Here is a 57,671-nt window from a genome sequence, read left to right as displayed (position 1 = left end):
CCGGCTGCTGCGCCATCATCTCGTCCATCGGACATATCTTATAGAGCGGATTTTCGTTCCCGACATTCCACAGGTCTTCACAGATGGTCAGTGCGATCCGTCGCCCTTTGAATTCAAAGACATTCCATTCGTGGGCCGGTTCGAAGTAGCGGTATTCATCGAAAATATCGTAGGTAGGCAGCAGCGTTTTGTGCTGTACGAACTGCACTTTGCCCTCGGCCAGGAAGTAAGCCGAATTGTACAGGTCTTTTCCTTCCACCACCGGGTTTCGCGAGGGCGATCCGACAATGATCGCGATGCCGTCCGCAGCGGCGGCTAGTTTCTCCACGGTTTCTTCGGCCAGATGGATGAAGTCATCGAATTCCAGAAAATCCCGGGGCGGGTAGCCCACTACGGAGAGCTCGGGAAAACAAACGAGGTCCGCGCCCTGCTCTTTGGCCACGGCAACGGCCGAGAGCATACGCTGCAGATTTCCTTCGAAGTTACCGACGTGGCTGTTCACCTGTGCAATGGATATTTTCATGTTGTTTCTATCGGTTGTTTTTGGTTTTGTAAAATTGAATAACAGTCATACGATCCCGGACGTTTACCGATACCGCTCGTTAAAATCCTTGAGGATCTTTTTTATCGAACCGGGCAAACGGCGGTAGGTCTCATCGAGTAGTGCCTGGTCCGGCCTTCCCTGCCGGTGGTAATACGCTTCGGCAATACAACCCGCCATACAGGCCAGAGTATCTGTATCTCCGCCCAGCGAGATCGCATTCCGAATGGCGTCCTCCAGATCGGTCGCTTCCAGGAAGGCAATGATCGCTTCCGGCACCGACCCCTGGCAACTTACATCAAAGGTATATTCCGGCCGGATGTCCTCCAAATTCCGATCGAGATCATATTTCATTTCCGAAGCTACCCAATCCCGGATATCGGCTTTTCCGGCCCCCGTACGGGCCAGAAAAACGGCGCCGGCTATGGCCTGTGCACCTTTGATCCCCTCCGGATGATCGTGGGTGACCGCCGCGGAGACCGAGGCGAGTTCCATGCAAGATTCCAGCGTTTGGGCGATCCAACCGACGGGACTCACCCGCATGGCGGAACCGTTGCCCCAGCTCCCGTAAGGGCCGTCCTGCACGCCGGCCAGCCAGAGTTTGAAATTCCCTCCGTAACCAGCCAGCGGATATTTTCGTCCCCAACCCCGCATGGAGGTTACCAGGTCCCGATCGTGCAGGAGCCAGTCGGCAACCGCAATGGTCATGACCGTATCATCGGTAAAATGACTGTCCTTGGTGAAAAGGGTGAAATTTTTCCCTTTCCAGTTAGCCCGCTCGAAGCGGCTTCCCACTATATCGCCAATGATTGCTCCCAGCATACGCTTTGGTTTTGATAACTCCTAACAAAACTACACCTAGTTAGTTTATTTTCAAAACTAAGATCAATAAAAATTATTGCTCTCCGAAAAACAACCCTTTCCAGAACAGATTATAGCCACCTATCCATCGGTTGATTTCCGGAAATTTCGGTAAACCCCGATAAACCGTTTTTGCCCTTTCCCGGCATGCCCACAGCCACTAAATTTGTAGCAGGTATTAATTGAAAACCAATTAGTTAATCTAAAAATCGGCACGAGTTTGCGGAGGCGTTTTAGGATAAAACCGACCTCCGGCTCCAGGCATGCGATCCGAATATACACGGAACGCAGCCCGGAAAAACCCGCCCGGTAACGGATTGACATCCGGATCTCCCGTTTTCAAATTTCTTGCAAGAAACCGGCTTTTGGATAGGCTCCGAAGGCCCGGACCGCCTTTGCCTGCAAGTGGCTGCAGACGCTTCCAGGTGACCGAATCTATTCGTTTCACCAAAATTTTACGTACTATGGAAGCTCAATCCAAAACGAACTGGAAGCAGTTCGAAGATCTGAAGTTAGAAGAACAGGATCTCCTGACCATCAAAGGAGGAGATGGAGATGATGATGACGGAGAAGGTATCATTATCGACGACATCATTGTAGGTGGATAACCCCACCGGCTGAGATCATCTCGGCGTATAGCTGGCCAGCTTATTTTCCAACCATTTTTGGTGAAAGACCGGACGTAATTCCCGGAATTTTGCCTCCAGATGTTCCCGGCTTTTTTTCCGCCGGACCAATGTCCGCAGTATCGTCATAAAATGGAGGGCAGACTTCTTATTATCCCCTTTCACACTGCGATTCGACTGTAGGAAACGTCGGAAATTACGGCACCCCTGCAAGAGTTCTTCTTCGTCCCGACGGGGCAGTTCGTACCCCGCCCTCAATTCCAGTAGTCTTGCCTTCAGGCTGTAATGGGGATTCGAAAACTGGTAGTCGGCCAGGGTTTGCAGGCAGACAGGCCAGTCACGCTGTTCCATCAGTACGTTGGCTTTGGAAAGTACCGACAGCGGTTCCCGTTCCTCAGCGGGTAAATAGCGCTTATACTTGGTGATAAACCCGAGAGTCCAGTCAAATTCGGCCAGGGAACATCCCAGGCTTACCATGTTGGAGTACTTATCCGGCGTCAGGCCGCGCCCACGGAGAAGAATCTTACTCTTCAATCCGTAACGATACAGCTCAAAGGCCTCCCGCAGGTACGCCATTTCACCGGCGCGAATCCGCGCGGCCGCGAAATTGATTAAACTCGTCAGCAGTTCGTACTGATCTTCCGCCGGGATCCGGCGCATTTCCGAATACCGGACGATACCGAGTAACTGTTGAAAATCTTCTACCCGACCGAATTGTTCCAGAGCATAGGCCAGCCGGTAGGCGGTACTCAGCGGCCCGTGTTCCAGTTCAGGTTCGGGACCGGGCGAAGGTTTCTGCCCCTGTACAAACTGACAGATCTTCACCCAGCCCGCCGCAAACTTATAGTAACCGGCCAGAAAACCTTCGTGTAGATCGGATCTTAGTTTTTCCAGCACAACGGCCTTTTCCGCCAGTTTATCGCTACGGTTGTAAATAAGCTGATCTTCGTAGAGCCGGGCCCGGAACAGTAGTTCCCAGATCCCGGATGCCGACTGCTGCTCCAGTTTTTTACTCAGTTGCCGGGCTTTGCGATCGTAGGTCCCGTACTGACCCCTTTCCCGCAAGACCTCCAGCCTCAGGTATTCCAGCAGGGAGTCGGAACGGTTCAGTTTTTCCCGTACCAGGAAATCCAGCAAAAAGGTATGGAGCGCGGATAGCTGGTTGAGGACCAGTTTACGGTTGTCCGTTTTCTCCCCGGGGTAAAGTTTATAAAAGATCGCCGTGGGATCGAGGTGTTTTTCGTTATCCAGCTCCGGTAAATAACGTTTTACGTAATCGAAAAGCGGAATCAGCCGCTCTCCCGGCGCTCCTTCCTTTTTTAAAAAAGCACGAAACTTTCTCAATTCCGCCCTGGACAAAGTGGGTAATAGTTCGTAAAAATGATAGACCTGCATCTTTTTTTCTTAAAAAAGCGTGGGAAATTTTTGTGTATCTGATGAATTCAGTAAAAGTCGATATTCGAGCAAAACTTTTTGATCAAAATGACCTAAACCCTTGTAATTCGGAAGATAAGCACAAAAAACAAGACTTCATTATCCGAACCAATGCAATAGCCTGCAAATACATAAGCATTGATTTTATTATAAGAAATAGCGGGAAATATGGCCTTGTCCTTTATTTTAAAAGTCGCCAACTTGCCGCTAAATAGTCAATGCTCCTAAAAATGCCCTCCATCATAAAACACCCTATTAATGTCCGACTATCGCAAAACGCTGATGGACTGTTTTGAAGCTCATCTGCAACAGGAATACTTGGCTTACTGCCAGCGACACCAGGTGCAGACGTCCATCTCCGGAATGATCACGTTTATCGTCGACCGGGAGTTAATTCCCGATAGTCATATTAGAAGATTTGCTATCTTGAAGGAATTTCGGCCGATCTTCGAAAAAAATGACCGGCATAAAACGATTACCGTAGAAGCTCTCGCGGATCGGTTCAATTTATCGGAACGAACCGTCTGGTCCATACTCCGAAAAGCGGAGCTCGAAAAATTATAAAAGTTTTCGCAATGAAGGTGGTTATCCTCAGTCCGCTACACCTGGAGTTACAGGCATGCATGGAGCATTTCTCTGATGTAAGATCGATCTCGAAAGGCGCCTACAATTATTTTACGGCCCAACATGAAACAAATTACACCACACTGGACCTGATCTTCCGGGAAACCGGCGCGGGTCTCCAGGCGGTCTCCCAGGAAACCGAACGGGCCATCCGGGACTGGGAGCCCACCGTTGTCCTGCTCGTAGGCATCGCCGGCAGCATTAAGGATGCCGGAATCGGCGACCTGGTCATCGCCAGCAAGGCTTACGGTTACGATGCCGGCAAAGAAACTGAAAAAGGCTATGTGGCCCGGCCGGATGTGGTGCCCACGACTCCGCTCATGCTCGAGCTGGCCAAAAAAGTCAAACACGATAAGCAATGGCAGCGTTTTGCCACCGGGACCGGGTATACACCCGAAATCTATTTCGGACCGATCGCCGCCGGTGATAAAGTCGTGGCCTTCACCGGTTCGAAGACCTATGAGATCATCAAAACCCACTTCAACGACACTCTGGCGGTGGAGATGGAATCGATCGGATTTGCTAAAATATGCCTGCATTACCCGCTGATCCAATGCCTGAACATCCGGGGTATTTCCGATCAGGTAGACGGAAAATCCCACGCGGATGCCGGTGGTAGTCAGCCCAAAGCAGCCGCCGTGGCTGCGGCCTTCATGCGAGGCTTTATTGATGAATTAGATCCTGTACAATTTAACTTTTCGGCAATGGAACTTAAACCCTTAGTCAATCAAATCATGGAACTGCTGCTGCCTATGCTCAAAATGGAGGCCGGCAAGGAGATCGGAAATGACCTGAAAGAAGCGACGAACACGACTATCCGCGAACTCTGGACGAAAGTGAAACCACTTTTCATCGAAGAATTCGAAGAATACAAGGAAGATCCGGATGAAGATCAGCTAGTGCTTATAAAAGCTAAACTCAGTCGCAGCCTGAAAAAGAACGAGACGCTGCAGCAAGAACTGAGTGCACTACTCAACCGCGCCCAGGAAACTCCGGCCGGGCAAACGATCATTCAGAACAGTAAAAATGTTATTCACGGTAGCAATATTACTGTAGGTGGTGATTTCCGCCTGGGAGACAACATTAAAAAGGGATAAAAGAATTGCAGTCCGCAGAGTAAACAGTTGCACGTCCGTGTGTGCAAGACCGGTATACCCCAGATCTCCGGAGTCATTCACTATTCCGCCCCCGCAACCGTATAATGGTCGGGAATGATACGAAACAGCAGATCGTAACATTCCCGGCCATTCCCATTTAGCGGGGATCGGCAGGCAGAGCTGCAAATGCCGGGTGGAATATCCCAACTGCATCCCGTACGTTTACCTTGACTTTGCCCAAAAAACACTAAATTTACGAATCAAAAAATCACGAGCGTGGACGACAAAAACAAAAACTCCGGTAATAAAAATACCGTTTCCAACTCCAACATCAAGGCGGGAGGGAACGTACATATTGGCGATATCGTCAACATTCACCAGCATATTTCCGATCCGGCCCCGGAACCGCCCAAATCTCCTTCGGAGGTATCCAGTATGATCCAGGATCTCCGCAATCAGGTGGGGCGCGGCAAGATCAAGCAGGTACTGGAAAAAATGCTGGAACTCAGTCAGGACGATCAGGATCAGCAGAATACGGTGATCTTACTTTCCCAGCGCTGGAACAGTCTGAAGCGGGAAGAAAGAATGGGCGTGATCGGTAGATCCGACGCATCCGTGACGAACAACCGCATTACGATGAGCATCCTGGACCTGCTGGATGAACTGGATTCCTGAAAAGTGGCCATCGCCGTTTTTCCACATACCGATCAAGCTGACTTATGAACCATGATCTGCCTTACACTCCCAAGCCCTACCCTAGTCTGGCGCAGGCCTGGATCCTTTTCCTGATCTTTGTAGCCATGAACATCGGGGCCAGTTATCTGGCCGTTCCGTTCCAGAATTCGGCCCCCAACCTGGGTTTCTTTCTGGCGTATTGTGTAGGTATGGGAGCTACCTATTTCATTGCCCGCCAATTGAGGCCAAACATCCCGGGCGAGGCGGTACACCGTTTTGCCCCTGGCAACTGGGTAGTCTACCCGATCCTCCTCTTTGCTACCTGGGCCTGTATGTTGTTTATTATGCCGGTCGTGGAGCTTTATCCGCCTCCCGAGTGGTTGCAGGAAATACTGGAAGATCTGATCGATACTTCCAGTATCTGGGCATTTTTGTCTTTAGTAGTGGCCGCTCCCCTGTTTGAAGAACTGGTATTTCGCGGCATCATCCTGGACGGCTTCCTCAAACAGTATTCCGTACGGAAATCCATCTTGTGGTCCGCCTTCTTTTTCGGCCTGTACCACCTGAATCCCTGGCAATTTGTCACCGCCATGGGACTGGGAATTTTTATCGGCTGGATCTATCACCGCACCCGTTCGCTCCTGCCCTGTATCGCGATCCACGCTTTTGCTAACGGAACGAGCTTTTTCCTTTCCACGGGCATGTCCGAAGAGCAACAGGATATGACGCTGGTAGAAACCGTGGGAGGCATCGGGCCGCTGTTGCTCATACTGGCCGGCGCAGGAGTAGTGCTCTATGTGGCGATACGCCTGCTGGACCGGCTGTTGCCCGCTCCTTCCAGGCCGGAAGAGCCACAGCTTGTGGATCACCTCGTGGATAACGATGACTGACCACACCTAACCCCAGCGTAATTCATCCCCGCCGCAGGGCGGACTATTTTTTACTGGGCTGACGCACGCTGGTACGTCGCTACACAATTTCATCTACATGGCACTGATCAAATCCGTACGCGGTTTCACCCCCCAATTCGGCAACAATGTCTATCTCGCGGAAAATGCCACCGTCATCGGCGATGTCATTACCGGCGATGATTGCAGCATCTGGTTCCAGGCCGTCGTTCGCGGCGATGTCAACAGTATCCGGATGGGCAATATGGTTAATATTCAGGACGGAGCCGTGCTACACGCCACCTTTGAACGCAGTAGCACCACCATCGGCGACCGGGTGTCTATCGGTCACCGGGCCATCGTACACGGCTGCACCCTCGAGGATGACGTGCTGATCGGTATGGGCGCCATCGTCATGGATCACGCCGTAGTGGAAAGCAAATGCCTGATCGCCGCCGGAGCCGTGGTGCTGGAAAATACCCGCTGCGAATCGGGATTCATCTACGCGGGCGTACCTGCTCGCAAGATCAAAGCCTTAAGTCCGGAATTCATGGAAGATAGCGTGGGGCGGATCGCTAAAGCTTATTTGAAGTATTCAGGCTGGTTTAAGTGATGATGCAATGGTTGGATGATGTGATCATTTGATGACGCTGTCCGGAGCATATTTGCCTAAAAGCAATCAAAATACTAAGCCGAAGTTACAAACTTCGCCAGCGGAGTAAAAATCTTTCCATTACCTATATCAACTCTGATGAATCAAAGCCTACCGCTGACCGCTCGCCGGAGTTTGCAACTCCGGAATAATATAATAGGTTCAAGTAACCATTTGATAGTAAAGGGTGGAAGTATTGTCTTATGAGATTTAGATACCTAAATGAATTCATCTTTGAGATTCACTTTTTCTTTGAAAATATCAGGGGAAATGAGCCCTACTCTTCCACACTATTTTTTACAAGCTATTTGTTCTTTGATTTGATTGCATCCGTTCTCCTGATACTCAAGCCGGCAATTTTTTCTACGTTAACTGGCTGTTTTTCCGTTTTAATTGCAGCGCTGATTTTAGCTAGAATAGTGTTGAACGGGAAGCTGGATTCCGAAGATTATTTGCATTGGCAGGAAACGGGGCAGGCAAGTAGGTCCAGATTAATTTTAATTTGGGCTATTTCGTTAGTTGCCATGGCGATCTTCATCCTGACCGTTATTTCTAAGCAGGAACTGCTCATGGAAATGCATGAATAGGACTTTATCGCGGTCCCCAACATCTTTGCCAAAAAGCAGGCAAAATACCAAGCCGATGTTACAAACTTCGGCCAGCAGTTAAGGAGAAGGGCAGGGCAATAAGCACCGAACAAGAAAACGAAAATTCACCACAGTCAAATTCAGAAAGATTCCGGCAAGGAGAGTACGTAAATTTCCATCACCTACTCCAACTTAGACCAATCAAAACCAACCGCCGACCGCTCGCCGGAGTTTGTAACTCCGGCATAATATAACAGATAAAACGACCAAAGTAATCAGTGAAAATCAAAGAATTCAGGAAGCGCATAAACCTAAAATGGTTGGGTTGGATTGCGATTATAGCGGTCTATACATCGGTATCTTTTAGTATAGAAACGGGTCTCTATTGGACAACAATATTTGCGTTAGGGTCTATTTACTCATTCTACATATACAAATTCTCAGAAGAATTTATCTTTTCCAAATTAGATAAATCGGAGTTCAAATTTAGCGCTTACGATACTTCATTTTTAGTGATGTCAGCTGGATTGTTGCTGATTATAGTACCAGACTATGTATTGGTATTATGTGGTTTATTAGCAATTTTCATTCTCGTTATTATTTTAAACCTGATGGGTTACTTCCTAGTGTAAATGTCCTGAGCATATTTGCCAAAAAGCAATCAAAATACCAAGCCGAAGTTGCAAACTTCGGCCAGCAATCAAGGAAAAGGGCAAGGAAATAATGACCGAACGAGGAAACGAGAAGACCACTGTCAAATTCAAAAAAGATTCCGATCAAGGACAAAAATGAATTTCCATCACCTATACCAAACCTGAAAAATCAAAGCAAACCGCTCGCCGGAGTTTGCAACTCCGGCACAATATTTCAGGCACTTTAGGTCATAGATTAAAGTAGTAAATATGCATATGAAGGAATACATTTACCGCGCCCTAGGTTTTATTATCGATCTTTTATTTGCTGGATTTATAGGTGCGATAATTGGGATATCACTGTCCCTTACTTTAGGCTTTTATATTGCTGTTGTTTTCTTTTTATCAAAAGATCTGTGGTTTCAAGAAGGCTCATTCGGAAAAAAGAAACTAGGTTTAAAATTAACGAGTAATGTAGATTCTAGGATCACGGCTGGTGTTAATAAGATTATTCGGAATATCACTTTGTTTATTTGGCCAATTGAATGCGTTTTTGTCATTATCAACAAAGGCAGAAGGATCGGTGATCTGATTGGTAATACTTCCGTACAACTTCTCGAAAAGGAATAATATGCAGTCGAGATACCAAGCCGAAGTTACAATCTTCGGCCAGCGGTCAACGGAACGGGCAAGAAGATAAGCACCGAACAAGAAAACGAAAAGTCACCACAGTCAAATTCAAAAAGATTCCGGCAAGGAGAGTGCGTAAATTTCCATCACCTACTCCAACTCCGACCAATCAATGCCAGTCGCTGACCGCTCGCCGGAGTTTGCAACTCCGGCATAATATAACATAGGAAAAGCCCGACCACCAGCTTGAAAATGTGCTAAAAATCCACGACATTAGGCATAGTACATTAAAACGCGCTTTACCATGTCTGAACGAAGAGGTTACCGAATCGTCAACCCTTACGGCTGCTTTTTCGTCACCTTCACCATTGTCGGTTGGGTGGACGTATTTTCCCGCAAAGAATGTAAACAGATCATCATTGATGCCTTGCGCTATTGTATAGCCCAAAAAGGCTTGCTAGTGCATGCCTATGTGATCATGGAAAGTCATATCCACCTCATTCTTTCTGCTACCGAAGATAGTCCGGGCTTATCCGCGATAATTCGCGATTTCAAGAAGCACACCTCCAAAGAGATCCTGAAATGGGTTCGCGGCAGTGGCCGGGAAAGTCGTAGGGAATGGATGTTAATCGTGTTCAGATACCACGCCAAATACAACCAGAGGAATGCCGAATACCAAGTTTGGCAACAAGATAACCAACCTAAGGAGCTATACTATCCCAAATTCATCATGCAAAAGATCGGCTACATTCATCGCAATCCGGTCGTTGCCGGGATCGTTGATGAGGAGGGTGCATATTTGCATAGCAGCGCCCGGAATTATCTGGGTCGGAATGATTATGTGCTGGAAGTAGAGGTTATTGATTTTGGCGTGCAGGAGGGTTTTATTGCTATGTGAAACTTAGTTTAAATGCCGAGTAAAATAGGAAGCCGAAGTTGCAAACTTCGGCCAGCGTAGAAATGATGATGCGGTCACTTGATGATGCAATAAGATCATTCTTTCATCAAAGTTCTTTCCGCAGCCGCGCTACTGGTATATTCAGTTGTTCCCGGTATTTGGCCACTGTACGGCGGGCGATATCATACCCCTTATCCTGGAGCATTTTGCAGAGTTTGGCATCGCTCAGTGGTTTGCGTTTATTTTCCGCTTCGATGATCTCTCCGAGCACTTTTTTAACTTCCAGGGTAGAGACCTCTTCCCCTTCATTGGTCGACAAAGACTCCGAGAAAAATTCCTTGAGCAGTTTGGTACCGAATTCGGTCTGTACAAATTTGCTGTTCACAACCCGGGAAATGGTCGAAATGTCCAGTCCGGTAATATCTGCGATGTCTTTCAGGATCATCGGGCGCAGTTTTTTCTGATCTCCCGTCAGGAAGTAATCGTACTGGTACTGCATGATGGCGTACATGGTATTGAAAAGCGTCTGTTGCCGCTGCCGGATCGCATCGATAAACCACTTGGCAGAGTCGATCTTCTGCTTGATGAACATCACGGCCTCCTTGTCCGACTTCGTATTGACCTGTTTGGTCTTACGTTTGTGTTTGTAGGCCTTGAGCATATCCTGGTACTGGCCGTTCACGCGCAGATCCGGTGCGTTTTTGGAATTGAGGGTCAGTTCCAGTTCCCCTTCCCGGTTGGAAATGATGAAATCGGGAACGACGTATTGGGTCGTACGGCTATTGTTACCGGAATAACCGCTCGCCGGCTTCGGGTTCAGTTTGACGATCTCATCGATCGCTGCCTTCAGCGTGCTTTCGGAAACTTCCAGCTTCTGTTTGAGCTTTTCGTAATGCTTCTTGGTAAATTCGTCGAAGTGCTTTTTGATGATCGTCAGGGCCAATTCCAGCATCTTCAGCTGCTCGTCGTCGTGCAGTTCTTCCTGCTCGAGTTTGATCTCCAGCTGAATGCGCAGGCATTCCTGCAGATCCCGGGCACCGATGCCCGGCGGGTCGAATCGCTGAATGAGCTTGAGGATCGCTTTTACCTCCTGCTCGTTGGTAAAGATATTCTGGGAAAACATGAGATCATCGATAATGGCCAGCGGCTCCCGGCGCAGGTAGCCGTCATCGTCGATACTGCCGATGATCTGGTGGGCAATGGCTTCTTCCCGCTCGTCTTCCAGTTCCAGAAGTCCGAGCTGACCTTCCAGAAATTCGTGGAAAGTGTCCTGAACGGCGATCGGTATAGTCTTTTCTTCTTCCGAGTTGTAGCTTTCCCCCCGCACTTTATAGCTCGAGGGATCGTCCTGCATGTATTCCGTCAGGTATTCGTCCAATTCATATTGCTCGTCCTGAGTTTTATCTTTCTCTTCGTAGGTTTCGTCATTATTGAGGTCAAACTCCCCGGAATCATCCAGGCTGTTGCCTTCATCCAGGGCAGGGTTAGCCTCCAGCTCCTCCTTGATCCGTTGCTCCAATACCGCCGTTGGCACCTGTAGCAGTTTCATGAGTTGAATCTGCTGAGGCGACAGCTTCTGAAGCATCTTCTGGCTTAACGTCTGTCTTAACATTAAAGCAATTTTTGGCGTAGTATGTAAATAAGTCAACTCAATTTTAAACGGTCAAGCTTATCTACCGTGATTTATCAATAAACAAGGCTGTAACTAAATGCCGGGCGTACGTTGCCGAGGGCCGCCCTAAATCCTACATCCCATATCTCCTTGGTTGAAAGCCCTAAACTTCAACATACCCTTCGCATTCTATTACAAGAAAAACCCGGGATGATTAATTTACCGAAAGTTAAATGGTTTCCAGGAATATTGCACGAAAACCTCCAAATGAAAATTTAAAAGGCTCGAAGACTAGCTATTCATATAACGATTTTTCAATTTCAAAGTTTCTTATTAGTTCGAATAAATGTAATTTTCGGCTGACAGCTTAAATCAAATTTAGCCAATAAAAATACCAAATTTTATTCATGCCCACCACTATTTCTGAACGCCTGGCAGCTTTAAGAGCCGAATTAGACAAGAATAACTTAGATGCCTATATCATTCCCAGTAGTGATCCGCACCAAAGCGAATATGTAGCTCCCCACTGGAAGAGCCGAAAATGGATATCCGGCTTTACCGGATCGGCCGGCCTGGTGATCGTCACCCGGGACCACGCGGGCCTCTGGACGGATTCCCGCTATTTCCTCCAGGCATCAACCGAACTGGCCGATACCGGTATAGAGCTGCACAAACAACTCGTGCCCCACGCCCCGGAACACGTGCCCTGGCTGGCCCAGCATCTGCCGCGGGGCAGTACCGTGGGACTGGATGGATTTCTGTTCTCCCAGGCCCAGGTCCGGTTACTGGAAAAGCACTGCCGGCCTAAAGGTATCGACATCCGGACGGATGTGGACCTCATCAGCCCGATCTGGGAAGACCGACCGCCCCTGCCCCGGCAACCGATCTTCGCCCACGACGTGCAGTTTGCCGGTCGCAGCCGCACCGAAAAACTCAATGACGTTCGCCTCGGCATGCAGCGCCAGGGAGCAACCGCTCACCTCATTCCTACCCTGGATGATATCGCCTGGACCCTCAACATCCGCGGCTCCGACGTCAATTTCAACCCCATTGCCTACGCTTACCTGCTGGTGGGTCGCCAAAATGCGACCTTATTCATCGAAGAAGAGAAAGTTCCCGCAACCCTGCGCCAAAGTTTGCAGGAAGACGGAGTCTCCATCCGGCCCTACGATGAGGTGATCGAAGAACTGGAACACTATCCGACCGACCAAAAGATCCTGGTGGATAGCGGCAGCACCAGCATCCGGCTCATCCAGGCCATTCAGCCCGGACAACTGCTGAACGGAGCATTGGTTCCCCGCACCCTGAAAGCGATCAAAAATGAGACCGAGATCGGTCATATTCGCCGGGCGATGGTCAAGGACGGCGTGGCCCTTACCCGTCTGTTCCGCTGGCTGGAAAGTCAGCTCCAAAGCAGCAACACGCCCAGCGAGGCCGAACTGGCGGAAAAGCTGGCCGAATGCCGGAGTCAACAGGATGACTACGTCGGAGAAAGCTTTCCGGCAATTGTGGGTTATCAGGCCAACGGAGCGATCATTCACTACCGGCCGTGGCCCGGCAGCTGTGCCGACATCCGGCCGGAGGGTATCCTGCTACTCGATTCCGGGGGGCAGTACCTCGACGGTACCACCGACATTACTCGTACCGTGGCGCTGGGCGAACCGACGGCGGAGCAAAAAAAGCATTTTACGCTGGTACTCAAAGGCTACATTGCACTGGATCGCATGCAGTTCCCCACCGGAACGGCCGGCGGGCAACTGGATGCCTTCGCCCGCCAGTATCTCTGGCAACACGGTCTGAATTACGGCCACGGCACCGGTCACGGGGTAGGTTTTTTCCTGAATGTGCACGAACCGCCCCAGGGTTTCGCCACCAGCGTGGTGACCTCCCGGGGCAGCACCAATATCGAGCCGGGCATGCTGACCTCGAACGAACCGGGCTTTTACAAGAACGGCCACTACGGGATCCGGATCGAAAATCTCATCCTCTGCGTGGAACGGGAAAAAACCGAATACGGTGATTTTCTGGGCTTCGAAGCGCTGACCCTTTTCCCCATCGATACCCAACTGATCCGGAAGGATCTGCTGAGTGCCGAGGAAGTCGACTGGCTGAATGCCTATCACCGACAGGTGGAAGCAGCCCTCGTCCCCCATCTGGACGAAGCCGAACAGCAATGGATGCGGGAGAAATGCGCCGGGATCTGATCCCGGCCGGGGTCGATCGGCGTACTTTGATCACTGCAGTGTAAGAAAACCGGGGCCTTGAGTTTTAATTCCCCCAAAGCCCGTATCTTTGCCCCATGGAAACCACAATAACCAAACAGGATATACGCCAGATGAACCTGGCCGAGCTCACGGATCTGTTCAGCGGAATGGGGGAACCCAAATTCCGCGCGAAACAGGTGTACCAGTGGTTGTGGGAAAAAGGGGCTCACTCCTTTGCGGAAATGACCAATCTTTCCAAAAAGCTGCGGGAGAACCTCGAAGCCCATTTTGTGATCAATGCCATCAGTGAGGATAAAGTACAACGCAGTGTGGATGGTACGATCAAATCCCGCTTTCGCCTGCACGACGGGCACCTGGTGGAAGCTGTGCTGATCCCCGTACCGGTTGACAACCGCTACACGGTATGTGTTTCCTGTCAGGTAGGCTGTAGTTTAAGCTGTACGTTTTGTGCGACGGGCCGGATGAAGCGATTGCGCAATCTGGATGCCGCCGAGATCTACGATCAGGTCGTGTTGGTCAACCGGCAGTGCCTGGAGGCTTTTGACCACCCCCTTACCAATATCGTGTACATGGGCATGGGAGAGCCGCTGCTGGCTTACCGCAACGTGATGGAAAGCATCGAACGCATCACCGCACCGGACGGGCTCAATATGTCGCCACGGCGGATCACGGTGAGTACCGCCGGGATTGCCAAGATGATCCGCAAACTGGCCGATGACGGGGTGAAGTTCAACCTCGCCCTCTCCCTGCACGCAGCGGACGACGCCAAGCGCAACGAGATCATGCCGATCAACGAGCAGAATAACCTGGAGGCTCTACTCGGAGCCCTGACTTATTTCTATAATGAGACCCGCAACCGGATCAGTTACGAGTATATCGCTTTCCAAAACTTTAACGATAGTCTGGAAGATGCTGCGAATCTGGCGAAGCTTTGTAAGAATTTCCCGGTACGCATCAATATCATTGAATACAACCCGATCGACGGCGCTCCGTTCCTAAAATCTACCGAACACCGGATCGACGATTTTGCCAAATACCTCCGGGATCGCGGCATCATGGTTACCGTTCGGCGCAGCCGGGGACGGGATATCGATGCGGCCTGCGGGCAATTGGCGAATAAGACTTGATGAGCTGATTCTCCGATGATTTGATTATTGGATGATCTGATAATTAGATAATCAGATCATCATCCCATCAAACCTCTTCCCGTTCCACCTCTTCATCCACCGTATCGACAAGCATGGTGTGGATGGAGATGACGAACCAGGCCTTGAACATTTCCCAATCGAAAGGAGACGGCCACAGATCCGTATCCGTACACCACTCGAGCAGTTCTTCTTCCAGGATGGGCCGAAAATTGGATTTGAGCCACTTGATACTATCCTCCGGATCGTCTTCCGCCGGGATCAGATAGATATTGGCATTATCGTGAGCCAGGGGAGCCTCCAGACGTTCCGGCTGATCGTCCGGAAAGACGTGGTTGACCCAATCTATCAGGGGCTGTTTGGGTGCCAGGAAAAGTACGTTGCGGTTCGGAATATTAAAGATTTCCATGCTTGCTTGCTTTTAACCGGTCACAATTTAGGCTCATGGCTGCTATTATTCTAGGTTTTTGCAAAATAAAAAAAACAGCGCCGGGAAATGGTATCCGGGAAAATTATTTTTACCGGCAATAATTTCACCCCTTGTTCGGGAAATAGTAAAATTGCGCTGCCCGCCATTCCCGCTTGCCGGAGGCCGGCTCATTCAGATTTTCAATTAACCTATCCTGCATGCAAACTGCGTCAGAGCTTTATTTTATCGGATTGGATATTGGTACTTCATCGGCCAAAGCCGTCGCCTTCCGTACGGACGGTACCATCGTGGATCAATCATCTGCTGCCTACGATCTGCAACAACCCGAACCGGATGCCGCCGTGCAGGACGCCGACACGGTGTTGCAAGCTACCCTGGACAGTCTCCGGCAATTGCGAAAAAAACTCGATCGGGAGCCCGCCGCTATCGGCCTGAGCAGTGCCATGCACAGTTTACTGGCTATCGACCGCAGCGGCCGGCCGGTCAGCAAACTCATTACCTGGGCCGACGGACGGGCCCGTCCCTACGCCGAACAATTGCGGGGCACCGAAACCGGAAAATTCATCTATCGCCACAGCGGCACGCCCATTCACGCCATGACGCCTCTGTGTAAACTGGCCTGGATGCGCCGGCAACATCCGGATATCTTTAGCCGGGCGGAATACTTCGTCGGCATCAAGGATTACCTCCTCCACCACTGCTTTGGGCAGTGGCTGATCGATCACTCGCTCGCTTCCGCTACTGGTCTGTTCGACCTGCGCCGGCGCCAATGGATACCCGAAGCGCTGGAATATACCCAGATCAAAGCCGACCGGCTCCCCGAGGCCGTACCGGTCCACCGGGTACTCCAAGATCTTCGGAAAACCGTTGCAGAGGACTTGGGCCTCGCACCCGATACGCCCTGGGTGATCGGTGCCAGCGACGGTTGCCTGGCCAATCTGGGTGCCGGTATTCTGGACGGACAGGAAGCTGTACTTACCATCGGGACCAGCGGCGCCATTCGCATGACCGTCAATGAGGCGGTCTACGACCCGGAAGAGCGTCTGTTCTGCTATATCCTCGATGAGGAACGCTACGTGATCGGCGGGCCGACCAACAACGGTGGTGTGGTCTGGGAATGGTTCTGTGAACAATTTTATCCGGAACAGCCGATGGATGGAGTTTTTGACCGGGTGAGCCGCGTACCTCCCGGAGCGGAAGGCCTGCTATTCCTGCCCTACCTGTACGGAGAACGGGCCCCCGTCTGGGACGCTTCCGCCAAAGGACATTTCTGGGGGATCGAAGCCCATCACAGCCGGGATCATTTCGCCCGGGCCGTGCTGGAAGGGATCTGCCTGAATCTCTTTCAGATCACCGAAGCGCTGGAAACGGTCGGCGGAACTATAGAGCGCATTCACGCCAACGGTGGGTTTACCCAATCTCCGGTCTGGGTGCAGATACTGGCCGATGTAATGGGTAAAGAGATCGTGATCGGCGCCAGCCCGCAGGCTTCCGCCTGGGGAGCGGCCATTATGGCGATGGAAAGTACGGGCCACACGGCTGCGCCCAAAGCTCAGACCCGCAATGAGGTATTCGCTCCCGATGCGGACCGTCACCGGGTCTACCGGGAACTATTCAAACAGTTTAAAGGGATCTACCCTTCCGCTAAGGTATCGTGAATGTCGGTCTGACGCGCCTGCCAGGCCGGAATGACCGCCGCCAGCAATCCTACGAAAAGCGCTCCGAGAAATAGCCAGCCTTCACCGGGCAGGAAAGTCTTTCCGGTAAATCCGTAACGATCGGCCTTTTTGACGAACTGACCGATCATTTCGATGCCGACATGGCTCAATAGGATACCGAGTATGTAACCCAGTACGGCCAGCAGCAGACCTTCAAAAATGATGAGCAGGAACAGCTTGCCGGGTGATGCCCCCAGGGTACGCATGATTGCCAGCTCGTATTTCCGGTCTTTCAGGGAATTGAACAGCGAGATAAATATACTCAGGAAGGATACCCCGATAATGATGTACGCCAGCCAACGCAATACCTGTTCACCGAGGCCCAACTGATCAAACAGTTTGCTGATCTCGTAGGAAGGATTGGCGGCCATCAGGTTGGTGTTTTCATTAATCGTCCGGGGCAGATTGAGGGTCATCGCATTTCTGGCTTTGAAGTTCACCAGAATGGCCGTAATATCTTTGTCTACCCTTTCGTGCAGCGGAATATCCGTCGCTGGCGCAGCGTGGGTCGCTTCGGTATGCTCCTCCCCTTCGGCGTGTTCTTCGCCCGCTTCGTGATCGTGCTCTTCTTCCGCGGGCGCTGCTCCGACGGGTGCAGGTGCGTGGTCGTGCACTTCCCAGATACTTTCGGCCGCCGTCAGGATAAGCTGATCGATCACCGTGCCGCCCGGTTGCAGAATACCGACTACCCGGAAGGCGCCGGCATCGTCGTGCTCCAGATCCTCATTGATATCCAGACCGTGGGTACTGTAAAAAGTATCCCCGATCTTCAGTCCTTCGCGTTCCGCAACCCGGCTGCCGATGGTCACTTCCAGCGGGGCCTCCCAGATCTTACCTTCACTGATCTCCGCCCCGTAGTGGTCGATGATGTTGTGATTCGTACCCACGATCCGGTAACCGCGATAGCTATCGCCGAGAGACAAGGGGATCGCCCGGTTGATCAGTGGGTGTTCGGGCCGGAGAAAAGCTTTGGCCTCACCGATATTGATGTTTCCGGTGGGCGCATCCAGATGATAGATGCTGCTGAGCACCAGCTGCAGCGGGCTGCCTTTGGCGCCGATCACCATATCGATCCCTTCCAGATTGCGGGCAAATTGCTGATCCAGCTGCTTGTTCAGGAGCATGATCAGCGATACCAGCCCTACGCCGAGCGCGAACAGGATCGTGCTGAGCAGCATGGACAGCGGCTTATTGATCAGATTTTTCCAACTGAGTTGTAAGATATTCATGAGTCGAGCCGGATCTGGTTAGGAATTTTATCTTTCAGTCTGCCGTCGTGGGTAACGATCAGGAGCGTCGCCTTCACGGAAGCCGCCTGTTCGGTCAGCAGGTGCAGTACCTGCTCGCAGTTCTCATCGTCCAGGGCGGAAGTCGGTTCGTCCGCCAGGATAAGCTCCGGACTGTTGACCAGCGCCCGGGCGATGGCCACCCTTTGCTGCTCCCCTACGCTGAGGCGATCGGGTTTGCGGTGGATCTTCTGGCCCACGTTGAGGCGATCCAGCAATTTGGCGATCCGCCCGTTGTCGACCGGCACACCAGCCAGTTCCTGCGCCAGGGCCAGGTTCTCCCCCACGGTCAGGGCATTCACAAAATGCGCCTTCTGGAAAATGATTCCAATGTGCCGACCGCGAAAACGGTCCAGCGCCGGACCGGACAATTGGGCCATATCGGTCCCTTCCAGCCGGATCGCTCCGGATTTCGGCGACAGCAAACCGCCTAACAAATGCAAAAAAGTAGTTTTACCGCTACCGGACTGTCCCAGCAGCAGCCAGTGCGCGCCGCGCTCACAGCTGATATCGGGAAAAGAGAAGGTATCACCTCCGGTATAGGCAAATTTGAGTTGGTCGGTTTGCAACATCTTGTTGATGATTCGATGATTGGATGATTGGATGATCTGATGATTGAATGATCAAATCATCGTTTCATTCCTCCTCCCGCTTCAGATCATCCCGGTCGCGCAATTTTTTATCTTCCACATTCTCATCCAGGAAGTCATTCAGTTTGTCCACTTCGAAATTGGTGACGATCTGTCCAAACTCGTTGATGTTGATGTTGAACCCTTCCAGCTCATCGTGGACCGAGGGATCTTTCTCTTCCTTTTTTTTCTTCGCCATGTTGTTGATGATTGGATGATTTGGTTGATGATCTGATTATGAATTGATCAGATTATCAAAGTAATTAAGTCCTTCGCGCAGCCGGGTAACGACCGTTTCCTTGCCCATCAATTCCATCATGCGGAATACATCGGGGCCCTGCATGGTACCGGCCAGTCCGAGCCGCAGGATAGGCAGTACATCACCGAATTTCAGGCCGGTTTCCTCCATGAAGGTGTGGGCGGCTTCTTTCGTATGCACGGCATCAAAGTTAGACAATTCGTCCAACTGCCCGATAAAGTTTTCGAATAATGGGCGACGTTCCGGCTTATAACGCTTCCGGATATTGACATCATCGTAATCGCGGATCGGCTCAAAGAAGTAATATCCACCCGTCCAGAAGTCGGTGAGCAGTACGGCCCGCTCTTTCATCAGATCACAGAAGCCTTCCAGGTAATCGGCTTCCGGCTGGTGACCGTGGGCCTCGATGATGGGGCGTACCAACGGCGGCAGTTCGGCAGCGGGCATTTGCAGCAGGTATTGCTGGTTGTACCAGCGCGCTTTATCATAATCGAATCGGGCGCCGCTTTTACTGATCTTTTCGAGATCGAAGGCCTCGATCAGTTCGTCCAGACTAAAGATCTCCTGCTCCGTGCCCGGGTTCCATCCCAGAAAGGCCAGAAAGTTGACCACGGCGGCGGGCAGAAAACCGGCTTCCCGGAAACCCAGAAAAGAATCTGCCTCGGTCTCCCCTTCCCAGGATAGCGGGAATACGGGCATGCCCAGACGGTCGCCGTCGCGTTTGCTCAGTTTGCCGTAGAGCGAATCCTTGAGGTAGGTTTTGAGGACCTTTTTGTCTTCCGGTTCTTTATCTTTTACTTTCAGGCGGCTGCTCAGACTGGCTTTATCCTGGAACAGCTGCGTGATCGCTTTCAGCGTACTGTCTTCCTTCAGTCCGGGGGTATCTCCGTGCTTTTGCATGAGATCGCCTGTGAAGCGTTCGGCCAGTTCCGCCAGATTATTTTTATTGATGAAACTCTCCGGGGCCGGCTTCAGGATCAGCGGCAGGTGCGCAAACTCCGGCATAGTGTCTTCCCAGCCGAAAGCCCGGTACAACAGCACGTGGTGGGCCGTACTGGAAAGCCATTCCTCCCCGCGGATCACGTGGGTGATCTGCATCAGATGATCATCGATGATATTGGCCAGGTGGTAGGTCGGCATTCCATCGGCCTTCAGCATGACCTTATCGTCCAGTTCATTGGTCTGAAAGATCACCTCTCCGCGCACCCGGTCCTGGATGATCACTTCATCGTTGGCCGGGACTTTCAGGCGGACGGTATACGGAGTTTTGTCGGCCAATAACTGCTCCACTTCTGCGGCCGGCATCGTCAGACTGTTGCGCATGCTCATGCGTGTATGGGAATCGTATTTCCATACGGAGTGATCTCCTTCGGCGCTCTGGGCCCTTTTGGCATTGAGTTCTTCCGGCGTATCGAAAGCGTAGTAGGCGTTGCCGGATGCAACCAGTTCTTTGGCGTATTTTGCGTAGATATCCTTTCGGTCGGACTGGCGGTACGGGCCGTACTCCCCTCCGAAACCGGGACCTTCGTCCGGGACGATACCACACCACTGCAGCGCTTCCACGATGTAATCTTCGGCTCCGGGTACATATCTGGTCTGATCGGTATCTTCAATTCTCAGGATAAACGTACCGTTAAATTTACGGGCCAGCAGGTAGTTGTACAGTGCAGTTCGAACCCCTCCAATATGTAAAGCGCCGGTAGGGCTGGGCGCAAATCTCAGTCTAATATTCTGCATTACTCAGTTAATTAATAACAATACTATTACTAGTGCAAAAAATATTTTCAAAAAATTTTGAATTTTCCCGGAACAACAGGCAGCGAAAAATGTTAGAAAACCGTTTCTAATTTAGTAAACACGATAGGCACTTAAGTCACTGCTCTAAGGAAAAAATCACAGGTTCAACAATCCACACTGCAAAGCAGTTCAAGTTTGGGCTTGTGCAGCAACATCTACACACGAAATAGGTTCCAACTATCTCCTCCATTTGAATTTGTGGGAAAGCGATTTGTAGTTTTCAACTCAGATTGTTAGTTTCTAGCAAACGGTTGAAACTCCGGAACGCGTAGCTCTACACGCTACGGTGGGCAAATTTAAAGCCACCAGGATGAAAAAGCGCGTTTTTACGCGACTTTTTTACGGAACCGTACACGCTGAATTTTGATTTTGAATAATTATATCCATGAACATAATAATCCAGACCCAATGTATTTAATTAAGACTCCTCAATTTATCCAAGACCTTTTTCCCAATTTTACCTGGCGTATACCGGGAAAGGAAAAGATCGTATACCTCACTTTTGACGACGGCCCCATCCCGGAGGTAACTCCCTGGGTGCTCGAACAACTGGAGGCCTACAACGCCCACGCCACTTTCTTCTGCGTCGGTGAAAATATCCACCGCCACCCGGAAGTATTCCAGCAGGTCGTAGAAGCCGGTCATGCGGTCGGCAACCACACCAACCAGCACCTGAACGGCTGGTCCGTGGACAATCTGACCTACTTCCATGATATCCGCCACTGTGCCCGCGCCGTTAAAACAACGCTTTTCCGGCCGCCCTACGGCAGAATGAAGCCCAAGCAGGCTCAATTCCTGCAGCGCCACTACCGGATCGTAATGTGGGACGTGCTGAGTGGAGATTTTGATCCCAACATCAGCAATGAGCAGTGCCTGGATAACGTTATCTCAAACGTAAATCCCGGCTCCATTGTCGTTTTTCACGATAGTCTGAAAGCACAGGAAAAACTGGAATACGTACTGCCCCGCGTACTGGAACACTTCAAGAACCAGGGGTACGAATTCCACGCACTGAGTACTTCGGAAGAAGAACAGCAAGTCAACCTGAGAAAAAGCGCCTGATGCGCTTCGCGATATAACTTACTTTTGATGCAATGTAAAACAAGCCATCGTGCGAACGCACGGTGGCTTTTGTTTTTGGTTCCCGCGGGGCCTTTTTTACCGGTCTCATCGTCCTCAATCGGGCATTAACAAGACAAAGTAAAGTATACGCATACCACAGTCGGCGGTTCTATCGTTAAAACCTAGTTTTGCAGCGTTTTATAACCAAAGGACAAATATCTTTGGGACTTTTTGGATAAAACGGCTGTCCGGTTCCAGGATAATACTCCAGACCGGTAACCCAAATGCAAGAATACAGACGACCATATCTCGTCTTGATAATAATCTCATGAATACACCACATTTAAACATGCAAAAGAAAATTACTTTTTTGATTGTCCTGCTGGGATTATGCCTGAGCGCACACGCTCAACGCGGTTGGGAAGCAGGTCCGTGGGCCGGAGTATCGTACTATTTCGGCGATCTGAACACCGATTTCGATCTGAGTAAACCCGGACTGGCCGGGGGGATCGTTGCCCGTTATAACTTCAATAATCGCATTGCGCTGAAGATGTCCGGCAATTACGGTAGCATTTCGGATACCGATGCCGATTCGAAAAACGTCTTCGAAAGAGCCCGCAATCTGAGTTTTCAATCCACCATCCTCGATGCGGCCCTGCAGCTGGAATTCAACTTCCTGCCCTACAACCACGGCAGTAAGGACGAATTTTTTACGCCCTATCTTTTCGGTGGCCTCAACGCTTTTTACTTCAACCCCAAAGCCGAGTTGGACGGTACCCTGCACGAATTGCGGCCGCTGGGTACGGAAGGTCAGTTCAAGGGTGAAGAATACTATACGGTAACCGCCGGCCTGGTGTACGGTATGGGCTTTAAGATCGACCTGTCCTACGAGTGGAGCCTCAACTTCGAACTGAGCGCCCGCCATTTATATACAGACTACCTCGACGATGTAAGTACCGTTTATCCGGATAAAAGTGACCTGATCCGCTCCCGCGGAGAGATCGCCGCCGAACTGTCGGATCGCTCCATTGCGATCCCCGGCGTGACGGAAGGCCCGATCGGCCAGGAAGGCCGCCAGCGCGGAGACAGCAGCAATAATGATTCTTACATGTTTCTCGGCGTAGGCCTGGTTTATTACTTCGGTGATATCCGCTGCCCGGGCTACGGTAGTAAGTAAGCAGATCGGCTGCCACCCCTGACGGTGGAGATATATAGTTTAGCTAAACCTTCAGTTGAAAAGATCTTGAACCTGATTTGTTGCGTTTTCGGCGATATGCTGCCGGGAACGCAATTTTTTTGCTCCTTTGTATCGTGACCATTTTGCATTTTAGAGTATTCGCAACAGGTTGCCGGAGCCAAAATTCAGGTATGTGGAGATGGCTGCTTATATTTGTGGAGAAACGAAAAGAACACCAACTGCAAACGAATAACCACTTCTATGACTCACGCATCCGCCGCTGCCCAATTCATTAGCAACGAACCGCGTACGGACTGGCACGACTCCTCCCTTTGGTGGGTCCGCCAAAAACGGGATATGGCCGCCCACCAGATCCCCGAATGGGAACAGCTGCGCGAACTTGCCTCTCGGATCAAACTCAACGTACTCAGCGAACTGGATGAATACCTCGTTCAGTTTGAAGACAATGCCCAACGCAATGGCGTTACCGTCCACTGGGCTGCGGATGCCAAAGAGCACAATGAGATCGTGCTGAGCATTCTGCGCCGGCATGAGTACACTAAAATGGTGAAGAGTAAATCCATGCTCACCGAAGAATGCCACCTCAATCCCTTTCTGGAAGCGAATGGTATCGAAGTGATCGATACGGACCTCGGGGAACGCATCGTCCAACTGGAAGAGAATGTGCCCAGCCATATCGTGATGCCGGCCATTCACATGAAAAAGGAGGAGATCGGAGAATTGTTCCACGAAAAGATCGGCACGGAAGCGGGCAATGCCGATCCGCAGTACCTCACCGAAGCGGCGCGTGGCCACCTGCGGGAATATTTCCTGAAAGCCGAAGCGGCTCTGACGGGCGTGAACTTTGCCATCGCTAATACCGGCGGTGTGGTGGTATGTACCAACGAAGGGAACGCGGATATGGGGGTCCACCTGGCCAAAGTCCAGATCCATTCTATGGGAATGGAAAAGATCATTCCGCGCGCGGAAGATCTCGGGGTATTTACCCGTCTGCTGGCCCGCAGCGCTACAGGGCAACCGATCACCGTATACACCGCGCATCACCACCGGCCCAAACCGGGAGGAGAAATGCACATCATCATTGTTGATAACGGTCGCAGCCGCCAGTTGGGTCGCAAAGACTTTCGCAAATCACTGGCCTGTATCCGCTGTGGAGCCTGTATGAATACCTGTCCCATTTACCGCCGCAGCGGTGGCCACAGCTACGGCTACACGGTTCCCGGGCCGATCGGTTCTATCCTGACGCCGGGCATCGACCTGAAAAAGCACAAGGACCTTCCGTTTGCCTCTACGCTCTGCGGCTCCTGCGCCGACGTTTGCCCGGTGAAGATCGATATCCACCATCAGCTGTACAAATGGCGACAGGTGATCACGGAAGAAAAGGCACAATCGGCCGGAAAAGGTTTCGCCATGAATATGGCGGCCTGGTTATTCCGCCATCCCTGGCTCTACCGCATGGCCGGAAAAATGGGCCGGCTGGCGCTGAAGATCACGCCGCGAGCCCTTGTCTATAACCGCTGGAATGACTGGGGTAAGGATCGCGAATTGCCGACTCCGCCTAAACAGAGCTTTGGCGAGTGGTACCGAAAAAACCGCTAATGTGGATGGCGGCCGTAATGTCGCCGTGCAGTGGCAAAAAAAAGAATGCCGGAGCCCCCTCGAGCACCAGCATCCACATAAAACCACACTTTATAACAATTAGACTTCCTTATGGAAGGTCACGATAATTTAACAGCCTTACAATCACTCAATTTGAACAGTGGAGTAAAGGTTACCCAAGATCAGCCAACTTTATGAGCAGAGAAAAAATTTTGCGGGCCATCAAGGAGAATAAACCGGCGGTAAGCCCACTGCCGGACCCGCCCAGCTTTCCGCCGATCACCGAGGAGGTGCTCCCCTACTTCATGGAAATGGTGGAGAAATCGGGCGGTCGGGTACACCTGCTCGAAGCGGGCGAGCACTGGGAAGATCTGGCCCGGCAACACTATCCGGATTCGGCGAGAGTACTCTGCCGCATCCCCGACAGTACGCTCGGCAACACGGAACTGGATCAGATCCAACGGTTGACGGACCTGCACGGTCTGGACCTCGCCATTCTGCCGGCACTGGTGGGCGTGGCGGAAAATGCCGCTGTCTGGCTGACGGAAAAAGAAATGGGACAGCGCGTGGTTCCCTTTATCGCCGAGCACCTCATTCTGCTGTTGGATCGCAAAAATATCGTCGGAAATATGCACGAGGCCTACGGCCGCATTGAGATCGACGAACCCGGATTCGGACTGTTCATCGCCGGACCTTCCAAAACGGCGGATATTGAGCAGTCGCTGGTGATCGGTGCCCAGGGCCCGCGTACCTGGCTGGTGCTGATCGTATGAGTTACGGCTGCGATGACCAAAGGGTATAGCCCCCACGGATCATCGCAGCAGCAGATCGCGATCATGGAAATTTATTATTCCGGTGTGCCGGCCCGAAAGACCACCGCCTCTTCCAATCCTCGCAAGGCTACGGTCGCACCGTCCGGACTAAAAAAGATAGCTCCCCGGCCGAGCGTACCGATCTCCGAGCTGACCGCTCCGGACAGGAGTATATAGATCGCCGGACCATCCTGATTTTCCAGTAAAAATTCATCGTCTGCCTGCAATTGGATCCGGCTCAGTTCGAAATCGGGAACCGGAGCGGGGAAAAGGTGTTCGTGTTGCAGCCGTTCGGTGCCGGTCAGTACCTGCGGTACTACGGGTTCGAATTGCAGGTGAAGCATCAGCTCGTCCACATCCACGTGCTTGCTCGTCAGGCCGCCCCGAAATACATTATCCGAATTGGCCATCAGTTCCACATTTACCCCTTCCAAGTAGGCGTGGGGAACGTTCGCATCCTGAAATATACCCTCGCCGGTACGAAGGTTGACCAGATTATACAAATAGATGGAAAACACGCCGCGATCGTAGTGCCCGTCCCGGGTGTAATCCCGGAAAGCCTGGGCGGCCCAGTAATCCGGCTGGCTGCGCTCCAGTTTACCGGCGGCCAATTCGGGTTCCAGTCGCTCCGCCAGCGGCTGTAGGAGCTGGTCTACTTTTTCCTGCGGCAGTTCCATGATATACCGGTACAGACCTTTGATCTCTTCCTGGCTAAGGACCTGGCGCAGGGCTCCAAATTCCGGCATTTCGGTCAGTACCTTTTCGATATTCGCTTTGGACTGAAAGCCGTGGAGCAGCCAGAAATCCGTCAGTGCCACCATGATCTCCGGCTTGTGATTGTCATCTTTATAATTGCGGTGCCGCGCCGTCAGCGGGATGCCTTCCCGGTTCTCCCGCTCGAAGCCGGCTTCGGCTGCTTCCTTGGTAGGATGGGCCTGAATGGACAGCATTTTGCGTACATCCAGGATCTTGAACAGAAAAGGTAAGCTGTTCGCAAAACGTTGGGCCGTTCTATCTCCCAGAATTCCCCGGGGATCGGTCGCGATCCAGTCACTGAGTAGCACTTCTTTACCGTCGATCCAGGCTTTTGCCGGGCCCCGGTCGTGGGCTCCCATCCAGAGTTCGGCCTGGGGTTGGTTTGCTGCCTGCTCTTTCCCGATCAGAGCCGGGATATAGTGATAACCGCCCCAGTCATAGTCCTGAATGACGCCCTCCAGGGGAATTAGGTTAGGATAATTCATATAGGATTTGATTTCAATTGATCTGATCGCGTAAAGATAAAAGGCCCGAGCTGAGTTATTTGCAGGATCACCTAAACTTATTGCCGCAAATCTGTTTAAAAGGAAACCGATCCGTAAAATACCTTTAAGATGTACCGTACCGGCTCCGAAAATCGGACACTGCTAATAGTAATCACCATTCTGACCATTTGGTTGGGTAGCCAGGCCTGTAAAAAAGAACCGATCATGATCACCGATCCGGATCCACCGGTAAACCGGCCGGATACCAGTACCGTGTCGGCCAACGCTATTCATTATCTGGCCCTCGGGGATAGCTATACCATCGGTCAGTCCGTACCCGAATCGGATCGTTTTCCGGTGCAGTTATCGGCCCGATTGGAGCAGGACAGTTTTGAAGTGGCCGAGCTCAATATCATCGCCCGTACCGGCTGGACAACCGATGAATTGCTGGCGGGTATCCTCAAAGCCGATCCGCCGGACAGCACCTACAATCTGGTCAGTCTGCTGATTGGGGTCAATAACCAGTACCGGGGACGGTCGCTGGAAAATTATCAGGAGGAATTCACGGTGTTATTGCTGCGGGCGCTGGAACTGGCCGGAGGGCGCGCGGATCGAGTCCTGGTCCTTTCCATTCCGGATTACGGCGTCACGCCTTTTGTGTCCAGTGAAGAACAGGCCCAGCGTGTCGGTGAGGAGATCGATGCCTTCAACGATGCAGCTGCGCAGATCTGCCTCGCTTACGAAGTCCGCTTTTTGAACATTACCCAGATCAGCCGGCAGGCGGCCAACGATACTTCGCTGATCGCATCGGACGGACTGCACCCTTCCGGGGAGATGTACGCCAAATGGGTCGACCTGATGCTCCCCATCGTTAAAGCGATGTTTTAAATAAAATCGAGCTAAGAAACGCTATCGGAAATGATAGGCCAGGAATTTTTTAGTGGCTACTACCAACAGCAGCGCCAAATAAACCAAACCTATCGTCAAATACATCGCTCCGGACTGGCCTTCGGTCATTTCCTGAATACCCTGGAAGATCCAGTGCGTCGGCAGCAACCCGAATAGATGGCGGTAAGCGGCCGGCACGAAGAAAGCCGCCAGCGGGACCAGCACGATCATATTGAAGGCTTTGATGTAGATCATCCCTTTCATCCTATTATCCACCAGTGCGTTGAGGGCCAGTACGTAGACCGGTACGACCAGTGAGACCACCACAGACAGCAATAATTCCTGACCGAAAGGAAAATCGTAGAAAGGTTGCCAGGCCAAAAATATCAGGTTGAGGGCTACCGTGATCAGATAGGGTAAGATCAGGCGGGAAAACACAAAAGCGTTCGGGCCGATCGGAACGATCCCGTAATTCACCGCTACGTTGGATTCCTTTTCGTCGATGAGTACCATGCTACTGATAAAACTGAAAAGTTGGGTATTCTCGATCACTCCCACCATGAGGATGAGCGGCACGTAGGGTTGCAGAAAATCATAGCGGTCGACCAGCATCGGAAAGAACCACAGGAACACCACAAAGAGAATGAATGGCAAAATGAAAAAAGCCCGCAGGGAGGGCTCGCGGAAGATCAGTTTAAAATCTGTGACGGAAAGTTGTAGCAATCGGCTCATTTCAGGATGCTTTGAGGACCTCCTCGTAGTAGGTCCGGTACGCCAAAAAATAGAAAACCGGCAGCAGGATCAACAGCACCGGAAAAACGTAAAAAGGCCGGTAACTGCCGCCGCTAATGCCAAAGTCGATCAGATCCAGGCTCCCCTGGATGGGCAACAGCCAGGCCCCGAAACCCAGGTCGACCGCCCCCAGGTACTGGATCAAGGGTAAATTGATGAACAACAGAAAGACCGGGGCAGACAGCATGGAAAATTTGAGAAACTCATCCGAATACCGCATCATAATGATGCCCAGCAGGATGGACAATGCACAGATGCCAAAAGACCCCAGAATGAATTCCGTAAAATACAGATCGGTCAGCGCCACCGAAACGGCCAGGCCAAGCGAACACAATACACCAACAATACTCAGAGCCAGTACCCTGGCCAGCAGATGAATATGCCGACGGACCGGAGTGATAAATAGCGGCGCGAGCAAATGGTGCTTCTTTTCCGTGTAAAAGGCCAGCGCAATGAAAAAGTATCCGATCACCGATGGGTCGTTCAGCACCAGAGCAACCAGTACCTTATCGATCTGGCTATTGTCCCGCAGAAAATACAGAATGGCCGCGTAGATCAGCGTGACGCCGATACTGATGCCGACGATGTTATTTTTTTGCAACAGGACAAACTGCCAGCGGAGTTGTTGAAAAAAAGCGGTCATGGCTGCAGGCTTTTTCCGGTGACGGCAATAAACACTTCATCCAGCGAGGCATCCAGCGTTGCGATATTCCTGACCGTTCCCTGTTTGAGGAAATCCGAAAATTGTTCGTTAAAACCCAGTTGCGGCAGGGCGAACTCCCGGGATTCACCGCTTTCCAGCGTGACTCGTACAGCTTCCTTCCCGTAGTTTTTTCGCAGGTTTTCCGGTGAGTCGGTGGCTTTGATCTCGCCGTCCGCCAGGAAACTGACCGTATCGCAGAGTTTATCGGCGGTGTTCATATTATGGGTGGTGATGAAGATGGTCTTGCCGCGGGCCCTGAGGTCGAGAATATGCTGGTTGATCTTTCCGGCGTTGATCGGATCCAGACCGGAGGTCGGCTCGTCAAAAAACAGGATATCCGGATCGTGCTGGATGGCGCGGATGAAGTTCAACCGCATCTTCATACCCTTGGAGTAGGTTTCTACCGGCTTATCGGCGGCATCCTGCAGATCGACCATGGCGAATAATTCATCCCGGTCCCGGATCGTCACCCCTTCGTACATGGAGGCAAAAAGGTCCAGATTTTCCCGGCCGCTGAGTTTCAGGTAGTGATTGGGCAGTTCGAAGCCGACACCGATCCCGGCGAAGTATTCCCGCCCCCAGTCGGCTAATGGCTTTCCGTTTACGTTCACTTCTCCGCTGAAACCCGGCAATATTTTGTAAAGGATCCGCTGGGCGGTACTCTTCCCGGCACCGGACGGACCGAGAAAACCGAAAATAGAACCGCGGGGTATGGAAAACTGCAGGCCCTTCAGGGTAGGTTCCGTATTCCCCGGATAAGTATAGGTCAGTGCATCAACGTTTATCATCGCGATCAAAGGATTTTCGAAGCAATTGGATGTATTCGTCTACGGTACGCAGGAGTAATTCCTCCTTCCCGTGGTAGATAGCCCGCCCCTCCTGTTTGCTGGTCTCCAGGTCCATTTTCTCCATCACCTGCACCTGCTCCTGAATGGCCAGTCCGGCCTTGTAGAGCAGGAAACCCATGGTATGGGGCGGTACGTCTTCCCGAAAGTGCCCGGCGGCCACTTCTTCTTCGGCCGTTCTGACGAAATACTGGAAGGTATCCTCCTGCATCTGCCGGAACAGGTGCCGGACGGAAGGTGAATCCATACTTTTGGCGAGATTGTGCAGAAAACCGCTCTCCAGCGGGTGCTCCCGGTCAAATTGCAGCCCTGTTTCAAAAAGCACGCGGAAATAGTCCCAATAGTTGGCGTAATCAGCGCGCCGGACATTCCCGACATATTCCATTTTCACTCCGGAACAAACCTGGATCAGATAAATGAACAGGTCCTCCTTATCCTCGAAATACTGGTACACGCTTCCCTTAGCGATACCCAGCTCCTTCACCACGGTGGTAATGGAGGCATCGTCGTAACTGGTATTGGAAAACTCCCGCAGAAAAGCGCGGGTGATGGCCAGCCTTTTCTCTTCTTTTAGATTTAGAAATGTCGTTTTTGGCATAAATATGACTGCTTGGTCACAAATATACAAGAAAATATGACTACTTGGTCACAAGTGGAAAAAAGATGCATTTATCCCCGCATCCGGTCGGGTAAGACCCCGTGTATGCAAAATATTGGACCGATAAGTTGAATTCATTATATTAGCCGCTCATCCACATCCCGAACTAACTATTCATGAACCTCGTAGATATCCAAAAAGCCCTAATAGAAGACGAACTGGCCATCGCTATCAAAGGTATGATGGCCTACGATCATAAAAATGGTAACAGCAAATATTCCAACCAGCTCATTCACCAATCCAGCCGGTTTAACGGCAATGAAAAAAGCAACCGGAACCATACCATCAGCTCGGAATTTTACAGCCGCACCCGCAACCAGATCCGTCAGGCTCTGCAGCAGCTCCTGAGCAGTTTTCCCGGATACAGCCCCGACATCATGCAACAGGCCAATGAAGCTATCATTCTTACGGACGATGATCTGCCCGAACCGCCGGTCAATCCGGCAAATGAGATCTTAAAGATCCTGATGCTGACCTCCAATCCCAGCGATACCGGCAAACTCCAACTGGAAAAAGAACACAGCCGGATCTCTACGCAGATCCAGAATTCAGATCACGCCGGTGATTTCCCCATAAAATCCCGCTGGGCCGTGACGCTTTCCAAATTTTCCGAAGCGCTTTTTGATGAAAAGCCTTTAATCGTTCATTTTTCCGGCCACGGCGACATCAGTACGGCCGCTATCCAAAACGCCGGCAGTCGCGGGCAGGCTCTGGAAGAGGCACCGGACCCGCAGGAAAGTACCGGCATCATTCTCACCAGTGAGGACGGGCGAGAGTCCCACTTTGTGAAGACTTCCGTTATCAGGAGGGTTTTTAATTCCATGATCAACCGGCACCAGATCCCGATCCAGGCGGTGATCTTCAACTCCTGTTATTCCGAAGCTCAGGCCCAGGCGCTGGCCGAACTGGTCCCCCATGTGATCGGCACCACTTCCTCCATTAATGACGAAGCAGCCATCGCTTTTGCCAACGGATTTTATTCCTTTTTGACCCGTACCCGGGGAGATATTGAAGCCGCCTGGGATAATGGTGTCAACCAGGCAATGAGCTACGACGAGCCCGAAGACAGATTTATCTATTTTAAAGATGGGAAGCGGGTGATGTGATCCTATTCTGGGAAACCATACTTCAGTCCGGCATACCATCACCCAGGCGAATGATCCGGCAATTCCAGAGCCGGTAGTGTTGCATCACCTTAGCAACAAGTTCGTCGCGGACCACCATCAGCAATTTGCCCCGGGCCCGGCCGGACTTAACCATTTCTACGGCCTCTCTAATGGCGGGTTCCAGTCCTTCGCCTCGCAGTTCCAGTTTACCAACTTCGTCCACTATGATCCATTCGTAGCCCCGCTGCAGGTCTTCCAGGAGCGTCCGGCGGGCCATGGCAAAAGCTTCGGCCGAAAAATTGAAGCGGTGGATGTTGACAATTTCCTCCGGTGCACATTCGGTTACCAATTCATCCTGCAACTGGAACTGGTGCAAGCGGCGGTCGCCCAGCGTATAGAGGTGACGCACATCGTCGATATCCGGTGCAAGGAAACCGCCCAGGCCCGGTTTGTCTTTGGCCCAGTTCATCAGGCTGGTCGTTTTTCCGGCTTTAACCGGTGCGGTGAAAATGAAAAAATCGAAGGACATGAGATTATCTTTTAGGGGTATAGAGTAAAGCGTAAGTTACGATCCGCACCGCAAATTCCTGCCATCTTTTCCAACCCGGTATTTCCCGGGTCTCTTCCCAGGCAACCCGCGCCAGGGCACGAAAGGCCGGAAGCAAGTCCAGAGCCGCCGCTACTTCGGCGTGGTATTCGGAAGCCTTCTTGCGCAAAAAACGCTGCAATAGCCGCATCAGGACCGGGGCCAGTAAAAAATACCAGATGGCCATGATCCCAAATACCCGGAGTATGAGCCAAAGCGGTTGCAACCAGGCCCGACTTTGCGGTACGAAGTAATAGATCGCCAGCACCGCCAGTAAACTCAGGATGATCCACCGGAAGGTGGCGCGTTTCCAGAGTGGCCGGCGTTTTTTTCCGCTCGTCGGCGAATCTTCATGCAGCGTGAGTTTAGGTAATTCCAAACGCCCGGCAGCAGCAAATACCCGGTCGGGTAGCCGACCGGCCAGCCAGCCGATAAGGATGCCGCAGATCAGATAAATTCCGACGTAAAAGCCTACGATCCACAAACTGCTATTTACCCCTGAACCGGTCTCCAGTACCCCGAATTTTTGTAACACCGAATCGAAAAAGGCATCCAGGGATTCCCAGAGAGGCATACCGAACAGCAGAGTGAGCACCAGCAATTTCTGCAGCGCCGCTTCCAGCAGGGCACAAATTCCCAGTAGCAAGGCCGCCAACCGGAAAGACGGCAGGACCGAAAACAGCAAAGCGCCCAGTAATCCCTGGAACGTCACTGCAATGTAGGCCGGCAGAGGAGAATGAGGACTGACCATGCCCTTGATGATCAATACCAGCAGCAAGGCCCGCGGAATGGCGACCGCCGGCTTTTTGGCCAAATAACCGATCAGGGCGATCAGCAGGACCGCTCCACCCCCGACAAAGATCCCCGTGAAAGGCGAACGGAAAAGATGCATCAACCCACCCAACCCCGCTTCGTTGAGCGCCCAGAGGGCCGTCAGTCGGGTCAATACGGCCTGCTCATCGATACCGTACAGCGTTCGGATGGTCGGTGTTTTAGTTTTCATTTTGCCAAAGAAGGCTTGCTGCTTGAAGTTGCCGATACTGGTCGCTTAACGTTTGCCGAAAGTCTTTTTCCGGTAGCTGATCGAGCCCCAGTAATCGCCGAGTCTATCTTCAACAAGATAGCGATATATTTTCAAATACATATCGAAACAACGGATGAATGTTGAACCCTATCTATTTCCTACCTTTATCCATCGAAGTGTTAACCGGAGAAAGGATCATTGATGCTATTATGGTCACCAAAGGGAAACCGGTCGTTGAACCGGACCGATAATTATCATTTCATAACCTTCCATCACCAGATATAAATTATTTAATCAGCAGTGAATTCCAAGGACCGCACCGCCGGAGAAAAGGCCGTACTGATCATCAATATTTTTGTAGCCGGCCTCTGTTCCATCATTTACGAACTGTTGATCAGTACTACCTCCAGTTATTTTCTGGGGGACAGTATCAAGCAGTTCTCCATTACGATCGGTATCTATCTGGCGGCCATGGGCCTGGGCTCCTACCTGTCCCGTTTGCTCGGCGGACAGCTCATTCTGCGATTTATCGAAGTGGAAGTATTGCTGAGTCTCGTAGGTGGATGTAGCGTACCGATCCTGTATTTCGTTTTTGCCAACAGCACTTACGCCCATTTCAATCTCGTCATGATCCTGATGATCACCCTCATCGGTCTATTGACGGGACTGGAAGTACCCCTGCTCAGTCGGATCCTGACCAAACACTACCCACTGAAGATCAACCTGTCCAATGTACTATCACTCGATTATATCGGCGGGCTGATCGCTACCCTGCTCTTTCCGTTCATTCTGTTGCCCTGGTTGGGCGTTTACCATTCTTCGCTGATCTTCGGTCTGGTGAACCTGAGTCTGGGGGTGATCAATCTGCGTGTCTTCCGGGAACTGCTGGACGGTCCGAAAAAAAGAAAATACTGGCTGGGCGTGATCCTGGCCATCACCTTTCTGGCGGGCATGCTGCTCACCGCCGGTCAACTGCTCAGGGCCTGGAGCGACACCTTTTACCGGGACCGGATCATATTCACCAAAACGACACCCTATCAACACCTGGTGCTGACCAAAGGCGGAGATGATCTGCGCCTGTACATCAACCGGGTCATTCAGTTTTCCTCAACCGATGAATACCGTTACCACGAGCCGCTGGTGCATCCGGCAATGAGTCGGGCCAATTACCGGAAAAAAGTGCTGATCCTCGGGGGCGGCGAAGGACTCACTGCCCGGGAAGTGCTGAAATACCCGGAGGTAGAGCAGGTTATTATCGTCGATATCGATCCGGAAGTTTTCCGTATTGCCCGCTCCAACGAACAGCTAAGGGAACTCAATAGGGAAAGTCTATTTGATCCTAGGGTGGAAACTGTAGCCGAAGATGCCTTTGTTTTTCTCCGACAATACGAAGAATTGTTCGACGTGATCATCGCCGACCTCCCCGACCCTACTTCCGAAAGTTTGGCGCGGCTGTACAGCCAAGAATTCTATGCGCTGGCCCGCCGGCGTCTGGTACCGAACGGCGTTTTTGTGACCCAGGCCGCCAGTCCCTATCACACCACCAATGCCTTCTGGTGTATCGCCGCCAGTCTGGAAGCAGCCGGTTTTACGGAAGTACTCCCCTACCATACTTACGTGCCTTCTTTCGGCGACTGGGGATTCGTGCTGGCTGCCAATCGTTCGCTCCGGGAATCCGTCCGGATCGAAGTGCCCTGCCGCTTCCTCAGCGACAGTACGGCGCGGCGGCTGACATATTTCGAAAAAGACCTCATCCCGGGCTCGGCGATTGACACCAATACGCTCGACCAGCCTCGTTTGCTGGATTATTATCTGGAAGATTGGCGGCGGTGGAGCCGCGAGGGGAATCAGGCGCAATAGTGGATAGCTCCAGCTTCCGGTCGGCAAGGGCTGCCGACCGGAAGTCGAAACTACATTTATTACGGCCGCACCTGCAGATACTTAAAGGTGTATTCTTTCGGCGGTGTCGCACCGAGCAGATGCTCCACAAAATAATCCCAGCGTTTGCGCATCATATAGGGTTCATTGCCGAAACCGTGCCGACGGTTGGGGAACATGACGAGGTCAAAATCCTTATTGGCCGCAATGAGGCGATCTGCCACAAGCAGGGTATTGTAATAGGGTACGTTATCGTCCATGGTGCCGTGCGCCAGCAGGAGTTTACCCTTTAGGTTCTCTACCAGCAACTGGTTGGCCTGATTGTCATAGTTGGTGGTCCCATCCGGATTTTCAACCAACAACCCCTGCCACTTTTCGCCCCAGTCATCTTCGTAGTTCCGGTTATCGTGATTACCGGCGCCGCTCACGGCAACTTTGAAGAAATCCGGATAACGCAGGATGGCATCGGTAGATGCAAAACCACCACCGGAATGGCCGTAAATGCCCGCCCGGTCGAGGTCGATCCACGGGTAACGCTCCGCCAGTTGCTTCATGCCGGCGATCTGATCGGGCAGACCGTTATCGCCCATATTGCCGTAATAGGCCGTATGGAAAGATTTGGACCGCATCGGCGTTCCCATCGCATCCAGGGAAACGACAATGAACCCGAGATTGGCAATGGCCTGATTATCGCGGCGGGATGGGGAGAAACTCCGACTACCCACACTGCCGGATTGCGGCCCCGGATAGATATAGTTGATGATGGGATATTTCTTATTGGGATCGAAATCCGCCGGTTTGAACAACAGCCCGTAGAGGTCCGTTTCCCCGTCGCGGGCCTTTACACTGAAGGGCATCGGTGGCTGCCAGCCGCTAGCTACGAGTTTGGTAATATCGGCGCGTTCGAGTTCCAGGACGATCTCGCCCCGCATGTTGCGTACCACGCTCACCGGCGGCTCGGTCGGTGTGGAATAAACATCCACCAGATAATCTCCGCCGGGGGAAAGGCTGACTACGTGATTGGCACTATCCGGCGTGAGCAATTGCAGATCGGAACCATCCAGATTGACCCGGTAGAAATACTGGAAATACGGATCACCGGGTTCCCGGCCGGCTCCCGTAAAATAGATCACCTTATTGTCCCGGTCGATATGCCGGATATCCAGCACGTTCCAGTCGCCCTGGGTAATCGTTTTGGTCAGTTCTCCGCTTTTCAGATCGTGGAGATACAGATGTCCCCAGTCACTTTTCTGGGAATACCAGATGAAGGCGTCGAATTCCGGCAGAAAACGCCAGTTACCGTCCCCGTTGCCGGATTCGTAAAAAGTGGGTACTTTTTCGGAATAAACGGTCCGCACTTTTCCGGTTGCGGGATCCGCCACCCGCATGGTAGCTTCCTGGTGGTCCCGGGAATTGGACAGGAAGGCCAGTTCCTCGCTGTCTTCACTCCAGGCAACATCCAGGAATTTTCCGCCCCAGCCGGCAATGTGGTCGGTTGTAGAAGAACGGTGCGGATCCGCCGGCATTTGCAGGCGCACCACCCGCTGGTCGTCCAGATGGATCACCACGCGCTCGATGCGGAAGATCAGACTGTCACCCGGCAGTGGGTATTTCCAGGCTTTGAGTTCGGGGTGCCCGACATTGGTAGTCGCCAGGTACATTTCGCCCACACCCCGGCCGTCGTGCTGGAAGGTGGCGATCTTTTTGGAATCGGGCGACCACAGCAGTACGGGGCTTTCCCGCTGGATCCAACCGGCGTTGTTGGTAGCGTAGCCGAAATCTTCCACCCCATCGGTAGTGAGCTGGGTCACCTCGCCGCTTGCCAGTTCTTCAATGTAGAGATTGTAGTCCTTAATGAAGGCGGCTTTTTTGCCGTCCGGCGAAAGAATGGAATTGCGGGGGGCGCGCGGTTCGGGCTTCTGGGTATCCAGGGTGCCTTTGGCCGGATCGTAAACGTAACGACTGCGGCCCATATTGAAACTGACTGTCTTCAGATCGTCCGAAAATGCAATTCCGGAAAAAGGCAGATTGGAAGCTGTGTATTTGCCGCCGGTCTCCTTTGATAGCGCTGCGGCCAGTTTGCCGTGATCGAATGCACGTTTCCGGCTCTTCTTTGAGATATCTACCAAAATGAAGAATTCTCCATCAGCGGCATTATTGCGGTACCAGAAACGGTTCTCATCGATCCACTTGGCCCGCACACTGCCGTCGTATACGAGATTCCGGGTGTATTGGGACAGGCCCTGTTCGGCCTTTTCGTAATCTTCAGCCTTCAGTGCATCCGGTTCGTAAGGTGTTTGGGCCAACAGCATCGAGCCGGAGAGCAACCCCATGATCAGCAATAGAGGGATACTTCTTCCCCAGTGATGTTTTTTTTGCATACTAGTCGGTTTTTTATTTTGATTTAAGCGAAGCTATCTAAAATTTCCTCACTGGGCTCCAAAAGGCGGGCTTTTCACCGATAGCAGAAAACTTTAGACAACTTCAGCAAAAATAGCCTGATTTGGCAGAACTACTAAGCGGTATTTGGTCCGGTCGTTTACGAAAAACGTTTACACGCCGATGCTCAATGCTCAGCGGCCCTTTCCAAAGCTTAATTTTTTCCTTAAATTTATTACAGCTTTTCGGCGCGTTAACAGCTCTGATCTAAAGTTTTTCAACCGGAAGACAACACCTACCTAAACCCAATGTCATCATGAAACAGGATAAAACCCCAAAGGCTGAGCTATCGGTCGCCTATTTTACCGAGCATCCGGATGTCAAAAAAGAGATCGAAGACGTCCTCCTGCCCTACCTCGCAAAAAAGAAACAAGAAAATCCGAACTTCAGTTTTTCCGACGTCCGGGATAGTGCCGGCAACTGTTACGTAGACCTCGTTCAGGAAGGCGGCGGCGTACTGGGGATTGCCCTGGTCGGTTTCACCTACGCTCTGGAAAAAGCCGGTATCCGTTTTCTGAAAATGGCCGGCACCTCTGCCGGAGCGATCAATACCGTCATGCTGGCGGCAGCCGATGTGCCCGCCAAACCCAAATCGGAAAAGATCCTGGAAGCCATCGCCGGGATCGATATCCTCAATTTTGTGGACGGCGATAAGGACGCCCGGAAATTTTTCAAGGCCCTGATGAAGGGGAAAGGAAAGATCAATATGGCCTTCCGGGGGGTGCAGGTGATCGACAACTTCAAAAAACACCTGGGGCTGAATCCCGGAAATGTTTTTTACCAGTGGCTCGCCGACACGATCGAATCCTACGGGATCCGCACCGTAAAGGAACTGCGGGAAAGAATGGAAAGCCTGCCGGACGAGCTCCAGGAAATGATCTATCCGGCCGACAAAGCCTCCGAACGGGAGAACGACTGGCCCTTCGCCCTGGTTGCCGCCGATATTACCACGGAGTCCAAAACCATCATGCCTAAACACGGGCCGCTTTATTTTTCCCAGCCGGAGGAAGTCCATCCCGCCTATTACGTACGGGCGTCAATGGCCGTACCCCTGTTTTTTCATCCATTGTACCGGGACCCCGCCCGGTTCCAGGAGAGACACCCCTACCTGGGGCAGGAGTTGCCTGGAAAGCATGAGCTTTGGGAATCCGAACTGCACTACCACGGCGAAACTCCGGACAAGGTGATGTTCGTAGACGGGGGCATCCTCTCCAATTTCCCGATCGATATTTTCCACAACTGGGATAAAGTGCCCCGCCGGCCCACCTTCGGGGTAAAGCTGGGGCTTTCCCGCACTACCTACAACAAGGTGGAAGACATGAGCACCTTCGGACTGATCGGTGCCGCCTTCAATTCCAGTCGCAATATGCGCGATGCCGAATACATTTACAATAATCCCGAGCTCAACCAACTGGTAGCCCAGATCAATACCGGAGATCACGACTGGTTGAATTTTGCCCTCACCAATGAAGAAAAACTGGATCTGTTCTACCGGGGTGTACAGGCCGGGGTGGCCTTCCTGACCGGTTTCGACTGGGAAGCCTACAAGTCCGGGCGTCGCCGGAAATTAATGAGCGTTGTCAACCGGCTCAGCCAGGACCTCAGCCTGCTGGATAAAGCCGAGGCCCGCCGGGCGAAAACCCGTACCCGGTCCAGATCCATGAGTCCCGCTGACCTGCAAAAAGCCAAAGCGGTGGAAGCTGCACAGAAAGCGCTGGAAGATCGGCTCAATACCGTCAAAGCATTCTGCGAGCAGATCGATATCCTCTGGATTGACGGCGATTACGAGGAAAGTAAAGAGAAGAATTTACCGGAGGTCCGCTTTATCGAATCCCTGGATGTCAATTACCGGGTACACTGCCTGACCGAAGCGGAAGCGGAAGCCCAATTGCTGCGGAAGCCCCAGCCGTTTGATGTGGTGATCTCCGATATAAAACGCCGGAATGATCCCACTGCGGGCATTGAATTCCTCAAAAGGATGGTAGCTGAACTCGGACAGGGACAAATGCCGCCCACTATTTTTTACATTTCGGATTTTGATCCCTCGCGCGGTACGCCGCCCTATGCCTTCGGCATCACCAATTCCCCTACGGAGTTGATGCATTTGATCGTGGATGTGCTCCAGCGGAAATTTTGAGCGGTGCTAAATCTCCTAATCAATGGCGCTCACTGGCCATTCGGATTTTTCAGATAATAAAAGCGACCGTCTTCCGCTCCGATGAGCAGGTCCGGTACGCCGTCTTTATCCCAATCGACAACGGTCGGACTGGTGGTATGTCCGGCCAGTTCCATATCCGTGAGCGGTCCCATGTCCTGCAGCATAATGCGGCCGGCCCGGTCGGCGCCCATATTTTTGAAGAAGTTGACACTAACGCTGTTCACCAGCAGGTCCAGGCGGCCGTCCCGGTCCCAGTCGACAAAACAGAATTTCCGGCGACCGCTGCTCCCGCCGATCCGGTTATTCAATTTGAGCAGACTGTCGGCGGGGCCTTCCTGTTCGCGGTTCTTGGCGTCGAATACCGAGGCGCCTTTTCCCCGAAATATCCTCTCGGGTGCTTTTAGTTTCAACTGGCCGGCGTCATCCTGGTAACGCTCAAAAAAGGACAAATAGCCTTCGTGGTCCAGCATGATCAGATCCTGCAGGCCATCATTATTCCAGTCGATCATATAAGGAGTCGTGCGCCACTGCGTGGCCAGTTCCTGCCCCTGCGGACTCCACCAGTTCCACTCCGGTTTCGGGTTGGTACCTTCCCACTCTACGGTTACGGGGCGCGCCGCCGTTAATTGCGGATTACCGGGCGTACCTACATTTTCGTACCACACTACTTTGCCCCAGATAGAATTCAGCATGATATCCGGCAAACCGTCCTGATCCCAGTCGGCTACGCTCAAGGTGCTGTATCCCCACTTCGCCTCGCAGGGTCCCTGGATTGATCCGTTGCCTCCGGCCATCGGGCGGATCACCTGTCCGTCCGCTTCCAGATAGCGGGGTGGCGCCCAGCGCGGGGAAGTACCGCCGTCCAGGTTTTCGATGAATCCGATGTAGCCCGCCGTGTTGCCGCAGATCAGATCTTCATCGCCGTCACCATCCCAGTCGTAGCTGAAGGGCGTGACCAGGGCTCCGAATTTGAGATCCGTGGCTTCCTGCTGGAAATATTGCGGTGGCAGGAATACCGGGGTCCCATTTTTCAATTGACCGGTATTTTTCACCAAGGCTACCCGGCCGTCTTCATCCCCGACGATCAGGTCGATGTGCCCGTCCTTATTCCAGTCAATTGATACCGGCGTGATCATCTGCAGGTCCATCCGGATATCGCGTTTTTGGTGCTGCAGGCGAACGCCCGCCTTGAATTCGGGCTTGCTCCGGCTACCTTTATTTTGGAAGTAGGTGAAGCCGTCCATAAATTCACCACAGATCAGATCCAGATCCCCATCGCCGTCGTAATCGGCAAAACTGGGGGAAGGCATGCCGTAAACATCCATGGGTTCGGTACCCGCCAGCAGTTTCCGGGGCTCAGCGTACCGGGGGCGGTCATTCGTTCCCTCATTGATTGCGAGATAGACATATCCGTGCAGGGGACCGTTTTTCCACCGGCCGTCCTCATTGTAAGCGTTATCCCAACCGTAATCTTCCCACACGCCGATACCGATGATCAGGTCCTGATCACCATCCGCATCATAGTCCAGATATTTCCACTGATTGGCCCGGGTACGGCCGTGCATTGCTTTCAGGTCGATTTCCAGCGGAATGGACCGGGCCTCCTCCAGGCCTTTTTCCCGAAAGTTCTCGTATACCTTGCCGGGACCGAGGATAAGCGGTTTACCGTCCACAACGGACAACTGCAAATTCCGCGCACTGCCACCCAGCCGGACGGCGGGCTTAAATACCGCCATTTCCGCATCTCCCCCCGGGTTTTCAAAAAAGTAGATCCCATCGTAGGGCACGTCCGGGCAGGCGACGATCAGATCCAGGTCCCCGTCCTCATCGTAATCCATGGGCAGGGGCCAGGCCCAGAGGCCGACACCAAGGTCTACGCTCAGGTCGGGATGATTGAATGGTACCCGGGGCAGGTCCTGGGCGGTCAGATTGAAAAGCAGAAAAAGGGAAAAAATAATTGGCAGCAATCGCATGTAAAGAGGATTTTGGTCTTCGTTAGTTTCACCAATAGACGGTAGTATTCCAAAACTACACTGATGCAGGGCCTCAGCCTGATAGTTTTAGTCCGTTTTTTAATCTTTTTTTGATAATCCGGGGATCCTGCAGGCACGCGCTAGGTCAGATCCAGCGCCGAAATATAGACCGGCGCGTTGCGATAGGCTTCCACCGTAGCCGGATCGGGATCGGCGAAACGGATCAGGATATTCACCGGAGAGGGCTTTTCCAGATGGTGTAACAGCCCCAGCTTGCCGGACTGCAAAAAGAAGCGGTAACGCTCACTGGCGTCATCCAGCCAGAGCATGCCGGTATGCAGGCCTAGTTCCGCCAGTACACCCTCCATCAGGGTGAAGATCTCCGCTTCGTAACCCGGCCGGAGGTATATGCCCTCGAAAGCGGCGAAGCGAAAGTCCTTCGGATTGAATAAACGGGAAAGCAGTGGCAGGTGCGGCACCAGGTTCAAAGTGAGTTTACCGGAAAATCCGGGTAAATGATTGATCACCCAGTTTACCGGCATAGCGCGTAAGCCGGCGACGATCTGTCCCTCGCGTTGCAGTACATAATAGTGATCATCCTGGAAAAGATGGTCCGGAAAAAAGAGATGATGATCGCGGTGTTGCGCACTAACGGACTGCCGGATGGCCTCCTGCTCCTGCGGACGGATCTTACGCACACCAGCGTCCCGTTTTGGAAAGAACCGACTGAACGGCAGGGTACGAAAACTGCGGACCTTTTGAAATCCGAAGGCGCTGCAGATCTGTAGGGAGCGCTGGTTTTCCGATTCCACATAAGCGTAATAAAATGCACGAGCATAGTCGGCCGATACCGGAGCGATCAGTTCGGGCCGGGAAAACAACTCGAACAACTGGTTTTTGATGAAGCTACGCGGATGGATCACAAAACTGCCATCGGGCACCAGCCGGTTTTTGGCGGCCTTTTTATTGCGCAGACGCTCCGTGAAAGACAGGTAGCGGATGTAATAGGCATCCGCCGTGTGATTGCCTTCCGGAGTAGTCCGGCGGCACAGCGTCATGCCCGCCAGCGCTTTCCCCGACCGCATTAGATTGATGTAGGTGGCTCGTTGCAATTGCCCGATCCGTTGCCGGGTATCCAGATGCTGGTATAAGGTCTTTCCGGGAGTGCCCCAAACGGTACGCACCAGTAGTTCCACAAATTCCTTTTCGGGTTCATCCGCCCGCACCAGTGACCAGGATCCACGCTCAAAAATTATTTTTCTATTCATTTTTAAGTTTCTACCACAGAAAAAACCGTATTCACCACCAATTTCAGCAACAGTACCCAAATGAACGGAGGTTTGTGATGAATTACAAAAATTATAAATCACAATCACACCCAATATGAAAAACAATCTCAAAAAATTAAATGGGCATAAGTTTTATTTGCTTCTGGTACTAAGCTTATTGATCGGTGGATTGAGCGCCTGCCAGGAAACTGAAATTGCGGATGACGGTGGAAATACGGATGATCCCGTGGTGGTGGATTGTTCAACGGAAGGCACGGTAGCGATCTCTTCCACTGCCGTTATTCAAAATTTACAACAGGCCATACTCGCTTTTCGGAATTCCCTTTCCGAAAGTTTACTGGAGACCGGTAGCACCTGCCTGGATGACGAGCGAGTTTATCTCTGGCACAACACGCCGGCCAACAATAACCGGGATGGGATCACTTATGGCGACCTTTCCGATGCGCAACTCGTACTTTTCAAAACGTTGCTCCAACAGTTCCTGAGTGATGCCGGTTACCAAAAAGTCGACGAGATCACCACCCTGGCCGAAGGCTTCCTGAGTGAGATCAATTCCGGCATGTGGCATCCGGATTATTACTCGATTGATATGTTCGGCGATCCGGAAACCAGCGGGTCCTGGGGATTTCAGATCGACGGCCACCATTGCGCCATTACTTTTCTGGTGCACGGTGATCAGATTTCCATGGTACCGGCCTTTCTGGGCGGAGAACCAACCACGGAAACTTACAATGGGACCAGTTTTGACATTTTTGCCGATGAGCGGGATCTGGCTTTAGCACTGTACAATACGCTCAGTACGGACGAACTCGCCGCTGCGGTCTCTACGGGAAGTCTGGGTCTGAAGGTCGGTCCGGCCAGCCAGAACGGCAATCCCGATCCCTACCGGGGCGATTACGACTATTCCGGATTTGCTACGGGTTTAAAATATTCCGAAATGACTTCCACCGCCCAGGCCAACCTCATCGCGTTGATGCAGGAATACGTTTATAATTTGGAAACTACCTTTGCCGATGAATGGTGGTCCGATGTTTTCGCCAATATCGAGGATACTTACTTTGTCTGGATCGATAATGTCACCACTCCTTCGGCGACTACGCAGTTCTATTATCGTATTTACAACCCTTACCTGTGGGTGGAGTACAATATGGAAAATCCGGTGGGTCAGGGCATTGAAACCTGGAACCACGCCCATACCATTACCCGGATACCCAATAATCCAACGGATGATGCATTCGGGGGAGACTACGGCATTTTTGCCCAGATCATCAATAACGGAGGAACACGTACCTTATTTGAGCACTATGCACTGGCGGATCACCACAAATTAAGTGAGATCCAGTTCGATTATACAGTTGAAGGAATTGGTCACACGCACGATCTGCACGCGCACACCCATGTGCATTGAACAGAAGATAGATTTTGATTTTTTCATGCGAGGCGTAAAGTTTTCAGCGTATAATGCCCGGGGCATACGTTGAAACTTTGCGCTTTAGCACCTTTGCGATAAATCCATCCGGAACAACTCTTATCTTTTTACTCCTCCAACCGGATGATCATCGCCAGCCCCCGCTGGGCACCAAGCTTTTCCCGGATAAGCTCGCGGGCGTTCACTGAAACATGCTCCATCCTCACATTAGTACGGGTATCCACACTTTCGTCATCCAGGAAGATGGTCGCCTGGTAGTTTTTTTGCGGGTCCAGAAATTCCAGTGGGATGACAAATTCCCGTTCCGTTTCACCGTTGAGCGCTCCGATGTACCAGGTATTGCCGCTACGGCGGGCAATGACGGCGTGACTACCGGGGTAACCGTCCAGCACCCGGGTATCATCCCAAACGGTGGGCAACCGATCAAAAAAGGTCAGCTCCGGCACCTCCTGGATATGCCGTTCGCTGTTGCCGGCCCCTCCGGCTTTGGTCGGCGATCCTTCCGGTCGGTCGTACCAGTAGAGGAACTGCCAGGGGCTGTAAATGCAGACTGCCTTGGCGAGCTGCGAGGCATGGGAGCCCATTTTTTCATCCACCCGGGCCGCGAAATAGCAATTCGTATGATCGCCGGCACCCGCCATCATACGCGTAAACAGGGTATTCAGGACCATACTATTCGGGGGCGATTCCTCATCCCCGCGGATCCCCTCCTGGGTCATCAAATTGGGATAGGTGCGGGAATAGCCCGTCGGTCGGTACTCGTCGTGAATATCGATCATCAGTTCGTTTTCGGCCGCCTGACGTACGGCCTGGTGCAACCAGTCTGTCCACTGCTGAGAACCCACCTGCACGAAGCCGTACTTCACGCCTTTGACGCCCCAGGAACGCAGCAGGGGCAGCACTTCATCCAGTTGCTTTTCCAGCGCCCGCCGGTTGACGTACAACAGCACGCCGATGTCTTTACTCTTGGCGTACTCAATAACGGCCGGCAGATCGAGCGGCCCCTTGGAGCGATTGGGATCGACCGTGACCGTTGTGGCATCGGAAGCATCATCGTATTCACTACCGTACCAGCCGGCGTCAAATTCTATGTATTGAAGGCGGTGTTTCGCGGCGAAGTCCACACAGGCCATTCCTCCCTGGGTAGTCAGGGTCACTTCCCGGATCACCTTTCCGGGCTGTATCCATTCCGTATTCTCGATCCGGTTCGGTTCGTTGAGATTGAGTAGCAGATAATTGTTCTCCAGGATCTCTCCCGCCGTGCGGCCGGCCATGACCGTTCGCCAGGGACTGACAAAAGCATCTTCGTAAACGACCTCGCTGCTTAACACGATCTCCAGTATACCCGCTTCCGGCCGGCGCCCCAGTTTGCCGCGGGCAAAATCAACCAGCGCCGCCTCTCCGAGCGCCACAAAAAGGGAGTCGGAGAGTTGGGCCAACAGGGGCCGGTCCACCGTATCCTGCAAAGCCGACAGGCGGGTTTCGTAAATGGGGGACTGGGCCCGCTGCGAGACCCAGAGCGTAGGGTCTTCCGGCAGGGAGAACTCCGTAACTTCCCGACTGATCGCTCTTCCCCGTTCCGATTCGTAGCGAAAGGCGACTCCTTCATTGTAGGACCGGATCGTAAAATGGAGGACATCCGGGGCCGATCCGCCGATCTCGAGTTCCACGATGGCTTCCTCGTATTGTTCGGAGTATTCCGCCCGCTCGCCGTAGACGGGTTCCCAACGACTGTCGTGCTCCCGGCTATCTACCGATGCGATGGAGACATTTTCTGACAGCAGCTTACCGTCGCTGGTTTGCAGGCCCAGTGCCGATCGTTCAATGATCACCTGCTCGTCAAATTCGACGGTATAAAAAGGGACGCCTTCTTCGATCTTCAGCACAAACTGATAACGACCGTCCGGACTTTCCACTACAACCCGATCGAGTGGAGAACAGGCCGCGAAACCCAGTAACAGGGGAAGAAAGTAAAGGAGAGAAAATTTAGATCTGCTCATATGTAAATGCTTAGCGAGGTTTTAAGGCGTGCCTGAAAAGTTTGCCGGAATACTTTGCCGGGTATGCTCCGGAATGACTGCGACGCAGGCCGAAAATCCGGCGGAATATCCTGAGGACGTAAAATGCATCCTCCCACACTGTATCCTGCGGGAAGGATCTCTCCAAAACACAAAAGGCGCGAAGCAATGTCCTGCTCCACGCCTTCTGCTCTACGCAATGATGCGAGGTATTATCTAAACAATTGTACCATCCCGATTTCGATCCACCGGACCTCATGCGGGAGGATCATTGCGCGGTGCGCATGATCATCTCTTAATCACGGAACAATTGTACCATATCAATTCGCTCCTTCACGATCTGTTCTACCCGCTCGATGGGCACGCGCTCCTGAGTCAGGCTATCGCGTTCGCGAATCGTAACGGTATTGTCATCCAGACTTTCGAAATCGACCGTGATACAGTAAGGCGTACCGATCGCATCCTGGCGGCGATAGAGCTTACCGATAGATCCGATATCATCGTACTGGGTCGGAAAAGAGAATTTCAGTTGATTGAAGATCTCTTTGGCTTTGGACACCAGGCGTTCGTCGTTCCGCTTCAGCGGGAAAACGGCACACTTAACGGGCGCCAGTGCCGGATGCAATTTCAGCACTTCCCGCGTATTGTTCGGATCATCCTGGCCGGGCACCTGCTCTTCTACCAGGGCATTGCTCATGGTAGCGAGGAACATCCGGTCACAACCGATGGAAGTTTCCAGTACGTAAGGGACATAGCTTTCTTTCGACTCCGGATCAAAATACTGCAGCTTCTTACCGGATAATTCCTGGTGGCTGCCCAGGTCAAAATCTGTACGGGAGTGGATACCTTCCAGTTCTTTGAAACCAAATGGGAATTCAAACTGGATATCCACCGCCGCATCGGCATAGTGGGCCAGGTTGTCGTGGTCGTGAAAACGCAGTTTACTCTGCGGCGTACCCAGCGCCAGGTGCCATTTCATCCGGGCCTCTTTCCAGTATTTGTACCAGTCAGCCTGCGATCCCGGCGGAATGAAAAACTGCATTTCCATCTGTTCGAATTCCCGCATGCGGAAAATGAACTGACGGGCCGTGATCTCATTCCGGAATGCCTTACCGATTTGGGCGATACCGAACGGCAATTTCTGACGGGTCGTTTTCTGAACGTTCAGGAAGTTGACGAAAATACCCTGGGCCGTTTCGGGGCGCAGATACAATTTGCCTTCTTCTCCGGCGATATTACCCAGCTGGGTGGAGAACATCAGGTTGAACTGACGCACGTCCGTCCAGTTGCGGGAACCGGTATCATCGGCGATCTCCAGTTCAACGATCAGGTTCTTGAGTTCTTCCAGGTTGCCGTCGGTCATGGCCTGAGCCAGTCGCTTGGTGATCGTATCGATCTGCTCCTGGTAACCCATTACGCGGCCGTTGGTGCTCCGGTACTGCTGCTCGTCGAAACTGTCGCCGAAACGCTTGGCGGCCTTGGTCACTTCTTTGGTGATCTTGGCTTCGATCTTGTCGATGTGCTCTTCGATCAGTACGTCGGCCCGGTAGCGTTTCTTACTGTCCAGGTTATCGATCAGCGGATCATTAAAAGCGTCCACGTGGCCGGAAGCCTTCCAGGTCTTTGGATGCATAAAAATAGCGGCATCGATACCCACGATGTTCTCGTGCATCTGTACCATCGCCTTCCACCAGTATTCCTTGATGTTATTTTTAAGTTCTACCCCGTAAGGACCGTAATCATATACGGCGGCCAGGCCATCGTATACCTCACTTGATTGGTAGATGAATCCGTATTCCTTACAGTGGCTTACCAGCTTCTTAAATTGATCACTCTGCTGCGACATTTTACAATATAGTTGACGGTGGTCGGTAGATCGTTGACGGTGGACGCCCTGCTTCAATCCCGCCGACACCTGTTTTGAATGCTGAATTTATCTTTTGCTCCTATCCCAAAACGGACGAAAAGTGCCCGTTCGTTCGAGAATTTAAATAATTACTACGCCTTTGCGAGCTATTTCGTTCCAAAGGAGGCGCAAAGATATAAAAACGCGTCTACTTAAAAGGTCTGTAGATGAGGAAAATAGCAGGTCGTTTGTGGAGATCGGGCGGCGGATTGCGCTTCCAGAAGTTAACCGGATGGGTAGCAACATACTGTGTAGGCAGGGTTAGATCGGCGGCTATGCCGAAAAGCGTATCCGGACGGAGGGTTTCCAGGGCCGTTTCGATGAATCCCTGATTGCGGTAAGGCGTTTCGATAAAGACCTGGGTCTGTTTGTGGCGGCCGGATAGTTGCTCCATTTGCTTGAGCTCCCGGGCCAGATCCGGGCGCTTGGGAGGCAGATAGCCGTGAAAGGCGAAACTCTGCCCGTTCATGCCCGATGCCATCAGGGCCAGCAGGATGGAGGATGGCCCAACCAGCGGGACGACCTCAATATCCTGTTCGTGCGCCAATTGAACGATGCGTGCTCCCGGATCCGCCACGCCGGGGCAGCCGGCTTCCGACAGCAATCCCATATCGTGTCCGTCCAGGGCGGGTTGCAGCATGGGCCGCAATTCTTCCGGCTCGGTGCGTTTGTTGAGTTCGGAAAAATGGAGCTCGGAAAAGGCCTTTACCGGTTCGGTATCCTTGATGAAATGCCGGGCCGTTTTGGCACGCTCGGCGATGAAGTAATTCAGACCGTGCAGGATCTCGATCACGTAGGCGGGTAAAGTGTGGATGGCCCCCTCCCCGAGAGGAGCGGGAATAAGATATAGTTTTCCTTTCTGGGCTGCCATAATTTGCTTTCAGCTAATATTTTTTCAGTTATCCGGAGGCACAAATAAGGTAATGGAATGCTACCGATTTGCGGGTAAATCCCGGTATTCTGCTACCGCAGCGAAACTAACACAATCCGGGCGGGCGTGCAACTTCCGATCTCTTTTGTGATCACTGGCCGGCATAATTCTTCCGACCGCCTTTAGACGGACCTCCCGCCGGAAAACGTCCCTAGGGTACCAAACCGATCGTTGAACCTTCACAATATGCAAGTCATGAAATGGATCGCTCTGCTACCGCTGGCCCTAATCGTTGCCTGCTCCACTTCGGGGCCCTTATCTTCCGACCGGCGTACGGTTGCGCCGATACGTACGATCCCGGTAGATGAGGAAGCCTGGCCGAAATTCAACTGGGCCGCCTTTGATCAGGATAAGGTGATCAGCTACGGCGATTTCCAATATTCTGCTTACTGGGATGTTGACAAAATACTGGTGGTTACCCGCAGGGACCTGCGTGATCACAGCGTTGAGACCCTCCGACTGGAAAAGCACTTCCTGACCATCAATCCGGACGACCGGCACCGGAACATCGTACTCGGCATCAGCCCCGGAGACGGGCGCCTGCACCTATCCTGGGATCACCACGCCAATGACCTGCGCTACACCAAATCGCGGGCCGGCCTGCTCACGGATCCACCGGCGTCCCTAAGTCCGGAAGATTTTGAATCGGCCCAGCCCCTCACCGCCGATGCCCCGCAACGGGTCACCTACCCCCGTTTTCTAAACGACAATAACGGGCGACTTTTTATGATGTACCGTTCCGGTGGTAGCGGTAACGGCCGCACGGTGGTTGCGCAATACGATAGTGCGAAAGGTACCTGGACGGTCTCTTCCGGCTATCTTTTCGGGTCGGAGGGTACCTACGTCCCCTGGGATTCCAGCGAGAGTCGGAACGCCTACCTGAACGAAGTCCTGTTCGACCGGAACAACCGCATGCACGTGAGCTGGACCTACCGGGAAACGGGCGCTTCCTGGGCCAGCAATCACGATCTCCACTACGCCTACAGCGATGATAACGGCCGGAGCTGGAAAAATAATGACGGCCAACAGATCGCCGACCTCGCAAAAAATGACGCCATCGTGCTGGATGATCCCGGCATTGTGGTCCGGGAGATCCCCGTCTATTCCTGGCTGATGAACAATTGCGCCATGGTACTGGATTCCCGAAACCAGCCGCATCTGGTGCATTACCAGTTGCCGGGTACTTACCGACCGAAAAAGCTCGCACACAATCCGCCGGATGAGGTACGGGCCCAGTTGAAATTTTTCCACCACTGGCGGGAACCGGATGGTTCCTGGCGCAGCAGCGGTCCGCTCGAACTGCCGGCCGGTATGACCATCACCCGGCCCGATCTGGTAGTGAGTGCCAAAGACGATGTGATCATAACCTGGGCCTCCAACCGGGGTTTTCGAAGTCTGGTGGCGAGTGCACGAAAAAAATGGAAAGATTGGGAATTGGTCAGCCTAACGGGGCCGGAGTATACCTCCAACAATGCCTGTAAGCACGATCGCTGGCTCCTCCGGGACCGGGGTATCTATTCGTTCACCGCCGATCCGAATGGGCTGAAGGAAGGCAGCAGCGGCTACGCTATTCTGGATTTTGACCTGACCAAACTCACGTCCGTATTGCGCTAATCCGACGCAAGCTGCTTCAGACGCCTTCCCTGACTTTCCGAAACTGGCTGGGTGCCATGCCCACCGTTTCCGTAAAGGCCTGGGTGAAATATCCCGGCGTCCGAAAGCCGACTTCGTAGGCGATCTCTGAAATATTGAGATTCGTTTCCAGCAGGAGTTCCCGGGCCCGTTCCAGACGGATGTGCCGGATATAGATCGAGGTGGAATGGCCGGTCAGTGCTTTGATCTTATTGTGCAGCTGACTTCGGCTCAGATTGATGGCCCGGCACAATTGACTGATCCCAAAATGCTCATCCTGGAGGTGCTCGAGGATCACCGCCCGCAAGTCGGCCAGAAAACGATTCTCCCGTTCGGGGTACAGCGCGGGAACAACCTCTTCCGATCCCGGCTGCTGGTAACGGGTTTGTAATTGCCGCCGGAGCTCCAGTAACTTCCGGATGCGTACGCGCAGTTCTTCCCGGTCAAATGGTTTGGCCAGATAAGCGTCGGCACCGGATTCGAGGCCTTCCAGCCGGGCCTCCCGATCGGCTTTGGCCGTCAGCAAAATAACCGGGATATGGCTGGTCCGTACATCGCGTTTCAGGCTTTCGCAAACCTCGTAGCCGTTCTTTTGCGGCATCATTACGTCGCTGATGATGATGTCCGGTACCAATTCGAAAGCCAGCTCCATGCCCTCCTGCCCGTTTCGGGCTAACTCCAACTGATAATCTCCTTCCAGACAGGCCGCCAGGTAGGTCCGCACGTCGCGGTTGTCCTCGATCACCAGTATGGTTTCTTTTTCCGGGCTTTCGCCGGTAGTCCAGGGGCGAATTGCTCCGTTCTCTTCCGGTGAATTGACCGGAGGTATTTCTTCATTGACTTCGAATGATTTACCCAAGCTCCACGGAGCTTTCCCAAAAATTCCGATATCCGGAGTAAAGCTTTTCCCGATACTATCCGGCAATCTTTGCACCGGCAATTCCACCCGAAACTCAGCTCCGGTGCCCGGACAACTCTGCACGCGAATGCTGCCTCCCATCAATTCCACCAGCTCTTTGGTCAGGGCCAGCCCAATGCCCGCTCCGGGCGAATGTACGTCCGATGGGGTAGATCCCTCTGCGGAAACCCGGAAAAAGCGATCGAAGACAAATGGCTGGTCCGCCCTTGCGATCCCCTCGCCGGTATCCCGCACGCTTATCTCCAGGACTTTTTCTTGCGGCATTCTCAGCTGGAGATAAATATCGCCACCGGCCGGAGTGTGTTTGATCGCATTGGATAACAGGTTACTGATGACTTTCAATAACTGATCCGGATCAAAATCCATTTCCAGCTGCTCCATATCCCGCAAAAAATGCAAGCGCACCTGCCGGCCGGCTGCGTAAGACTCGAAAGACTGAACCAGATATTGCAGGTAGGTCACGATATCTCCCCGGCGCAGCTGCAGTTCCAGTCGCCCTTTGTCCAGTTTACTGAGGTCCAGCATCTGATTGACCAGATGGAGTAGCTGTTGCCCATTCCGGCCGATCATCGCCAGCCCTTCGTGGTACCAGCGCCGGGGATCATCCCGGATCTGTCGTACCATCCCGAGTATGATCGTTAGCGGAGTCCGGAATTCGTGAGTAATATTGGTATACAGGCGGGTTTTGTAAGTATCCAACTCCTGGAGCCTTCGCGCTTCGGATTGCATCTCATGCCGGCGTCGTTCGTACCGCCAGATCGCACGCACGGAGACCAACAGCAGCAAAGTGTACAGCCCATACGCCCAGGACGTTGCCCACCAGGGTGGCAGGATATTGATGGAAAGCTCAGCGGGCTGTAGGCTCCAGACACCGTCGCCGTTCGTGCCCATCACCCGCAAGGTGTAGGCCCCTGGATCAAGGTCGGTAAAGGTGATGGTACGGTTTTGCCCCAGCGAAAACCACTGATCACTGAATCCCTGCAACTGGTATTTATACCGGCTTTTGGTCGTTTTCTGAAAATGCAGGGCCGCCACTTCAAAAGACAGGATCGAATCCCGGTAGGACAGTTCGAGAGCGGATCGGTCCGCAATGAAGCAATCCGTTCGGGGCGTTCCCGCATCCAGGCGAGACCGGATAAAATTGGTAATGACCACCCGTGGAGGCATAGTATCCCGCCGGAGGCTGTCCGGATGAAAATATTCGAGACCAGACTCACCCGCCAGATAGATCCGGCCGGTAGCTGAGCTGAGCAGGCCCTTAACGTAACTCTGACTCTTCAGGCCGTCCAGATGGGTGTAGTTCCGAAATCGTTCTCGGGAGGTATCGGTTCCGGGAAAGGCCGGAGCAGTCAACTGTTCCGGAATAAAAGTGGAAATACCCAGTTTGGTAGTCAGCCAAACCCGTCCGGCACTGTCCTCCAGCATATCATTGATCATGTCACTGACCAGACCATCTTTTTCCAGAAAGTTGCGAAACTTCTTTTGTTCCCGGTCCATCAGGTTGAGTCCGCCTTCCGTACCGACCCAAAAATTACCCCGGCTATCTTCGAATAATGCCGTCACTCTTTTGTGCGAAAGGGAACCGGGCCGGGCCGGATCGGGAAAATAATTCTCGAACTGTTCTTCGTCCCGCCGGAAGCGGCTCAGCCCCAGATAAGTGCCCACCCAGATCTCACCCCGGCGGTCCTCGTACACCGTATTGACCCGGTTGGCCGGAATGGAATGCGGATCGGTGGGGTCCGGTAGGAAGTGGTTAAATGCTTCGGTTTCGGGTTGGTACCGCACCAGGCCATCTCTCCAGGTAGCGATCCAGATGTGCCCCCGGCTGTCTTCGCAAATTTGGGGGATGAGCCCCGTCGTCGTCGACTGCGGTTTCGGGGACCGGAGGGCCGTAGCAAAACGCTGGATCTCTCCGGTTTTCCGGGTGATGAAGTAGACCCCACGATCATTGGTGCCCAGCCAGAGGTTATTGTGCCGGTCCACAAAGATCTCCGAAACGAATACAATGCCTTCGGAAGGCGGATGGTTCGGATCCACGGGAATGGGACGGATGTGCCCGGTTCGGGGATCAAGAGTCAGCAGTTCGTGTTTCAGTTTGTTGGAGAACAGCAGTTGACTGTCCTGATCTTCTGCGATCCCGTGATCATCGAAACGCACACCGGAGTATTGCGGATCCCGAAACTGCCGGAATCCCGGTTCGTAATATTGTTTTCTCATCAGGCCCTGCAGGCCGCCCATCCATAAGTTGCCGGAGCGATCTTCGAAGATGGTCCAGATCCGGGAAAAAGGATAGGTCTGAAACGCATCGGACTGTCGCACAAAAAAATCGAGTCCCGGGGCGAATTTCTCCAATACGATCTCACCCCGCGCCATTTGAGCCGCCGGTATCCAGTACAATCCGCTGCCGTGGGTGCCCACCCATAGATTACCTTCCCGGTCATCGCTAAAACTCCAGATGCCTCCCGTTTGAAAGGGGGCATCCGGCTGAACCGGAACGCGGCGCAGGGTCTCTTTTTCCCGATCAAATAGGAACAATCCTCCGCTGTAACTTATCCACAGACGGCCCTGCCGATCCACGAATAATTTATTGACCAGGCGATGTACGATGTAAGGATCATCGACCGGTTCGTGGGTGAAATGGGTGAACCGTAATGCACGATGATCCGTCAATTGCCCTACCTCCGGTATCGGCTCCAGGCGATTCAACCCACTCCGGTAGGTGCCCACCCAAATATTACCCGCATGGTCTACTTCCAAAGCCCGGATATGGCTGCCGGAGATGCCATTTGGGCCGCTTTGTCCGGCGTAAAAATGGAGGAAGCCGGTACCGTCCTTATCCAGCAGATTGAGGCCATTCCGGGTACCTACCCAGATATTGCCCGCCTGATCCTCCTCCAGGGAAGTGACGCGGTTGTGCGAAAGCGAGCCGGGGTCAGCGGGATCGTGGCGGAAGTGGATGAACTTGCCGGTTTTCCGATCCAGTAGGTCCAGACCACTTTCCGTCCCGATCCAGAGACGGCCCCGGTGATCGGTCAGCGTAGTTTCGACAAAATTATCGATCAAACTTTCCGGATCGTCCGGGTCATTTTTGAATTCCCGGTAATTGTAACCGTCAAAGCGAAACAGACCATAATTGGTGCCGATCCACAAAAAGCCGTGGTGATCCTGACTCATCGACCGTACGTAGGAAAAAACTTCTCTTTCCGAAAATTTGATCTGTTCGAATGGGTAAGCCTCATTTTTTTGACCGGATGACCAAACGGAGGAAAAGAGCAAGAGCAGCAATAAAGGCAGGAACAGCGGAGGTCCGTCGGCCGGAGTAGATCTTTCAATCGGAGGAATAAAAGGCAAACCTCGGATCATAGGAGCGGTTTATAATTCTGGGCAAAAGCGCAACGCCGGGTGTCTGCGTTTGGAATATGTTTACTCCAAATATACAGAATACCCCCCGATCCTATTTTCGTTATTGTTTAATGATGTTGCGTTGGTGTTGAATAATTAGGGCCTGGTATAATCAGCCGGGTGCTCGGAGCTAAAGTGCTTATTATTATGGCCTTTGCCGTCTTGTTACTTATTTCCTCCCAGGTACTTCGATCGCTCTATATCTCCTCCCGCCAGTGCCGGCCGGGGACCGTCCCAGATGTAAAACTCCCTTTTTTTGAAATTGAAAGAAACCCGCAGCTGGTGGAAGAATTCGTACCCCAGCAGGCCGTCCACCCGCCGGCGGTCGAGTTGTCCGTACGAACGGTTTTCGGGCATAATGATGGTACGCAGATCCGCGAGGATGAGGGTCGCCGTCCGGAGTTGTTTTAATTCCGCCAGCTCGTGTTCGGCTTTTCCACCGCTTAACCCCAGGATCATCTGGCGGCCCATTGCATAGAAATGTTCCGGATGCAGCTGATAGAAATTCTCGGAGATCACGTTGAATTCCGCGCCGGTATCCAGTCCGAAAGTGAGGTGTTGCTCCCCAATGCTCAGGTCTACACAGTAGAGATGTCCACGGTAGGATAAGGGCAGGATTTCCAGGGGTGCCGGATCAATTCCCGGGCGATTCCCCTGCTTATCCAGCGGGTGCAGACGGATCAGCCGGGATAAAAAATCCAGTTCCAGTTCAAAGTTCCGGAAGTTCTCCGCCCCGATGACCGCCAGTACATTCAGGCGGCGATGTTGCTCCAGTGGTCGAAGATCCACAAGTTGCGCATCGTCCTTACGGGAAAAACCCGGCAGCTCGAGGTTGATCAGCGTCGTTGGAGCATCCTGAACGTTCCCTTTCCAACTGCGGAATCCGGCGCTTGCATTCGTGGAGAAGGTCACCTGATCCAGAAAGAACCGCTGGTTCAGCAAAGTTTTGGATACCCCCGTATCGAGGATCAGATTGCCTAGCTGCCCGTCTATCCGCCCCTGAATGACGATCAGGTTGCCGATTATCCGAAAAGGGATGGTGATGATATCCGCCTGGGCGCGACCTGCAAATGGGAAGAGTTGACAGATAATCAATAAGGTAAAAAAATAACGGATCATAGCCTGCGGGTTTTGGTAAGTAGGTATTACCAAAATTGCAGGCTATCACTACTTACGGGCTTGCGGTATTGTCCGATTAGCTGCGCCGGCAGCAGTCGGCTGTGCAAAAAGTTTCGCTATTGTCCGGTATTGCCAAATCAGGAGTCCTGATGGTACAAAAGACAAGTATTTGGCACCTTACCTCAGGTCCAGGTAGATCAGTATTCGTCCTTTAGCTGAAAAACACTTCGCGTCAGTATATCTATTCCCTAAATCCAACCGGATCAGATCGTAGTTCCCCGGTTAAAAAATATTCTAACATGAAAAAACTGATCTTCGCGCTGCTACTGGCCACCTCCAACCTGGCGGCGCAATCGACTAAAATTCCCGTTCCCACCATTGACGGAGCATGGTGGCCCATCGCCTCCACGCCCGATCTGGGGCAGTACAATTCTGACGGCCAGGAACCGGTAGACTTCGGGATCTGGCAGGCTCAGGACGGCACCTGGCAGTTGTGGTCCTGCATTCGCAAATCCAATTTTCCGGGATCATCCTACACTACGCGCTTCTTATACGGCTGGGAAGGCAACACGCTGACCGATACGAACTGGGAGCCCCGGGGCATCAAATGGGTGGCCGACACCACATTGGGAGAAACGGCGGGCGGCATGCAGGCACCCTACGTGATTAAGGAAGATCTGTACTATTATCTGTTCTACGGCGACTGGAAACGGATCTGTCTGGCCAAAAGTACGGACGGCAAAAATTTCACCCGGGTATTGGGCGGCAACGGTCAGCCCGACCTGTTCACCGAGCACCCTTACGGCAACTTCGCCAACA

Annotated in this window: 47 protein-coding genes (2 of these 47 cut by a window edge); 23 read left to right on the top strand and 24 right to left on the bottom strand. The window is 52.5% G+C overall.

Annotation, left to right across the window (positions count from 1 at the left end; translation table 11 throughout):
* Together CRP01_RS33040 and CRP01_RS33035 are read right to left on the bottom strand one after the other, a co-directional pair.
* A protein-coding gene (locus tag CRP01_RS33040; RefSeq protein WP_099154356.1) for an NAD+ synthase crosses the window boundary here: on the bottom strand, nucleotides 1-523 show its 5' end (the start). It extends 1,115 nt beyond the left edge of the window; only the first 523 of its 1,638 coding nucleotides appear in the window; its start codon is at nucleotides 521-523; its stop codon lies off the left edge, out of view.
* Between the two features lie 63 nt (nucleotides 524-586).
* On the bottom strand, nucleotides 587-1,363 hold the full coding sequence (locus tag CRP01_RS33035; protein WP_099154355.1) for an ADP-ribosylglycohydrolase family protein: 777 nt from the start codon (nucleotides 1,361-1,363) through the stop codon (nucleotides 587-589).
* 503 nt (nucleotides 1,364-1,866) lie between these two features.
* Between CRP01_RS33035 and CRP01_RS42545 the strand changes: the two genes are divergently transcribed.
* A complete protein-coding gene (locus tag CRP01_RS42545) occupies nucleotides 1,867-2,010 on the top strand; it encodes a hypothetical protein (protein WP_170110636.1) in 144 nt (47 codons plus the stop codon).
* A gap of 15 nt (nucleotides 2,011-2,025) precedes the next feature.
* Here CRP01_RS42545 and CRP01_RS33025 read toward each other — a convergent pair whose 3' ends face one another.
* The gene (locus CRP01_RS33025; RefSeq protein WP_099154353.1) at nucleotides 2,026-3,423 is read right to left on the bottom strand and encodes a hypothetical protein; all 1,398 of its coding nucleotides are present in this window, start codon (nucleotides 3,421-3,423) and stop codon (nucleotides 2,026-2,028) included.
* Nucleotides 3,424-3,720: 297 nt separating this feature from the next.
* Between CRP01_RS33025 and CRP01_RS33015 the strand changes: the two genes are divergently transcribed.
* The 8 genes from CRP01_RS33015 to CRP01_RS32975 all read left to right on the top strand — a co-directional run bounded on the left by CRP01_RS33015 (nucleotide 3,721) and on the right by CRP01_RS32975 (nucleotide 10,144).
* Nucleotides 3,721-4,026 carry an HTH domain-containing protein gene (locus tag CRP01_RS33015; protein ID WP_099154351.1) on the top strand — a complete coding sequence of 102 codons (306 nt, stop codon included), beginning with the start codon at nucleotides 3,721-3,723 and terminating at the stop codon, nucleotides 4,024-4,026.
* An 11-nt stretch (nucleotides 4,027-4,037) separates the two neighbouring features.
* Nucleotides 4,038-5,183, top strand: a complete 1,146-nt coding sequence (locus CRP01_RS33010) for a 5'-methylthioadenosine/S-adenosylhomocysteine nucleosidase family protein (protein ID WP_099154350.1) — start codon at nucleotides 4,038-4,040, stop codon at nucleotides 5,181-5,183.
* A gap of 276 nt (nucleotides 5,184-5,459) precedes the next feature.
* Entirely contained in the window at nucleotides 5,460-5,858 is a 399-nt protein-coding gene (locus tag CRP01_RS33005; protein ID WP_099154349.1) for a hypothetical protein, read from the top strand.
* Between the two features lie 44 nt (nucleotides 5,859-5,902).
* The gene (locus CRP01_RS33000; protein ID WP_099154348.1) at nucleotides 5,903-6,748 is read left to right on the top strand and encodes a CPBP family intramembrane glutamic endopeptidase; all 846 of its coding nucleotides are present in this window, start codon (nucleotides 5,903-5,905) and stop codon (nucleotides 6,746-6,748) included.
* A 97-nt stretch (nucleotides 6,749-6,845) separates the two neighbouring features.
* A complete protein-coding gene (locus CRP01_RS32995) occupies nucleotides 6,846-7,358 on the top strand; it encodes a gamma carbonic anhydrase family protein (protein ID WP_099154347.1) in 513 nt (170 codons plus the stop codon).
* A gap of 242 nt (nucleotides 7,359-7,600) precedes the next feature.
* A complete protein-coding gene (locus CRP01_RS32990) occupies nucleotides 7,601-7,984 on the top strand; it encodes a hypothetical protein (protein ID WP_099154346.1) in 384 nt (127 codons plus the stop codon).
* A gap of 908 nt (nucleotides 7,985-8,892) precedes the next feature.
* Nucleotides 8,893-9,246: an RDD family protein gene (locus tag CRP01_RS32980; protein ID WP_143473635.1), complete on the top strand. Its 354-nt coding sequence runs from the start codon at nucleotides 8,893-8,895 to the stop codon at nucleotides 9,244-9,246.
* Nucleotides 9,247-9,550: 304 nt separating this feature from the next.
* Entirely contained in the window at nucleotides 9,551-10,144 is a 594-nt protein-coding gene (locus tag CRP01_RS32975; protein WP_222845875.1) for an REP-associated tyrosine transposase, read from the top strand.
* Nucleotides 10,145-10,250: 106 nt separating this feature from the next.
* Here CRP01_RS32975 and rpoN read toward each other — a convergent pair whose 3' ends face one another.
* The gene (gene rpoN, locus CRP01_RS32970; protein ID WP_099154343.1) at nucleotides 10,251-11,756 is read right to left on the bottom strand and encodes an RNA polymerase factor sigma-54; all 1,506 of its coding nucleotides are present in this window, start codon (nucleotides 11,754-11,756) and stop codon (nucleotides 10,251-10,253) included.
* 407 nt (nucleotides 11,757-12,163) lie between these two features.
* On the opposite strand from rpoN, the gene CRP01_RS32965 reads away from it, so the two are divergent.
* Both CRP01_RS32965 and rlmN read left to right on the top strand, forming a co-directional pair.
* Nucleotides 12,164-13,960, top strand: a complete 1,797-nt coding sequence (locus CRP01_RS32965; RefSeq protein ID WP_099154342.1) for an aminopeptidase P family protein — start codon at nucleotides 12,164-12,166, stop codon at nucleotides 13,958-13,960.
* A gap of 95 nt (nucleotides 13,961-14,055) precedes the next feature.
* Entirely contained in the window at nucleotides 14,056-15,108 is a 1,053-nt protein-coding gene (rlmN, locus tag CRP01_RS32960; protein ID WP_099154341.1) for a 23S rRNA (adenine(2503)-C(2))-methyltransferase RlmN, read from the top strand.
* Between the two features lie 67 nt (nucleotides 15,109-15,175).
* Here the strand turns inward: rlmN and CRP01_RS32955 are convergent, their stop codons facing one another.
* A complete protein-coding gene (locus CRP01_RS32955) occupies nucleotides 15,176-15,535 on the bottom strand; it encodes a hypothetical protein (protein WP_099154340.1) in 360 nt (119 codons plus the stop codon).
* A gap of 218 nt (nucleotides 15,536-15,753) precedes the next feature.
* On the opposite strand from CRP01_RS32955, the gene CRP01_RS32950 reads away from it, so the two are divergent.
* Nucleotides 15,754-17,214, top strand: a complete 1,461-nt coding sequence (locus tag CRP01_RS32950; protein WP_099154339.1) for a gluconokinase — start codon at nucleotides 15,754-15,756, stop codon at nucleotides 17,212-17,214.
* Here the strand turns inward: CRP01_RS32950 and CRP01_RS32945 are convergent.
* The 4 genes from CRP01_RS32945 to gltX form a co-directional block, all read right to left on the bottom strand.
* Nucleotides 17,190-18,503 carry an ABC transporter permease gene (locus tag CRP01_RS32945; RefSeq protein WP_099154338.1) on the bottom strand — a complete coding sequence of 438 codons (1,314 nt, stop codon included), beginning with the start codon at nucleotides 18,501-18,503 and terminating at the stop codon, nucleotides 17,190-17,192. The genes CRP01_RS32950 and CRP01_RS32945 overlap by 25 nt on opposite strands.
* A complete protein-coding gene (locus tag CRP01_RS32940) occupies nucleotides 18,500-19,132 on the bottom strand; it encodes an ABC transporter ATP-binding protein (RefSeq protein WP_099154337.1) in 633 nt (210 codons plus the stop codon). Before CRP01_RS32940 ends, CRP01_RS32945 begins: the two co-directional genes overlap by 4 nt.
* Nucleotides 19,133-19,196: 64 nt before the next feature.
* A complete protein-coding gene (locus CRP01_RS32935; RefSeq protein WP_099154336.1) occupies nucleotides 19,197-19,388 on the bottom strand; it encodes a hypothetical protein in 192 nt (63 codons plus the stop codon).
* Nucleotides 19,389-19,424: 36 nt separating this feature from the next.
* Nucleotides 19,425-21,185: a glutamate--tRNA ligase gene (gene gltX / locus CRP01_RS43085; protein WP_170110635.1), complete on the bottom strand. Its 1,761-nt coding sequence runs from the start codon at nucleotides 21,183-21,185 to the stop codon at nucleotides 19,425-19,427.
* Nucleotides 21,186-21,653: 468 nt separating this feature from the next.
* Here gltX and CRP01_RS32925 point away from each other — a divergent pair, with 468 nt between their 5' ends.
* The 4 genes from CRP01_RS32925 (at nucleotide 21,654) to CRP01_RS32910 (ending at nucleotide 25,877) form a co-directional block, all read left to right on the top strand.
* Nucleotides 21,654-22,307: a polysaccharide deacetylase family protein gene (locus tag CRP01_RS32925; RefSeq protein ID WP_099154335.1), complete on the top strand. Its 654-nt coding sequence runs from the start codon at nucleotides 21,654-21,656 to the stop codon at nucleotides 22,305-22,307.
* A 349-nt stretch (nucleotides 22,308-22,656) separates the two neighbouring features.
* Nucleotides 22,657-23,484 (top strand): type IX secretion system protein PorG, encoded by an 828-nt coding sequence (gene porG, locus CRP01_RS32920; protein WP_099154334.1) that lies wholly within the window; start codon nucleotides 22,657-22,659, stop codon nucleotides 23,482-23,484.
* Between the two features lie 261 nt (nucleotides 23,485-23,745).
* Entirely contained in the window at nucleotides 23,746-25,104 is a 1,359-nt protein-coding gene (locus tag CRP01_RS32915; RefSeq protein ID WP_099154333.1) for a lactate utilization protein B, read from the top strand.
* Nucleotides 25,105-25,298: 194 nt separating this feature from the next.
* A complete protein-coding gene (locus CRP01_RS32910) occupies nucleotides 25,299-25,877 on the top strand; it encodes a LutC/YkgG family protein (RefSeq protein ID WP_099154332.1) in 579 nt (192 codons plus the stop codon).
* A gap of 74 nt (nucleotides 25,878-25,951) precedes the next feature.
* On the opposite strand, the gene manA is transcribed toward CRP01_RS32910, so the two are convergent.
* Nucleotides 25,952-27,157 carry a mannose-6-phosphate isomerase, class I gene (gene manA / locus CRP01_RS32905; protein WP_099154331.1) on the bottom strand — a complete coding sequence of 402 codons (1,206 nt, stop codon included), beginning with the start codon at nucleotides 27,155-27,157 and terminating at the stop codon, nucleotides 25,952-25,954.
* A gap of 129 nt (nucleotides 27,158-27,286) precedes the next feature.
* Between manA and CRP01_RS32900 the strand changes: the two genes are divergently transcribed.
* Nucleotides 27,287-28,045, top strand: a complete 759-nt coding sequence (locus CRP01_RS32900; RefSeq protein ID WP_222845874.1) for an SGNH/GDSL hydrolase family protein — start codon at nucleotides 27,287-27,289, stop codon at nucleotides 28,043-28,045.
* A 21-nt stretch (nucleotides 28,046-28,066) separates the two neighbouring features.
* Here the strand turns inward: CRP01_RS32900 and CRP01_RS32895 are convergent, their stop codons facing one another.
* From CRP01_RS32895 to CRP01_RS32880, 4 genes are read right to left on the bottom strand one after another with little or no spacing between them, the layout of a single operon-like run.
* The gene (locus tag CRP01_RS32895; protein ID WP_099154330.1) at nucleotides 28,067-28,777 is read right to left on the bottom strand and encodes a hypothetical protein; all 711 of its coding nucleotides are present in this window, start codon (nucleotides 28,775-28,777) and stop codon (nucleotides 28,067-28,069) included.
* Nucleotide 28,778: 1 nt separating this feature from the next.
* On the bottom strand, nucleotides 28,779-29,480 hold the full coding sequence (locus CRP01_RS32890; RefSeq protein WP_099154329.1) for a hypothetical protein: 702 nt from the start codon (nucleotides 29,478-29,480) through the stop codon (nucleotides 28,779-28,781).
* Nucleotides 29,477-30,328, bottom strand: a complete 852-nt coding sequence (locus tag CRP01_RS32885; protein ID WP_099154328.1) for an ABC transporter ATP-binding protein — start codon at nucleotides 30,326-30,328, stop codon at nucleotides 29,477-29,479. The genes CRP01_RS32890 and CRP01_RS32885 overlap by 4 nt, the downstream gene beginning before the upstream one ends.
* Nucleotides 30,315-30,983: a TetR/AcrR family transcriptional regulator gene (locus CRP01_RS32880; RefSeq protein ID WP_099154327.1), complete on the bottom strand. Its 669-nt coding sequence runs from the start codon at nucleotides 30,981-30,983 to the stop codon at nucleotides 30,315-30,317. The genes CRP01_RS32885 and CRP01_RS32880 overlap by 14 nt, the downstream gene beginning before the upstream one ends.
* A 176-nt stretch (nucleotides 30,984-31,159) precedes the next feature.
* Here CRP01_RS32880 and CRP01_RS32875 point away from each other — a divergent pair, with 176 nt between their 5' ends.
* Complete coding sequence (locus CRP01_RS32875) at nucleotides 31,160-32,149, top strand: CHAT domain-containing protein (RefSeq protein ID WP_099154326.1); 990 nt, start codon at nucleotides 31,160-31,162, stop codon at nucleotides 32,147-32,149.
* Between the two features lie 22 nt (nucleotides 32,150-32,171).
* Here the strand turns inward: CRP01_RS32875 and CRP01_RS32870 are convergent, their stop codons facing one another.
* Entirely contained in the window at nucleotides 32,172-32,678 is a 507-nt protein-coding gene (locus CRP01_RS32870) for a hypothetical protein (protein ID WP_099154325.1), read from the bottom strand.
* A gap of 4 nt (nucleotides 32,679-32,682) precedes the next feature.
* A complete protein-coding gene (locus CRP01_RS32865) occupies nucleotides 32,683-33,738 on the bottom strand; it encodes a hypothetical protein (RefSeq protein WP_099154324.1) in 1,056 nt (351 codons plus the stop codon).
* Between the two features lie 321 nt (nucleotides 33,739-34,059).
* Between CRP01_RS32865 and CRP01_RS32860 the strand changes: the two genes are divergently transcribed.
* Nucleotides 34,060-35,619: a polyamine aminopropyltransferase gene (locus CRP01_RS32860; protein WP_099154323.1), complete on the top strand. Its 1,560-nt coding sequence runs from the start codon at nucleotides 34,060-34,062 to the stop codon at nucleotides 35,617-35,619.
* A gap of 59 nt (nucleotides 35,620-35,678) precedes the next feature.
* Here CRP01_RS32860 and CRP01_RS32855 read toward each other — a convergent pair whose 3' ends face one another.
* Entirely contained in the window at nucleotides 35,679-38,018 is a 2,340-nt protein-coding gene (locus CRP01_RS32855) for a S9 family peptidase (protein WP_233752807.1), read from the bottom strand.
* 314 nt (nucleotides 38,019-38,332) lie between these two features.
* Between CRP01_RS32855 and CRP01_RS32850 the strand changes: the two genes are divergently transcribed.
* On the top strand, nucleotides 38,333-40,213 hold the full coding sequence (locus CRP01_RS32850) for a patatin-like phospholipase family protein (RefSeq protein ID WP_099154322.1): 1,881 nt from the start codon (nucleotides 38,333-38,335) through the stop codon (nucleotides 40,211-40,213).
* 29 nt (nucleotides 40,214-40,242) lie between these two features.
* Here the strand turns inward: CRP01_RS32850 and CRP01_RS32845 are convergent, their stop codons facing one another.
* Nucleotides 40,243-42,207 (bottom strand): FG-GAP repeat domain-containing protein, encoded by a 1,965-nt coding sequence (locus CRP01_RS32845; protein WP_099154321.1) that lies wholly within the window; start codon nucleotides 42,205-42,207, stop codon nucleotides 40,243-40,245.
* A gap of 140 nt (nucleotides 42,208-42,347) precedes the next feature.
* Nucleotides 42,348-43,475 carry a hypothetical protein gene (locus CRP01_RS32840; RefSeq protein ID WP_099154320.1) on the bottom strand — a complete coding sequence of 376 codons (1,128 nt, stop codon included), beginning with the start codon at nucleotides 43,473-43,475 and terminating at the stop codon, nucleotides 42,348-42,350.
* Between the two features lie 115 nt (nucleotides 43,476-43,590).
* Here CRP01_RS32840 and CRP01_RS32835 point away from each other — a divergent pair, with 115 nt between their 5' ends.
* Nucleotides 43,591-44,904 (top strand): DUF3500 domain-containing protein, encoded by a 1,314-nt coding sequence (locus CRP01_RS32835; protein WP_099154319.1) that lies wholly within the window; start codon nucleotides 43,591-43,593, stop codon nucleotides 44,902-44,904.
* A 128-nt stretch (nucleotides 44,905-45,032) separates the two neighbouring features.
* On the opposite strand, the gene CRP01_RS32830 is transcribed toward CRP01_RS32835, so the two are convergent.
* The 3 genes from CRP01_RS32830 to CRP01_RS32820 form a co-directional block, all read right to left on the bottom strand.
* Nucleotides 45,033-46,925: a glycoside hydrolase family 97 protein gene (locus CRP01_RS32830; protein WP_099154318.1), complete on the bottom strand. Its 1,893-nt coding sequence runs from the start codon at nucleotides 46,923-46,925 to the stop codon at nucleotides 45,033-45,035.
* Between the two features lie 313 nt (nucleotides 46,926-47,238).
* Entirely contained in the window at nucleotides 47,239-48,789 is a 1,551-nt protein-coding gene (locus CRP01_RS32825) for a glycine--tRNA ligase (protein ID WP_099154317.1), read from the bottom strand.
* Between the two features lie 208 nt (nucleotides 48,790-48,997).
* Nucleotides 48,998-49,720, bottom strand: a complete 723-nt coding sequence (locus tag CRP01_RS32820) for an SAM-dependent methyltransferase (RefSeq protein WP_099154316.1) — start codon at nucleotides 49,718-49,720, stop codon at nucleotides 48,998-49,000.
* 255 nt (nucleotides 49,721-49,975) lie between these two features.
* On the opposite strand from CRP01_RS32820, the gene CRP01_RS32815 reads away from it, so the two are divergent.
* Complete coding sequence (locus tag CRP01_RS32815; RefSeq protein ID WP_170110634.1) at nucleotides 49,976-51,394, top strand: BNR repeat-containing protein; 1,419 nt, start codon at nucleotides 49,976-49,978, stop codon at nucleotides 51,392-51,394.
* Nucleotides 51,395-51,410: 16 nt separating this feature from the next.
* Here the strand turns inward: CRP01_RS32815 and CRP01_RS32810 are convergent, their stop codons facing one another.
* Together CRP01_RS32810 and CRP01_RS32805 are read right to left on the bottom strand one after the other, a co-directional pair.
* On the bottom strand, nucleotides 51,411-55,694 hold the full coding sequence (locus CRP01_RS32810) for a hybrid sensor histidine kinase/response regulator transcription factor (RefSeq protein WP_099154314.1): 4,284 nt from the start codon (nucleotides 55,692-55,694) through the stop codon (nucleotides 51,411-51,413).
* A 204-nt stretch (nucleotides 55,695-55,898) separates the two neighbouring features.
* A complete protein-coding gene (locus CRP01_RS32805; protein WP_099154313.1) occupies nucleotides 55,899-56,852 on the bottom strand; it encodes a pepsin/retropepsin-like aspartic protease family protein in 954 nt (317 codons plus the stop codon).
* Between the two features lie 299 nt (nucleotides 56,853-57,151).
* Here CRP01_RS32805 and CRP01_RS32800 point away from each other — a divergent pair, with 299 nt between their 5' ends.
* On the top strand, nucleotides 57,152-57,671 hold the 5' portion of the coding sequence (locus CRP01_RS32800; protein ID WP_099154312.1) for a glycoside hydrolase family protein. Its footprint extends 449 nt past the window's final position; the window shows 520 of its 969 coding nt (coding positions 1-520); it begins with the start codon at nucleotides 57,152-57,154; its stop codon lies beyond the right edge, outside the window.

This window comes from Flavilitoribacter nigricans DSM 23189 = NBRC 102662, assembly GCF_002646595.1.
Lineage (GTDB): Bacteria > Bacteroidota > Bacteroidia > Chitinophagales > Saprospiraceae > Flavilitoribacter > Flavilitoribacter nigricans.
This window is presented reverse-complemented; position numbering and strand designations above follow the sequence as displayed.

Excerpts from the sequence above, each read along its gene's own strand:
- CRP01_RS32925 (WP_099154335.1), top strand. The coding sequence starts at position 21,654 with ATGTATTTAATTAAGACTCCTCAATTTATCCAAGACCTTTTTCCCAAT.
- rlmN (WP_099154341.1), top strand. The coding sequence starts at position 14,056 with ATGGAAACCACAATAACCAAACAGGATATACGCCAGATGAACCTGGCC.
- rpoN (WP_099154343.1), bottom strand. The coding sequence starts at position 11,756 with ATGTTAAGACAGACGTTAAGCCAGAAGATGCTTCAGAAGCTGTCGCCT.
- CRP01_RS32880 (WP_099154327.1), bottom strand. The coding sequence starts at position 30,983 with ATGCCAAAAACGACATTTCTAAATCTAAAAGAAGAGAAAAGGCTGGCC.
- CRP01_RS32915 (WP_099154333.1), top strand. The coding sequence starts at position 23,746 with ATGACTCACGCATCCGCCGCTGCCCAATTCATTAGCAACGAACCGCGT.
- CRP01_RS32940 (WP_099154337.1), bottom strand. The coding sequence starts at position 19,132 with ATGTTGCAAACCGACCAACTCAAATTTGCCTATACCGGAGGTGATACC.
- CRP01_RS32805 (WP_099154313.1), bottom strand. The coding sequence starts at position 56,852 with ATGATCCGTTATTTTTTTACCTTATTGATTATCTGTCAACTCTTCCCA.
- CRP01_RS32990 (WP_099154346.1), top strand. The coding sequence starts at position 7,601 with ATGAGATTTAGATACCTAAATGAATTCATCTTTGAGATTCACTTTTTC.
- CRP01_RS32935 (WP_099154336.1), bottom strand. The coding sequence starts at position 19,388 with ATGGCGAAGAAAAAAAAGGAAGAGAAAGATCCCTCGGTCCACGATGAG.
- CRP01_RS32955 (WP_099154340.1), bottom strand. The coding sequence starts at position 15,535 with ATGGAAATCTTTAATATTCCGAACCGCAACGTACTTTTCCTGGCACCC.
- CRP01_RS42545 (WP_170110636.1), top strand. The coding sequence starts at position 1,867 with ATGGAAGCTCAATCCAAAACGAACTGGAAGCAGTTCGAAGATCTGAAG.
- CRP01_RS32980 (WP_143473635.1), top strand. The coding sequence starts at position 8,893 with ATGAAGGAATACATTTACCGCGCCCTAGGTTTTATTATCGATCTTTTA.
- porG (WP_099154334.1), top strand. The coding sequence starts at position 22,657 with ATGCAAAAGAAAATTACTTTTTTGATTGTCCTGCTGGGATTATGCCTG.
- CRP01_RS32885 (WP_099154328.1), bottom strand. The coding sequence starts at position 30,328 with ATGATAAACGTTGATGCACTGACCTATACTTATCCGGGGAATACGGAA.
- CRP01_RS33035 (WP_099154355.1), bottom strand. The coding sequence starts at position 1,363 with ATGCTGGGAGCAATCATTGGCGATATAGTGGGAAGCCGCTTCGAGCGG.
- CRP01_RS32815 (WP_170110634.1), top strand. The coding sequence starts at position 49,976 with ATGAAATGGATCGCTCTGCTACCGCTGGCCCTAATCGTTGCCTGCTCC.
- CRP01_RS32865 (WP_099154324.1), bottom strand. The coding sequence starts at position 33,738 with ATGAAAACTAAAACACCGACCATCCGAACGCTGTACGGTATCGATGAG.
- CRP01_RS32820 (WP_099154316.1), bottom strand. The coding sequence starts at position 49,720 with ATGGCAGCCCAGAAAGGAAAACTATATCTTATTCCCGCTCCTCTCGGG.
- gltX (WP_170110635.1), bottom strand. The coding sequence starts at position 21,185 with ATGCAGAATATTAGACTGAGATTTGCGCCCAGCCCTACCGGCGCTTTA.
- CRP01_RS32910 (WP_099154332.1), top strand. The coding sequence starts at position 25,299 with ATGAGCAGAGAAAAAATTTTGCGGGCCATCAAGGAGAATAAACCGGCG.
- CRP01_RS32825 (WP_099154317.1), bottom strand. The coding sequence starts at position 48,789 with ATGTCGCAGCAGAGTGATCAATTTAAGAAGCTGGTAAGCCACTGTAAG.
- CRP01_RS32830 (WP_099154318.1), bottom strand. The coding sequence starts at position 46,925 with ATGAGCAGATCTAAATTTTCTCTCCTTTACTTTCTTCCCCTGTTACTG.
- CRP01_RS33025 (WP_099154353.1), bottom strand. The coding sequence starts at position 3,423 with ATGCAGGTCTATCATTTTTACGAACTATTACCCACTTTGTCCAGGGCG.
- CRP01_RS32835 (WP_099154319.1), top strand. The coding sequence starts at position 43,591 with ATGAAAAACAATCTCAAAAAATTAAATGGGCATAAGTTTTATTTGCTT.
- CRP01_RS33000 (WP_099154348.1), top strand. The coding sequence starts at position 5,903 with ATGAACCATGATCTGCCTTACACTCCCAAGCCCTACCCTAGTCTGGCG.
- CRP01_RS32900 (WP_222845874.1), top strand. The coding sequence starts at position 27,287 with ATGTACCGTACCGGCTCCGAAAATCGGACACTGCTAATAGTAATCACC.
- CRP01_RS32875 (WP_099154326.1), top strand. The coding sequence starts at position 31,160 with ATGAACCTCGTAGATATCCAAAAAGCCCTAATAGAAGACGAACTGGCC.
- CRP01_RS32855 (WP_233752807.1), bottom strand. The coding sequence starts at position 38,018 with ATGCAAAAAAAACATCACTGGGGAAGAAGTATCCCTCTATTGCTGATC.
- CRP01_RS32840 (WP_099154320.1), bottom strand. The coding sequence starts at position 43,475 with ATGAATAGAAAAATAATTTTTGAGCGTGGATCCTGGTCACTGGTGCGG.
- CRP01_RS32995 (WP_099154347.1), top strand. The coding sequence starts at position 6,846 with ATGGCACTGATCAAATCCGTACGCGGTTTCACCCCCCAATTCGGCAAC.
- CRP01_RS32845 (WP_099154321.1), bottom strand. The coding sequence starts at position 42,207 with ATGCGATTGCTGCCAATTATTTTTTCCCTTTTTCTGCTTTTCAATCTG.
- CRP01_RS32890 (WP_099154329.1), bottom strand. The coding sequence starts at position 29,480 with ATGACCGCTTTTTTTCAACAACTCCGCTGGCAGTTTGTCCTGTTGCAA.
- CRP01_RS32965 (WP_099154342.1), top strand. The coding sequence starts at position 12,164 with ATGCCCACCACTATTTCTGAACGCCTGGCAGCTTTAAGAGCCGAATTA.
- CRP01_RS33010 (WP_099154350.1), top strand. The coding sequence starts at position 4,038 with ATGAAGGTGGTTATCCTCAGTCCGCTACACCTGGAGTTACAGGCATGC.
- CRP01_RS32895 (WP_099154330.1), bottom strand. The coding sequence starts at position 28,777 with ATGAGCCGATTGCTACAACTTTCCGTCACAGATTTTAAACTGATCTTC.
- CRP01_RS32945 (WP_099154338.1), bottom strand. The coding sequence starts at position 18,503 with ATGAATATCTTACAACTCAGTTGGAAAAATCTGATCAATAAGCCGCTG.
- CRP01_RS32810 (WP_099154314.1), bottom strand. The coding sequence starts at position 55,694 with ATGATCCGAGGTTTGCCTTTTATTCCTCCGATTGAAAGATCTACTCCG.
- manA (WP_099154331.1), bottom strand. The coding sequence starts at position 27,157 with ATGAATTATCCTAACCTAATTCCCCTGGAGGGCGTCATTCAGGACTAT.
- CRP01_RS32870 (WP_099154325.1), bottom strand. The coding sequence starts at position 32,678 with ATGTCCTTCGATTTTTTCATTTTCACCGCACCGGTTAAAGCCGGAAAA.
- CRP01_RS33015 (WP_099154351.1), top strand. The coding sequence starts at position 3,721 with ATGTCCGACTATCGCAAAACGCTGATGGACTGTTTTGAAGCTCATCTG.
- CRP01_RS32975 (WP_222845875.1), top strand. The coding sequence starts at position 9,551 with ATGTCTGAACGAAGAGGTTACCGAATCGTCAACCCTTACGGCTGCTTT.
- CRP01_RS32950 (WP_099154339.1), top strand. The coding sequence starts at position 15,754 with ATGCAAACTGCGTCAGAGCTTTATTTTATCGGATTGGATATTGGTACT.
- CRP01_RS32850 (WP_099154322.1), top strand. The coding sequence starts at position 38,333 with ATGAAACAGGATAAAACCCCAAAGGCTGAGCTATCGGTCGCCTATTTT.